We start from the raw sequence: 57,671 nt of genomic DNA on the forward strand, positions 1-57,671 counted from the left end.
TATCATTGGAAAGACAAGCTGCTCGGTAAGGAGAATAAAATAACGATGTCAAAGAAATCGGTAAACTCCAAGAGCAACAAAGTCGCAGATGTCAAAGTCTCAGCAAAAGACTTGTTACAGGATAAAGCTTCTTTGGAAAAGCAAGTAAAAGATCTTGAAAAAGACATACGCCGATTAAAACTTGAAAAAGATATTCTACAAGAAGCCGCAAAAGTAATAAAAAAAGATCAGGGCATTAATCTTTCATCGCTAACAAATCGCGAAAAGGCCATAATTATTAATGCCCTACGAGATAGATACATTCTAAAGTATCTTCTTGACATCTTGAACATGGCCAAAAGTAGTTATTGTTATCAGATTAATTCAATGAACCATGACAAATACGAGGGTTTACGTTCATATGTTAAAAATGTTTTTAATGAAGCAAAAGGTCGTTATGGTTATCGACGAATTCATTCGGTAATAAAAACATCGGGTATCATAGTTTCAGAAAAGGTTGTTCGTAAAATAATGAAAGAAGAACAACTTATAGCAAATCCTGTTCAAAACAAAAAATATAATTCGTATAGAGGTGAAATAAGCCCTGAAGTTGCTAACGTTATTGAAAGGAACTTCCATACAGATAAACCAAACACTAAATGGCTTACAGATATAACCGAGTTTCGTATCCCGGCTGGAAAGATATATCTGTCCCCAATAATAGATTGTTTTGATGGACTACCTGTAAGCTGGACAATTGGAACCACACCAGATGCAAACCTTGTAAATACCATGCTTGACGAAGCCATATCTATTCTTGAAACTAATGAAAAGCCAATAGTCCATTCTGATCGGGGTTGCCATTATCGATGGCCGGGATGGATAGAACGAATTGAAGGAAACGGACTAAAACGATCTATGTCGAGGAAAGGTTGTTCCCCAGATAACTCTGCTTGTGAAGGTTTCTTCGGTCGTTTGAAAAATGAGATGTTTTATGGCTATTCATGGTCAGATGTTTCAATCAATCAGTTCATTGAGGTGTTGGATAAATATATTATTTGGTATGCTGAAAAGCGGATAAAGATTTCGCTTGGTGGAATGAGTCCGTTAGATTATCGAAGGAGTCTGGGATTGATCGTTTAGGTCCAAAAAAACGTCCGCATCCCCTGTGGCTCTAAATCGTCGGAATACTCATGCTTCAATACGGTTGTTGTTATTACCTGCAATACCTGCTGTAGCAAGTGCTGCTTGGTTTGAATCAACAAAAACGATTGGTGAAGCTGTTGTGTTTGAACCTGTCAGTGTGAATGTTGCTTGACCGTTAGCATTTGTTGTAACAGTGAAAGCACGTTCATTTGTAGCTGACTGGAATGGTGTTACAGCTGCAAGACCTGTTGTAGGATCTGCGACAACTGCAGTAGTACCATTAGCTCCAATGTTTTCAAGAAGTGTCACATTAACAACTGCACCCTGAAGAGCTACGCTGTTTGCTGGGTTAACCAGTTTTACTGTGTAAGTACGGGTTGTACCATTAACGGCAGCACCGGTTGCACTTTCAGTTACTGTTAAGATGTCTGATACTCCCCAGAATACATTAGCAGTTGCACGAGTAGTAGGTGCGCCTGTTGGGTAAACTGCTACTGCATCAGTTCCTGCAGCATATTGAGTGTAAGAGTATGTTGCGATACCAGCTGCATCAGTGTATGCTTCTGCGATCACATCATTGTTTAAGCTACCAGCTGGAGCATCAACATTAAATGTTACTGCTACGCCTGCTGTTGCCTGGCCAATGTTTGCTTTTAATGTTACTTCAGAACCGACTTTAGATTGAATAGAGTTTGATTCTAAAGCGATGGTTGTTGGGATAACTGCTGAAATACCGGTGAAGGTTAAGCCAGTGTCTACTCCCTGATAAACAAGTTTGTATTCTGTTCCACCAACTTGTGCGCTGGTTGTCAGAACAACTACTTTTTTGTTTGTTTGTTTAACAGCTGCGTTTGCAACAGTTAAACCTTCAATAGCAAATTCGCTTTTATCAACGCTTGCTAATTCTTCTTCAAATGTTACTTCTACTGTTGTAGCGTTAATAGCAAAAAAAGGAGATGGTTCAGGCTCCATCTGACCGCTCTGAAACCCACTGAAATCAATACTTTCGGAGATTTAAAAAACGCACAATAGATGTTCTAAATATAATTAATATAGGTGCTTTCCTGTGAATATAAAAAAAATAGAAAAACAATTAATAGAATTTCAATAGGTACGAATTCCATTTGCTTTTCTAAAAACTGAGTGTTTCCAATGGTTTCATGATTTTGAGGTGATGTTGTTGACAATTCTGAGGATGTTGTCCAGATTTCCAACATCCCCAGCTTTTTTCTTCCAACAATCCCGACCGTCGTGTCTCTCCCGACAAATGGCTGTCGGCAGAGACGGGAGTGACGGCAATTAGAAAACATATTTCTTGGAGATACTGCATTTCTCAGCGATTGATGACACTCCGTCCGCATTTCCGATCACTCTAATTTAAATCCTGCAAGGATCAGAGGTCTAAAAACTTTTTGACATCTTCTAAATTTTCAAAGCCTTTAATTCCCTCAATTAACATCTCTAAATTCGTTGAATCCAATTTAGTGATCGCTTCAGAATAATCAGCAGGCATGACGCCGAATTTTTGAGTCAATAATTTGATTGCCATTTTGATTAATGTTTTGATTTCACCTTCTTCAATACCTTTTTCAATACCTTCTTCGATTAAAACTTCCGCTAATGTCATGGTTACTTCACTTCCTTCCTTGTAGGTTACTGCCAATTGATTAATAACAATAGTCAATTGCTCCTTTGTAAGCTTTGGACCAGATGTCAAAATATAGCGCATACAGGTTTCAAAATACTGAAGACCCGTTTTCTTTTCATCCAGCTCGGCTAAAGCACTAGCCGCTTTAAAAATCGTTTCCAGAAATTCCTCACCGCTTTTTTTGAAAATATCTCTGGCAACTGACAGTGCAATCATCAGTTCTGCCTTTCCCTTGATATCTTCATCCGAAAACTGGGATAAATCATAGAGCTGGTAGCGGTAGTTGGGGATCACTTGTTTGATTTCTTCTGGAAACGTATCAAAATCCAGAATCAGATCACTGAACATGGGGCTGATTTTCCATTTCGTTTCCCCATGGCAAACCACCATTGGGATAATCATCGGAATATGGGTATCAAGTTTCTTATTTACGTTCCGGTTCCAGATGCGAACCATATACGTCAGCAACTGCAATGCCACCATTCTGTCAGGGTAACTCTTGTGTTCAAACAGAAAATAAAGATATCCGTCCCGCTGATTAATTTTTGTCCTGAACAACATATCTGAGAATAACTCACTGAGTTCTGCATCAACGTGGCTACCATTCTGAATTTCCAGTTCACTCAGATCAACCATTTTTAAAATTGATTCTGGCAAGTAGTTCTCGATGAAATCTCTGGCCACTAACGGATTCGAGAACGTATCCTTGAAAAACTTGTCATGAGGATTCTGTGCTTTTTTCTTAGTCTCTTTCATTCGTTCACCTTCTTAGATATTGACATCATTATAACCGATTCCCCTTTAAAATGCTATTAAAATTGATCCCTTTGATAGGCATCACCCCCTTTCATTTCAAGTGATGGATAGGGCTTGGCTATGATAGTCATATTCATTTGGGTTTTGCTCGTTTTCAGCTATCCACCCATCTTTTTTCTTTTCTAATTGCCGTCACTCCCGTCATTGCTGACCATTTTTCTTGAGATTGTCAGGAGTGACACCATTGTCGACAAATAGGGAAGAAGTTTGGGGAATGACTTGAGATGATTTCCGGGAGCACTCCCCCATTGACTTCGTCCCATCCATTTCTTCTGATCCCTCTCCAGATTGATTCTTTAAGCTATTTCTTCTGCAGCAGCTTGTCCACCTCCCGCTGATAACCATAGCGTCTGAAGAATTCAATCAAAGCGACATCAACCACATCCCGTTGTTTGAGATTTTTGCTTTCGCAGTATTCCTTGAGCAGACGAATCAACATATCCGACATATAGATACTTTGCGTATTGAATTTTCCCGGAAGGGTATACCGTGGAATCATGCCATCAGATTGGGGCATCAGTAGGGTGATCAATCGGTCTTTGTTCTGAAGCAGTATGTCAAGTAGAGGCAGATAGGCTTCCAGTTCCATTAATGAATCGTCATTGAGTGTTCCTGTTTTTGATTGCTGTTTGACCATTGGCTGAAAAGTTTTGTTCTCCAAATCAACCGTTTCTGCTACTGAATCAACAGAGGCATCCCCAAACATCACACCATAATTATTCTTGTTAGAATCCCAGAAGAGTTGCTTACTTTCCATATACTCGGCCAACTCCCGGTGATCATTGAATCCGAATTCTCTGGCAATGGATCTTGGCTCACTATCCGTACCCATTTCCTCAAATCGCCGGATGATCATATCGGCTTTGACAGGGGTATTGCTGTTTAGTTCTTCCAGAATCGTGTCAGCTTTGTTAGTAGCTGGAATGTAGGTATTGTTTGATCCATCCCACACGAAGCCTTTTCTTCGCATATAAATGTCCAAAGACTTCCAGCCTCCCAGCCCAAAGCCTTCAGCTAATACTTCCCGTGTTTTTCCTTCCATCAGACCGGCCAATGTCGTATTGACTCGCTCATCATAGGTCACTGTTTGTGGTTCCTGATTTTTCATCTTTAATTCCTTTCCTTTTTAAGCTTAGATTAAATTGACGGCAGCCTGCAATTGTCCCAGATCCTGATGAATGTAACGACTGGTGACACGCAGATCACTGTGGCCAAGCAATGACTGAACCGCTGGCAATGAAGCATTGTTTCGCACCAGGGTAGAGGCAAAGCTGTGTCTTAAAATATGGGCAGTGACGTGTTTTGTCCAATTGAGTCGGGTGGTGGCTTCGTTTAGCTCATGATTGATGGTCTGCCTCGAGAGCTTCCCGGTTTTGGTCGTGGCAAAGAATTGATTGGATTTGACCAAAGAACGCTGCTCTTTCAGGTACTTTGTCAATACTGCCAGCAATTTAGAATTGATGGGAACGGTGCGATCTTTGTTGCCTTTGCCCTGATGGACTTTGATCATCTGGGTTTTAAGATCCACATCATCCAGGGTTAGATTGCACAGTTCACTGACTCGCAGTCCGGTATTGGCCATGGTGATGGCCGCCACTTTCACTAATGGATGATCGATGGCGTCAATGAGTATTTCCACTTCATCTGGCAGCAGATAGGTGCGTTCCTTTTTTTGTGTCTGAATGGGTTCCAGTTTCAAGCTAAGATTCTTTTCCACCAGATCCCGTTTGATCAGATAACTAAAGAATGACCGGAAGATGTAGAGGGCTCGGTTTCGACTCACCGGCTGATCACCCTGTTGTTTGCGGTAATCCAGATAGCCTTCCATATGATCCACGGTGATTTCATCGAGGTACACCTGACCATTTAATTCTTTTTCCAGGTAGCGTAAAAAATCGGTCAGCACAATGGAATAGCCTCGTGATGTTTCTTTTGATCGTTCTTTGGATTGCAGATAGTGATTAAATTCTTCGGTAGCTTTTTTAAGTAGCATCTAGTTTTCCTCCTAATTTTTGTTTGCTTGCTTTTCTATTACAATAATAATATATATCTGGAATGGGCATTCAGTTCGTCTGATTGTGATGATTATTTTCTGTATTTGGTCAATTATATTCCTATTAATATAGGGGGAATATTTTCCAGCGATTTTTGCTGCTATTTTTGGGTGAGATGATCACTTCTTTGTCTACATGTCCATTCCCATCTTTTTTTGCCCCGTATTTGCCGTCAGTGCTGTCCATCCCGACATTTTTCTGACAGGACTGACTCGACTGACGGCATTCTAGGGACAATTTTTTTGAGATTAGCCGATTTCGCCGAGGAGTTCATTGATATCTATTTCCTCTGTAGGCTTGTCGTATTCCAACAAAGCCCTTGAACCTAAACGCTTCGGATTGATTGCTGATGTTTTAGGACGGGTTTCGACGATCTCCATTGCCCGATTATTCTCAATGGTGATTTTTTTGTAGTCACCACCATGTCGAATATCATAATTGATCCCGACTTCTTCAAGGTTACTTTTCACTTCTTTCAGCCGTTTGCTGAGTGAGCTGGCATCAGCTGGCCAGATTTTCTGACGAATGTTAATGTGTTCGTCCGCTGCAACCTGCTCAAGCTCTTTAAGCAGGCCTGAAACACTGCTTGTCCAGCTTGTCTGGTAGCGCATCATCGCGATGATGGCTGAAGCAGTGGGATTGGAGGAAAGGGCTTCTTCGTTGGCTTTGCCCTGATTATCCAGATATGCCTTTAAAAAAACGTCTCCAGTGACACCCAAAACTTCGGCAATGGCATAGCCCCAGTAGGTGAAGTCTACCATTCGTCCCACTTCATCCAGTTTTTCAGTCCCATGAAGTGGAATTGCTGCAGCAAGAGCATTAAATATAGCACCCAGAATCCGGGGCAGATCTTCTTCAAACTTCTGCCAGATTTCTTCTTCTGTCAAACGATCTTTTTTCTTGATTCGCTCGAGTTCCAGGGTAATGGAACGATCCAGCAAATCTGACTTGGTAGCGACGATGTTGACACCATTTAGCTGTATGCATTTTTTAAATTCATGAATGGTTTCATCTGAATCGGTATAACGGGTACGCTTGGAAAAGGCACCACCGGTTGCAGCCATGCATAGCATGTTACTTTTCTCTGCTGACAAGGTTTCAAGATTGTCAAAGGATGGCATGTAGTGATTATTCAGCACAATCGCCAGATCTTCTTTGGAAGTCGGCATTGACAAAAGATCCATCATCGCTGGATCAACGATTCTTTTGACCATTTGCATCGTTGTTGACTTACTGGCTCCTTTTTCCCCGAAGAATACCAGAATCGTATGTGGAATGCTTTGAATAAAGCAGGTCACCAGATTGACAACAAAAAGAATCAAATCAGCTTCATCCTTAATGCGAATATGTTTCTTGATCAGGGGCAGTAATTCTTCAGGATTTGCATTAAAATCCGGCAGAACCTGTGCTTTCATGTTCTTGCTGCGGACAAAATACACGGGTGCTTCTTGAACTATGGCACAGCCAGCTGCTGAAATTTTAACCATACGATGCTCAGCATCAGCCAGATCGTAGTAGATTTCCTTGGCTGCTGTCATCGCAACCCGTTTGTCAATAGCCTGTTCAACCCCTTCAAACAGAGCCTTCATTTCTACAATATCAAGGGTTTCGTTCATTCCATCCTTACCCGGTGCCGAATGTTTCTTCAGATAGTAGCGTTTTAAGAGGAATTGTCTGAATTTCTTGCTTCGAACCATCATGATTTCGGAATGACCATCAACCGGAACCTTGGCATAGGCTATTTCATCTTTATCATGAAAAAACTGACAGTCCACAACCAATTCCAAGATCACACTGGACTGCTTTTCACGTTTTTCTTTTTCATTTTTAATACCCAATTTTTCTTTTAGCGTTGACCAGTCTTCATGAGAACAGCTATCATGATGGCACCCGGCAGCTACTGCACCATTGTCAAACTGAATGATATGGGCCGAATTGTTAGTATGCTCTGAGTTCCAGGGACAGGTACCTAGAACATAGATGGTATGCTTGCCACCTAGTTTTTTCTCAAAAGCCAGATTTAAATTGTGCTTTTCGATCAGTTCCGGAATATTCCATTTGCTACCATTTGCTTTTGGAATATTTTGACACACTTCGGGCAAAGTATCTGCCACTGCTTTGATCTGTTCGATTGTTGCTGGCTGAATCTGCTCTGGCACATGCAAAAGTTCCGAACGCCGATGCGGACGTTCTTCGGTATTTTCGCCCTTACAAGCCATGGTGCCATAGAGTTTGGTGATTCTGGCCGGATTGTAGGTGGTGCGATCGACTTCGGCAGTGTTAGTCGAAAATCTGAAGTGCAGAGCTTCCAGAAATTTCTTTATTATTGCTACATTTTCCGGAGTATTCTCAACATCCACCTTAAGAATCAGATGATAGCCATTACCCGAATCGGCAACAATTGCTTCTGGTATTCCGATTTTTTCCAGATATGCTTCAATCTCAGTCGCAAGTTTTAGCGCTTCTTCTTTTTCCTGGTTAGTAGCAGACACCCCCGTCGGACGGCTGGGATCCACATCGATAAGAATATATTGAATCTCTGCAATCTCGTTATCGGTAGTTGTCTGTTTGGCGTGAGCAGTCAACGTGTTTGGACTGCGATCGATCAATTCCGGCTTTACCGGATTCAACGTCATGAAAATATTGTGTTTACCATCGTAGAGGGTCGCTTTTGTGACCATCTGTTCCAGATCGTCGAAGTAGCCGGATACAACACCTTCTTTCGTATTCAGAATTCTGATCTCATTCAGATCTTCTTTTCGTTTGAATTTCTCCAGCGCACTGATAATCTTGGCCGAACTTAAACCTTCTAAGTTATTATTTATTGTTGGCATTTTAATTCTCCTTCTTATTCTAAAAATCTTTTAATATTCCCGATGGACTGTTTTTTAAACTGATCCATCGGGTGTGAGTACTAGTTGTTTCGGTTCGCTTAATTTATGTCCAAGTGCTCTTCAATGTCGAATTGTTGTTTTGACTGGAGCATATCTGGCAATGACCGCTCTGGTTGTTGAATCGACTGTTCAGAGTGCTGTTTTACGTCTCTTCGCTTCATGCTCACAATATTCGAATACGTCACATTTTCTTTTATCACATTTTCAATGATGACCTGGACTGACAAGCCTACCAGTGTGTCCAGTTCGAGGGTTTCACCTGGAGCGGGAAGTAGTTCTAGTTTTTCTAGAAACTTGACCATCCTACCCTTATTACTCCAGGTATAATTGACGGAATAATAAAGTTCAACGCAGTCTCCGTTGTTGTCAATTACTTCCGTTCGTACATTCAATACGATCTGTTTACCATCTTCAGAAAACGCTGACTCCCGTTCCAAAAGCTCTGCTTGCGTTATTTTGCCAAAATACGATCCGTCACTCACATTTTTTTGTCTCTCAATCGGCCGCACCAATGCCCGCTGGTTCAATATATCCTGTAATTTCATTACATACCTCCAAAAATAATATTTTGATTTCCTACTCAATTATTTATAACAAGTAATCTACGTAGGTCATCGACTTGTTAATTATAGCAACCAGAAAAAATTTATATCCACGCATTTAATTTCTTTCGTTTCAATTTTCGCTTGTGTGTTAATTTAAAAACTAGATATTAGAGGGGTTTCTTGATTTCTCTCAATCGAATATTGCTACTTTTAACGTCATTTCATCGACAAAAATTAAAAAAGAAATCTCAAAATTATTCTGAGATTTCTCTAAAAAATGGCATTTATTTAGGAATTATTATTTGCTTGATATTATCAAACTATCTATGATGCTAATTGATCATTGGGATTTTCATTACGAGGGATGATTATCATATTTCGACTTAAAACACCGTTAATCCGAGTCTCAAGCATCTCTTGACGCTTCTTTAGTATCTTCCCATACTGAGAGCAGATTTTATCATTAATTTCTTTGTATATTGCTATCTTGTCACTTTGTTCAATTGAATCTTCATTCTTATTCTTTTTTAAAAAGCTCAATTGTTCTATATTTCGTTTTAACATTCTGATTCTTTCCTTTTCATTCTTGTCTTGCTCATTTATTAAGTCCAAGATATTTGAGGGAACGTGTGACCCATTTAAAATAATAGCATAAGAAGACCTAAGTTCATCTAAGTCAGTGAATTGATTGTACTTACCTAGACTGCCTTCTATAAAATCAAGTGGAAATATATATTCCAGTTCATTTTCTCTATTTGAATTTAAACCATAGGCCTCAAAAATTAAACTCCTGATCTCTTTTAGAACACTAATTTTAGTAAAGTTACTGATTTTGGCCATTGCAAGTTTATTTTCTACTTCTAGCACCTTTTTCTTTGCTGCTCTTTTATTGTTGTACTGTTTGGTAATCCAACTATTATATAGTTTTTCAAAATTTCTGATAGTCTTTTTTATTTCTACAGTACTTAGTTCGACTAAACCTACATTTGAGTCATTTAAAATGCCGGGTATACTCCGACAGACTGTATATTTTTCCCTGGTCTTTTTTCTGGTACTTCCATTACCATTGCTGATTTTCATCAGGTGATCGTACCGGCTGAATTTCCCATTATATTCTGAACAACCAAACATTATTTCCAGGCTCTCTGTTATCCCTTGCAAAAATAAATTCTCGTTAAAATTGTAACTGCTTCTGTCATCGATTGGACAGGTCAGGATCTTTTCTAATTCTTTAGGTGTGACATTCTCATCCTTAACAAGCGTCATTATTGAAAAGAACATAGCTGAGATCAGAATTGGTATTTCTTTATGCATTCTTGTTTTAGTATATATTATCAGCGGCGATTTTATTATTTTTAAAACTTCGCCTAAGTTTTTATCACACAGCTTACAATAACGTTGATATTCTTCTTCAAGGTTATCATAATCATTTTGATTATCTACCGCTATTTCATCCTCATTTTCTGGATCAAGATAAGCTTCATGATTAAAAAGATAAAATGTTCGCTTGAAAATATCCTGCTTTGCTTGTCTACTGTTTCTAAATATATAATCCACATCATGTATCGCCATTTTAATACCTCCAAGTTTTTTTGAAATCTAACCTTTATTGGATTCATAGGATACCCCAAATAAACTTAATTATCAATCCCAATTTTTCATTCGATCAGTCACTTTTGGACATTTTTTTAGAAAAACTATTTTTAGGCAAACAGCTCCTTCCCAACAGCTTCTTCCGCTTTTCTTATTATTTTTTCTCAGTTTTCATTTCTTTGCTTGCTATTAAGCCATATTTAAGAAATATTCTTCCGTATTTGCCGACAGTCCCGTCCCTGCCGTCAGATTTTCTGTCGAGACTGCCACGACTGTCGGGAATTTAGGAACAAAAATATTGGGGAATCAACGAAAAAAAATACCCCAGCCATCCTCCTCAGAGTGGCCAGGGCAAAAATACTGTTTTGACAAAGTCTTACTTTCTTCCGTTTTTTAATCGATTATTCCTCCACTGATCCAGAAGTTTCTTGATCATCGCTGGGCTCTGCCATTGTTTCTTCGTTATTTTGGTCAGCATCTAAACGACTCTTTTTCTTACTGCGGACAAAATAGATCGCACAAAGAATCCCACCAATGATTAGAATCGGGATTCCCAGATACACAAAGATCGTAGCCCAGATGGTTACACAAATGAAGAAGATCAGGAACCAGGCACCAATGATTCCCAGTCCCAGATCAAGCATGTTTGATCCAAAAAAGAACAGCTTTAATTTCCCGAAAATAAAGAATGCTGAAACGATACTGAGAATAAGGATTGGAATATATAGAATAACTTGCATAATAAAACCTCCAATAGTTTTTAGAATTAATGATTTGACCAACAGCGATACGATACTACTTTAAATCACCCCGTTCCTTCATGCTGCAGAACCGGTCTTCGGAACCAATGATGAGATGATCCAATAGTTCAATTCCCAACAAGGTACCCGCTTCCTGAATTCGTTTGGTGATGGAAATATCCTCCTGAGATGGAGAGGGGTCTCCTGAGGGATGATTGTGAAAAAGAATAATATTGGCAGCATTGGAAAGAATTGCTGTTTTAAATACCTCTCTGGGGTGCACAAGGCTGCTGTTGATGGTACCAATACTGACAATGTTCATTGAGACGGGCTGATTCTTGGTATCCAGACAACAGACAATGACCTGCTCCCGGTCGGTTTCTTCCAGAAACTTTCGTCCCAGTCCGGCTGCTTCTGTGGGTGAGCTTATTCGTCTTACCTCGTAGAGAAAACTCCCTTCTTTGACCATTCTTAATGAAACAATATTCACACGCTTGGATGCTGTATCTTTTGACATCGTTATTTCCTTCCTGAAATCAGATTGAATTTTTGGCAAAATAATAGCCCTAATCCCTGGGAAGAGATTAGAGCTTTAATTGATTCTTTATTTCTTTTTCTGTGTTTCCTTGGTGGCTGCGTAGGCGGTTAGTCCCAGCATGAATCCACTGGTGAACATTTCAATGGCGGTAACGGTTCCGACGGTTCCTAATAATGCAAACATGATTAGCTCCTTTCCTGAATCAGTGACTGATCCATTCTTAATTTGGCTGCTTATACGGTTTTAGTATTCTTAACATAGACTTCAACAATGACACAGGCAACAATACTGGTGATGATTCCTCCCACAAAATATGGCATGATGGTTCCCTCCTTTCTGATGGGGACTATCCCATCTTTTTTCTTCTGTTTTTCCTGTCAGTGCCGTCAGTGCTGTCAACAAAATGTCGGGACTGTCTCGACTGACGGCTATCTGGGCACATATTTTTTGCATACGTTCGGATTGATCAGCAACGACAACAATGCCTACAACAATCCCACGGCTTCCTGTTTATCCTCACGACTGGTATTGATGTAGTAGCTGGCAGTGGTCTGAATATTGGCATGTCCCGCTAATTTCGCTACCGTCGTCAGATCAACACCTTTCTTTAACAGTCGTGTGCAAAAGGTATGCCTGAATTTATGGGGAAAAATCGTCATGTTTAAGCTCTTTCCCAATTTCTTCAATACCTTATTGACCGTATCGCTATCCATCTTGCCTGATCGCTGGGTGACAAACAGATACTCACTGGTGGCATAGGGACTGTCTCTTCGATCACTTTCCAGATAGGCTTTAATGGTTTCAGCAACTTCAGGTTTTAAAGGTACTTCCCGATATTTGCCACCCTTGCCAACGACTTTAAGACTCATGGTCAACAGATCCAAATCCTGAATTTTTAAATTGACCAATTCCCCAACTCTTAACCCCGCATACAGCAGAATATAGATCATGGTTTTATCTCTTAAGGCTACCTGTTCCTTATTCTCCAGATAGAACAGCAACCGTTCCACTTCATCTTCTGAAAAGACAACGACTTCAGCCTCACTACCCTGGGCAACTTTGATCTTATCCTTATTGGGATGAACGACTTTTTCATGGCAGAGTCCCTGACTCATCAGGAAATGGTTGAAGCTATGGAGACTGTTGATCTTCTTATTAATGGTATTAACGCTGTAGTTGTTATCCAACAGATAGTTCCGGTAGCTGGTGATGCTCAGTCGTGACAGTCGGCCATCAAAGGGAAGGTTCTTTTGAGCAAGCCATTCCAGAAACTTGCGAATATCACCCATGTAGCTTTCAATGGTTGCCCGGCTTTTTCCGTCTTCCAGCAAGTGTTTCCCAAAATCGCCCTGATAGGTATCATCACTCATGGTTCACACCTTCCTTTTCAAAGGGATTATCTAATTGCTCAAGGATCAGTTTGCCATGACTTTTCAGCCAGACCTGACTCGATGCGATCGATCCGCCCATGAAGTTGGGACTGTTCTCATAGTAATTGGAATCCATAAGCGGTTCCAGGGTGAAGTCAATATCCATCCCATCCACCAGATCAGAGGTACTGGTTTTGACCACGACTCTTGCTGTCAGTGACAAATGATTATTCTTGCGTTCAATGATGGTGGGCAGACTCACTCCCTGAAGCCATTGGGAATAGTCGCTGTTGATCTCTTTAAATTCCAGTGCCTGTTTTAATTCGCTGATGATTTTCTTTTCAAAATCGGTCATGCTGATTTCCTCCAAAAAAGTATTAAAGACCATTGACTTCTTAAGCCAATGATCTTCAAAATTATAATATGTATTTGAGTTTTGGGTTTGATTCAGCTGAACCGATGATTGTGGGGAAATCTGGAACGTTTCTCAGGGGAATCGGTGATTGCCATTTAATTTGATCCGTTTTTCCCGACAGTCTCAACAATGGTGACAACTATCATTTCAGATCTGGCACCGAAATCATTGGCACCAACGTCCGGATTGAGTGGCTCTGACATCAGATCGACTGGCACTTCCGTCCGGAATGCTCACAACTGAAAATGCACCTGACACGACTGTCGGCACTGACGGCATTTAAGGGAACAAAAAAGATGGACTGGCTGGAGAATTTAGATTCTTCAGTGAGTTTGGATGATGGGAAAGTCACGCAACTGATTGGAAACAGACAAAAGCAGACTGACAGCACTCACTCGGAAAACTTTTCCAGCCAGATTCCAACAGATTTTTCAGCCACTTCAAAAAAGAAAAGACGACCCGAGTCCCGAAGAACCCGAATCGTCTCTTTTCTCTGTTTCAAAACCATCCAGCTCAATAAGTTAAGTTGAATAAGTTAAGTGACAGGCTTCGTTAGTCTATTTAGTTGTTAGACTATTTTGTAGTTGGAGTTGTAGAAACTTCCAATGTTACTGGTTTTTCAGAACCAACTGCTTGTACTATTCTAACTGTTGGTGATGGTACACCTGGATTAGTTACAACTTGAGTTGCTCCAAGTTTTGCTTGCAATGCTGTTGCAATTGCAGCTGCTTGATCATTTACAGTACCTGCTGTTGCAAAATCAGTACCTGCTGTTACTGTTTGTGTCACAACTACTGGAACTGGTGTAGTAGTATCAGTGATTTTAACAGTAATGGTTTCTCCAGCTACCAATGTTTGTAACAGATTAAACTGGTTACTAGCTGCTACTGCAATTACTTGGTTTGCGCCACCTTCAAATGTATTGCTTGCTACTGGTATTGCAGCTGGTAAGAATCCAGCACCGAAACCAGTTACAGTTACATCAGAATATGCTCCACCTTTTGCTCTAACTGCTGCTTGAATTAAAGCATCAGTATTATTTCCAGGTGTAGTATTAGCTAAATCAATTTTAAGTACATCACCTACAAGATTAACAGCTAATACATCTCCTGCAGCTAATCTCAATTCAACGGTTTTACCGTTTAATGATGTTGAGTCACCTAAAGTAATTGCTTTTTCTAATTTTAATGTTGCTGCAACTGCTGCCGCATTAGTCACATTAAACTCGACTTTTGCTTTTGTTCCAGCAAAAACTGCTTTACCAGCTGTATTTACAGTAACTGGTGAAACCAAAGGTCCTGCTACTACTACTGGTGTTAAGTCATTACCAGAATTAATTGATTTAGAAACATTTTTAACATTTGCTAAGTAGATAAATGAACCAGGTCCTGCAGCGTTAGCAGCAGTATCGATAGTTGCATTTACTCTATTACCAACTTCAAAAGCATTTTCAAACTTATTGAAAGCATCTTTTTGATCTAATACTGTAGCTACAGTATTTAATTGATTGAAGTTAACTCCAACATTAGCGAATGTTCCATCAGTACCTAAGTATATTTTAGAATCTGATATATTCGCACCTGAACGATTAGTACCATAAACAAATGTTACTACATCGCCAGAACCATCTAGTTTGACAACTACACGTCCAAAGTCAGTTGCAGAATCCACTACACTATATCCGAGGACTTCACCTGTAAGAACTTGACCATTTGTAGCTGCTGTAGCTTTTTTGATTGTAGCAGTTTTAGCTGCCTGTGAAACGCTACCTGCATTACGTGAATCATCAGCTACTGTAGCTCGTACAGTTGTACCTGTTGCTGAAATTGATAATGTATTATCTTGACTTACTGGCACACCTGCTGTGAATCTTAATGTTGCAGCATTTGTTGCTGATGTATCAGTACCGACTACATAGCCAGCTGCTGTACCTGCAAGAGTTACGCTTGAACCTGCATTCAATGTAATGGTTGCAATACCATCATTAGCATAATCTTGTGTACCACCAACTGCGAAAGTTGTTGTTACAGCTGTAAATGGTGTACCTGTAGTTGCATCCAACATACGTGGTGCAAATGTTAAAGCTACACCTGATGTGTTTGTTACTGTGTAAGTTACTCGGTTAAATCCAGCTGTTGTAGAGAGTGTATTACTCTGGTTTCTGATTTCGAAACGTGAGTTAATAACATCATTTGTTACGAAAGGACCATCTTTAACTGCTGGGGTTGTGTTGATATCCAAGTTAGATAAGCCTTGTGCTAATTGTGCCTGGAATGTTGTTTTTGGTGCTAAAGCTTGTGGTTCGCCAGCTTCACGAACTTTGTTTGTATTTCCTGCTGCATCAAGGTCAATCCAGATTGCTGGAGTTGCTGATACATTACTTCTGTTTGCAACTGGTTCTGCAACATAGAATGTTACGATCCCGTTTGCATCAGCTGTTACAACTTGGCTTGCTTGACCTAGATCTGCGCCAGCTTTAGTTGTAAATACTGCTGTTGTTGTTGTTACCAGGTTATTGTCGATTAATTCGTCAAGACCTACAACAACGTTTCCGTTTGCGTATACTGTACCATCAGCTTTTTTAACAACTGCTTTGTATTCGCGAGTGTTAACTAAGCCTGAAGCGTATTCAGCTGCTACCATTGGTGCGAAGTCAAATGTGTAAGCTGCTTGAGCGCCAGTAAATGCTACTGCTGGCATTTTAACTTGCAGTTCAGCTGCTTCGATACGTTTATTGGCATTACCAGCGATACCTGCTGTAGCAAGTGCTGCTGCGTTAGAATCTACAAATACTACTGGTGTAGCAGTGGTATTGCTGCCGGTTAGGGTAAATGTTGCTTTACCGTTAGCGTCAGTTGTAATTTTGAATTCACGTTCGTTTGTTGCTGACTGGAATGGTGTTATTGTACCACCAGTACTTGGATCTGCAACAACTGCATTGGTGTCATTTGCTGTTGTGTTATCTACTGAGTTTACATTTTCCCAAAGAGTTACATTAACAGTTTGACCATTAAGTGCTACGCTGTTTGCTGGGTTAACCAGTGTTACAGTGTAAGTACGGGTTGTACCATTAACGGCACCGCCTGTTGCACTTTCAGTTACGGTTAAGATGTCAGATACTCCCCAGAATACTTTAGCAGTTGCACGAGTAGTAGGTGCGCCTGTTGGGTAAACTGCTACTGCATCAGTTCCTGCAGCATATTGTGTGTAAGAGTATGTTGCGATACCTTCGGCATTGGTGTATGCTTCTGCGATCACATCATTGTTTAAGCTACCAGCTGGAGCATCAACATTAAATGTTACTGCTACGCCTGCTGTTGCTTGGCCAATGTTTGCTTTTAATGTTACTTCAGAACCTACTTTAGATTGAATAGAGTTAGAATCTAAAGAGATAGTTGTTGGGATAACAGCTGAGATACCGGTGAAGGTTAAGCCAGTGTCAACACCTTGGTAAACAAGTTTGTATTCTGTTCCACCAACTTGTGCGCTGGTTGTCAGAACAACTACTTTTTTGTTTGTTTGTTTAACAGCTGCGTTTGCAACAGTTAAACCTTCAATAGCAAATTCGCTTTTATCAACGCTTGCTAATTCTTCTTCAAATGTTACTTCTACTGTTGTAGCGTTAATAGCAACTAAGCCAGTAACTTTACCCAGTTCAACTAAGTTTTCTTGAGCTGCTACGATTGCTGCTGTTGCGCTATCTACTTCAGACTGAAGGTCTGCTGTAGTCATTACATTAGCAAGAACAACTTCTTGGTAAGCTGCCCAAGATGCTGGTGTGTAGTCTTCTTCGTTAACAGCTTCTAAAGCTTCAGTGTAAGCTGTTAAATCAGCTTCAACTTGAACGATCTTAATTTCGATTGCTTCAAGTCTTAAACCTTTTCCTGAAGAACCTGACATTTCGCCATCTTTAACCCAGCCTTGTGCCCAACCTTCGTTTTCAATTTGGGTTTGGTATTCAACTGAGTAGTCAGCTGCATTATCACCAGTTAGTTTGATTTCGATTCCTTCAAGACGTAAGCCTTTTCCTTCGGAACCTGACATTTCGCCATCTTCAACCCAACCTTGTGCCCAACCTTCGTTTTGAATATGAGTACGGTAAGTGATTCCTAAACCATCAGGCAGTTGATCGCCTTCCAGTTTAATTTCGATGCCTTCTAATCACAGTCCTTTACCTACAGAACCTGACATTGCGCCATCTTCAACCCAACCTTGTGCCCAACCTTCATTTTGAATGTGAGTACGGTAAGTAACGCCACCAACTTGTGTATCTTCAGCTGTTTTTGCACTTCCAGTGATTAATCCTACAAATGAATCCCAAGCTGTTGTTTTTTCAGCTGCGAATACACTTGAAGAAAAGACCATGGAAAGCATCAACATAGCTGTGAGAATACGAACTACATTTTTCTTCATACTTTAAATCCTCCGTTGTAAAAATTTTGGTTTTTTATACCTGGAAAATTCAGCAATAATATTCAATTTTATTCGCCTAAAAATTCCAGACTTTAATCATGCTCTGTATTTGCTCTTCCAGCTTGCGCCCTCTTCCTCCTCTCTCCTAATCGTTTCGCAATGTCAGATCAATGTTCCTGTCAGTAGTTTCTACTGCTAGACTTCTGATCTGCCAAAATGTGGAATGGCAAAATGAGTAAGAGCGTTCTCATATGAATTCTACACCTTCTTATTAAGATTTGCAATAAGATATTGTTATTTTTTTAATAAAATATCAGAATTGTTCTGATTTTCATTCTACAATTCGCGCTTTTAAATCAAATCCTGGCAATAATAACGCATTTCATCTTGACAATAGTACAATCAGCTTCTTAAAAGTTTATTGAAAAGTTTTTTCTATTCTTTACAACCTTTCACTCTCAGATCCAATCTTTTATCCTGTAAAACCCGCTCTTCACATGTATAACGTAGTAGCTGCCAGATTTATTGCACGCTTTTTTGTTTTTTTTTATTTTTTATACATTTTTCTGTATTTTTAATTGATTTGCTCGTTTGCTTCTGGTGTATCCACTGAATTCAGATCTTTATCAACATTCAGTGGCGGTCGTATCTCCGTGTCACCCGGGTCGGTAACCGGTTGATCTCCTGTATTTGATTCGGGAACCTTATCGTCCATATTTTCGGTCGTTTCTGGTTCCGGTAAGGTACCATCATTAACGACCTTATCTTCGTTTTCCGGCAATGGGATTGTAACAGGTTCGGTCGTCATTGTTTCCGTCTGTTGGAGATCATCTTTTTTTGTGTTTTTAATTTCGGTACTATCAGTTGCTGTCTGGAGATCATCTTCAACTATTTCTTCAGCTACTTTTTCGGCTAAATAATCGTCATCTGACTGAATTATTTTGTTTAAATCGACGGCATTCTCTTTGGATACCTTGATCAGATCAGTGACCGACATCGGCGCTAGTTGTTCGATCGACAGGGCTTCCGATGAGGACGCTATTTCCTGAATCATTTTCAGTTTACCAGTCGATACACTATACTCTTCTGCCAGTGCTGTTGCTTCTTTGTCTTCTGTCAAGGTCTGTCTTAACACCGTTGTGGCGATATCCTGAGTCGATGCGGTATCTTTAACAACCTGATCCACACTGACCGCTAGATTATTCGCTTGTTCGGCACTCTTGTTTTCAACAGAAATCAGGATAACATTTTTATCCTCAGCGATATATCCCTGGCTGATCATGGATGTCACAATCAGATTGACTGATTCATCCAGATTAGCCTGTTCAAAATTCTGTCCTGCGATGATCATTTTGGCATCTTCGTTTAACGCTTTGACTGACAATACCTGATTATGCTTATTGGTTACGATTTGAATACTGGGATTTACATCTAGATCAATGATGCTGTCTGGTGTTTTGAATTCAACAAACCAGGCTGAAAAACAAACCAGAACAATCACACAACTTGCAAATGTAAGTGACAATTGCCTGATGTATCTGGGAGAATGCTTCTGTTTTGGGGAATTCTCACGTTGTTGTCTAGTTATGTAATCATGTTCGGTCATTTTTACAACCGGAATTTTCGCAAGTTCTTCAAAATCCAAACCGGGAGCGCAATTGATCGTTTTCCGCAGCGACTTTTCCAAGTCTATTTCCTTCATAATTTTATCACCTCCTGTTCTATAAGGTATTTTTTTAGTTTTTTTAAACCGCGATGGTATTTTGATAGTACGGTAGAAAGGTTCAGCTCTAAATTTTTGGCAATTTCCCGATGGGTAAATCCAGAAATTGCGTGTAGAAGGATAATTTCAATTTCTTGCCCATTTAGTACATTTAAAGCTGCCTGAAGCACCAGTCTGTCCTCGTTGTCATTAACATATGAAAAGTTCATGTCATTTTCAATATCTGCCATCTCAATGCTGTCATTCTTCTTTTTAAAGCGAAGCTTACTGATTGAGAGATTTCGGGCAATTGTAAAGACCCAAGCCATGGGTTTTCCCATTGGTTGATACAAATGAGCGGCGGCCCGAATCTTTAAATAAGTGTCCTGAACCACGTCTAAGGCATCGTCATGATTTTTCAGGGTAGACAAAACAAAAGCGTAGACTGTTCGCTCTGTTAGACGGTAAAACTCTTCAAAAGCTACCATGTCATTCTCAGCAATTCGTTGAAATATGGCTTCATCGATTATTAATTTCTGTTGTTGCTCGCAGTCTGTGTTTTCTGGTACCACCATACTTAAAAATAGTATCATTAGGTATCTCCCCCAACATTGTATTAACGTTTTTAGATCACGTTTTATTGCATTGTATTTCTTTTTTTTATATTTTATTTTTGCTTCTATATTTTTGCAGTCTTCAGACTGATCACCTGGCGCAATTTCACCAATCTGTTTAGTTCCAGGATTATACAACACTATGGTAATATCGCCAATACTTTCTATTATCGTTTATAACGTCACTATTGGCAATATGTGGCATTCTGTGTGCCACTTTTTTTTTGATTTTTTACTTTTTTTCAACCCCAGACGTGATAATGGGACGTTTTATCTGTCTTTTTATATGGAATCATATTGAAAAAAGACTGACGAAAACGCCCCGTTATTTTACTTATCGCTTGTCTATAAAATTTGATTACTGCAATGGCTTTTGGTTATGATATTATAGCATAAATCATTATGATTTAAACAATTTATTTTTTATGACACGTTTTTTTTATTTTACTTAAGATTCATACCATTCTTAATTTCCTTCCTTATATAAGAGTCCGCATATAAGAGCCCGCGGAGTCAACTGCTACAACTCATCCATTATGAAAGAAAGTGGTGGGTGAATTTTTATCCCAGGGCCGCCAAGGTTTATAGGTGACTTTTTTCATTTGACGTGATAGAATGTATCTATTATGGGAATATAAAGAGTATCGCATTTTCTTATGTACACGATATCAATCATCATGATGTCTTAGGGATAATTTTTTTTATGGAGGAGTATTATAATGGAGAAGAAATTAAGCTACACCGTCGATGAGCTCATTGATCTACATGTCTTGCAACAGTTTCAGGATAGTTTTGCTAAAGCTTTGGGGATGGCCAGTGTTTCGGTTGACAATGTCAAAGGAACCATCACGGAGCCCAGTAATTTCACCGATTTTTGTATGAAATACACCCGCGGTTCCACCGAGGGTAACAAACGCTGTATCGCCTGTGATATCGACGGCGGCAAGAAATCCGGAAATACCGGTAAGCCGGCGGTTTATTCCTGTCATGCCGGGCTGGTCGACTTTGCCGCACCGATCGTCGTGGATGGGGTCCAAATCGGCGCGATCCTTGGTGGCCAGGTTCTTGATGCTCCGCCTGATGAGGATAAGTTCCGCCGCATTGCCCGGGAAATCGGCGTTGATGAAGATGAATATATTGCGGCGCTGCGTAAAATAACCGTTGTGCCCCGGGAAAAGATTAATGCCGCGGCCGATATGCTCTATGTTTTCGCCAACTCGATTTCTAAGATGGGACATCACAACCGCTTACTGGTTCATGAAACGGAAAACTTCCAGGTCATTTCTGAAAATATGTTTGACAATATCCGTTCCGTTACCGATGTGGTCAATAATTTCTCAGTCCAGATTGAAGCGTTGATTAAAGCATCGGATGAATTGTTGGAGTCTTCAACGATTTCCAAGAACAAGGTTAAAGAAACCGATTCGATTCTTAAATTTATCCGCGACGTCGCCACCCAGACCAATCTGCTGGGGCTGAATGCCGCAATCGAAGCCACCCGGGCCGGCGAATTTGGCCGCGGCTTTAACGTCGTTGCCGACGAGGTCCGCAAGCTGGCGGTCATGAGTGTTGATTCGGCCAAAAAGATTGAAAGCATTCTGGACAGCATTGTCGTCAGCATGAACTCAGTCGAATCTCAGGCGGCCAAATCTTACAAGATCATCGGCGAGCATCAGGCCGCGATGGGTGAGATTAATGAAAAACTGAGCTTACTCAACGACATATCGGATAAACTAAAAGTCGAGATTAATAATCTTAAGGCTAATCTTTACTAGGATTTGTAAGGCGGGGAAACCCGCCTTTTTTTTATGCCCGAAATTCAGGAGTTTTTTGCGGCATCTTTTTGGGTTTCTTTCTATTTAAATGGTGTGACACCATTTTGAGAAAGGAGGTTGAGCGATGAAATGAAGATGATTTTGGAAGTACTGCCCGGGGTTTTTGCAGTGCTGGGGTCGGTGCTGGGTTTTCTGTTAGGTGGTTTTGACGGGTATTTGGTTACCCTGATTGGCTTTGTCCTGATTGATTATCTCACCGGTCTGGCCCTGGCGGTGACCCGACGGCAGCTGTCCAGTGAAATTGGCTTTGTGGGGATTCTCAAGAAAATGCTGATTCTGGTGATGGTGGCCATGGGTCACCTGCTGGATGTTAACCTGCTGGGGGGTGGTGCCACCATGCGCACCGCCGTAATTTTCTTTTATGCGGCCAATGAAGGGATCAGCATTACGGAAAATTTAGCTAAACTTAATTTTCCCATTCCAACAAAACTGAAGCAGGTGTTGGCACAGTTAAGAGAAGAAGAATAATGAGGAGGAAATTAGATGAGTAGAAATGATGAACAGATTACGGCGCATTTTAACCGGCAGGAGTTTATCTGCTGTTGTGAGGGGCGTTACTGCGATGGCTTTCCAGCTGAGATGAGCCGGGAACTGGTGGGTCGAATGGAAGCGGTCCGGATGGTGCTGGGAACAGCGATTATTGTGACTTCCGGGGTCCGCTGTCCGACCCGGAATGAGGAGGTCGGCGGTATCCCCTACTCCCGGCACCTGGTTGGCGCAGCCGCCGATTGTTATGCCCCGGGGATCTCGGTTTATGACCTGGCCGATGCCGCCATCGCGGCGGGGTTAGGCGTGATTGTTTATGCGGATGAGGGGTTTTGTCATGTGGAGATTTAAGATGTGGTGAGATGGCCGGGCGCGACATGGGGACATTTCGCCTTTCATCCCGTTTCATGTTTTACTGATCGGCTCGGCCATGACACGGGGACGCGACGTCAAAAGATAACGTAGTACCGACAATTGTTACATCATGTTGTACGCATCGGGGCGAACAGGTTGATAAACCTGTCCGATCCCGCGGCGAACAACAGATTAGCAATTGGTCGGTACGGCAGTATATTGCTAACCTTGATAAATTATTTAAATTTATGTGGCACCTTTTTCCTGATTGTTCCATTTATTAGTATAACCGATGAAAGGAGGTACACACAATGCCAGTAACAACAGATTTTATCAGCAATAAGCTGCAGGTTCGTTCGAACTATGGGATGGTTGAAGGTAAAGAAGTGATTAAGTCTAAGACTTATTCAAATCTCAAAGAAACCGCCGTTGATGATGATATTTACGCTGTGGCTGAGGCGCTTGCCGGTTTGCAGGCACCCACCATGGAAGAAGTATTCAAAATTGAAACCACCCTATTGATTCCCGGTGTCTAACGCACCGCTAAACGACTACGAAAGGAGGTAAAAAAATATGGCAGAAATTAAAGCAGCCATGGTCTTTCAACGGACCGATGGTAAAAACGCAACGATTTCCGTGTCGGATGCTGATCCGGCCGTGACCGCGGCTGAACTGAATACGGCGATGGATACGATCCTGGCCCGGAATGTGTTTGCTCCGGACAATATGGGACTGGTGAAAAAGGTCAGCGGAAAGCTGATCAGCACCACAACTCAGGATTTTGAAATGACGGTGTAAATGGTCAAGCGGGGGGTGACCCCCGCTTTTTTAATGACTGAGGTACCCGGGCATCTCTTTTTTCCAACCATTTTGAACGTTTGTTCGCAAAATGGTTGAAAATTGAGTGGGATTGGTATATAATAGTTCAAAAGAACTTATGTTCTAAATGATTGAAAGAGGTGACAATATGGAAAATAATGAAATGATTCTTTTGGTTCGGGGTGCCCGGCAACGGGATACCCGGTGTCAATTGGCTTTGATTGAGGGCTTCAAGCCGTTGATGCTTTCGATGATTCGTCGTTATATTTATGAAATGGATGCCGTCGATGACTACCTGAGTGAGGCGGCCATTGTTCTGCTTAACGCTGTGGAAACCTTTAATGAAGACCTCGGGGTGCCCTTTTCCGGCTATTTGAAAAAAGAACTATTTTATTATTTTGTCAATGTGGCCAAGGTTCACCAGAATTTCTACTCACTGGATTCATCCGCCAGAGATGAGGATTCTTTTTCGTTGCTGAACAGCCTGGCGGATGCTACTGATATTGAGGGGGATTATCTCCGGGCCGCCGATTTATCGGCCTTACAGCAGTATCTGCCACGGCTCCGGGAACGACAGCGCTGGATTATTGAGGAACATTACGGCAAGAATCGCAGTTTCCGGGAGATTGCCGGCAGTATTGGGGTCAGTGCCAACAGCCTGGTCAAATTGCACCGCCGGGCGATTGCCGATTTACGCACGTATTTTGGATTGGAACTGGTGAATTAAAAAAAAGGCCAGACAGACGAATTGACATTCGGCTGTCTGGCCCTTTTTATTTTCGTTTGAGATCGGCGGCGATCTGGTTGAGTTTCTTCAGGCGGTGATAGACGCCGGACTTTCCGACCGGGGGGTCCAGGCGTTCGCCCAGCTCTTTGATACTGGCATCGGGGTAGTTCAGTCGCAGTTCGGCAATCTCATAAAGATTCCGGGGCAGATTCTTTAAGCCAAACTGTTCTTTAATCAGCATGATATCCGCCACCTGATCGTAGGAGGCCGCAATGGTCTTATTGAGGTTGGCGGTTTCGCAGTTCACCTGGCGGTTGACGTCATTACGCACTTCTTTGACAATCCGGATGTTTTCCATTTCCAGCAGTCCCCGATGCGCGCCGATGACACTGAGAAAATCTACCACACTGGCCCCTTCTTTGAGGTAAAGGACCCAATGGGCTTTTCGGTGGATCAGGTTTGACTTGATCTCATAACTGTCAAGAATCGTTTTGATGCTTTGCAGATAGGCGCATTGTTCCGTACCTGTTGCCGAGCTGCGCTCGATTTTCTTTTCGATCTTTTTATTTGCTAAGGGTGTCTTCTTGCCGACCAGTTCTAAATGATAGGTTTTTTCAGGATTAGATACCGAGCCGCTGCCTAAAAAGGCACCACGGATATAAGCTTTTGTCTGATTTTGCTGCTTTTTGAATTTTTCCGGTACCTGATTGGCAAAAAACGCCTGGCCATTGGCATTGTAACTTAAAATCTGACAGTCTTCCAGGATTATCTTGGCCGTCCACGGTTCTTCAACCACCACCCGGTAGGCCCGGTGTTCTTTAAATTTCCGGGTTTTTTCTATTTTTATTTTTGGTTTAATCTGATACAGCGTTTTCATGAGCTGATAGCATCGGGCCGCCACCGCGGGGTTTTCGGTTTTGATACTAATCGCCATGGCTCCGTTTTCACTGACCGAGATGGTCGCCACGGATCCGATCATCCCGGACAGTTCGGCCCGCTGACAGGCTTTGGAGCCAAAGGGAAGCTTGGAAAGATCTTTTTTTAGAATGGCTGAAAATGTCATGGCGGCTCCTTTCTTTCGGTGCGAGTTGCGAACGCACAGGGGGACGGTTCTTTTGTGTCCTTCGGCTGTGGTGTTTTCATTATATACCACGATGCCCGGGCATGACATAGGGACGCGACATCTTTCATCCCGATGGGATGACATTCGTAACGTCCCCAAGTCATGCCCTATCATCGCCTTTTTCTACTTGACATAGGTTTCGAAGATGCGGCGGGCCAGGAGGTCGGCGTCGTGGCGAACAAAACCGTTTTCCATGACAACATAGTCATCGAGAATATATTCGTATTGTTCGATTGGATTCTTAATCCCTACTACGGTCGCAGCGCATTTTTTATATTTTTCTTCAATACTTCGGGGCAGATTGCCGGTGTTGGCCACCACATAATCGAAAATTCGGCCTTCAGCCTGATCCAGGTGATCTTCAATCGCCCGGATATGGTCTTCCTGGGTATAGCCATCGGTTTCTCCCGGTTGGGTCATGATGTTGCAGATGTAAAAACGGCGGGCCCGACTGTCAAAAATAGCTCTGGCCACATCCTTCACCAGCAGATTGGGGATCACACTGGTGTAGAGGCTGCCGGGACCAAGCACAATCATATCGGCATTTTTGATCGCTTCGATGGTTTCGGGCAGCGGTTTGGTATCATCCTGTTTTAAAAATATCTGGGTGATCGGACTCTGCTGTTCCAGAGCCGCCAGTGGAATGGCTGTTTCACCCTCAATAATTTCGCCGTTTTTCAGGGTTGCCATCAGTACCATCGGAGACAGGGTCACGGGCAGCACTTCCCCTTTGATCTGCAACACGTCCGAAGTGCGCCGGACGGCATCGTAAAAATCATGGCTGATGCCATTCATAGCGGCCAGAAACAAATTGCCGAAGCTCTGCCCGGCCATCGGGCCACCAGGAAAACGATAGTTAAAGAGCTCCTGCATGACGTTTTCGTCGTCAGCCAGGGCCAGTATGCAGCTTCTGATATCGCCGGGGGGAAGAATACCCAGTTCTTCTCGCAGTTTTCCCGAGCCGCCACCGTCATCTCCGACGGTAACGACGGCGGTGAGATTATCGGTGTATTTTTTTAAGCCCCGGAGGATCACCGATAAACCGGTGCCGCCGCCGATGGCAACGACTTTGGGGTTTCTCACTTTTACGATATCTTTCAAGGTAAACTCCCTTATATATTCTTTCATATCCATGGAATCACATCCTTTATTATTGTTCTCGCGCACAGGGGGACGGTTCTTTTGTGCACTTTCTAGTGAAATTTTAAGGAAAGCACAAGAAAAACCGTCCCCCGGTGCGCCACGTTATCCTTGTGCTATGTCTTAGTGGTCAAGCCGGTTTCTTTTGATGTCCCGGTGTTTGAGGGTGGTTTCGTAGCCTTTTTCTTTGAGGGCTTTGTTTAACAGCCAGGCAAAGGTGACCGAGCGATGCTGGCCGCCGGTGCAGCCGATGGCAATTTCGACGGTATTTTTGGAAACCTTGGCAAATTGGGGAATGACAAATTCCATCAGATCCAGCAGTTTGTCATAGAAGACCGCCGCTTCCTGAAAGGACATCACGTAGTCTCTTACTGGCTGATCTTCGCCGGTTAAACTTCGCAGTTCCTGTTTATAGAAGGGATTAGGGAGAAAGCGGACATCAAAGACAAAATCGGCGCCCATCGGGCTGGCATATTTAAAACCGAAGGAATAAATTTTTACTTTTGGCCGGGAATGATCCCGGTCGACTGATAGTATTTTTTCCAGTTGTTCTTTGAGTTCTCTGACCTTAATGTCTGAAGTATCGATCACTTCATCGGCTATTTCTCTAAAATGCTCCAGGCATTTTCGTTCCTGGTGGATGGCTTCAATCAAATTACTGGCCGTAGCAGTCAACGGATGATTGCGCCGGGTTTCCTGATAGCGGGATACCAGGACCTCGTCTCTGGCATCTAAAAAAATGAGTTTGATATCATCTTTGGCGGACTTGTATTCAGCCAGGGGTGTATCTTTGCCATCCAGAAATACATCGCCCCGGACATCGGTTACGAGGGCTATTTTTTCGATTTCGGTGGCGGATTGCTGACAGAGATTGATGAAAGTCACAATCAGTTGCGGGGGAATGTTATCGACGCAGAAATAACCCAGATCTTCGAGGATTTGAATGGCCTGGGATTTTCCGGCTCCGGACATGCCGGTGATGATAATGATTTTCATGGGGTCTCCTTTGCTTCTATGTTATATGGCCCGGGTGTGATATGGGGACGCGACGGGATGTCATCTCTCATAATACACTGCGATACCCGGGTATGACAGGGGGACATTTCGCCTTTCATCGCGATTATGCCCTACTGCTCGGCTCGGGCATGACATGGGGACGCGACGTCTTTCATCCCTATCGGGCTGACAGCCGTATCGTCCCCAAGTCATACCCTACCTATTCTGCGATGTTGATGATGCGGGTGATGGGGATGCCGGCAGCTTTGATGGTTTCCAGGGCATTGCCCATATGGCCGAGGGCGGCAATGCTATGGGCGTCGCTATTGATGGCGAAGCTGACCGGGTATTTCATGGCGATTTTTATTTCTTCAGCGTTCAAATGATTATGTCTGGGGTTGATTTCCAGAATCACGCCGTGTTCAGCAGCGGCTTTGGCCACCGCTTCGATATTGATGGGCATTTTATCGTTGGGATGAGTAATCAGCTTGATGGTATTGCGTTCCATCATTTTGATATAGGTCCGGGTGTTCATCGCGACTACTGCTTTTCTTAAAAAAGGCAGTACCCGGGCGGCATAATTGGGGATCGCAAAAACAAAGATATCTTTGAAACTGGCGGGGATATAACCGTAGTGGTATCCGGCTGAAATCCAGTCACAATATTTTTTTTCTTCGTCACCGATATCGATGTTTCCCTCAGCTCCGGTGATGTTGGATTCGACTGAGAGATAGATCTCGATATCGTCGTATTTTTGATTAAGGGCATCAATTTCAGCCCGCATTTTGGCAAAATTCTTTTTTCGTACCCCAAACATCGGATGGCTGCGGCCGTGATCAGAAATGGTGATCGCTGTCAGGCCAATTTCACGGGCCTGGGCCACCATTTCGGCAATGGTATTTTTGCCGTGGCTATAGGTTGTATGGGTGTGCATATCATGTGTTATTTTCATGCTGTTCCTTATATCGTCTTGAGACATGGGATATTTCTTTAATTATACAACGGTACCCGGGCATGACATGGGGACATTTCGCCTTTCATCCCGACGGGCTGACAGGCGTAACGTCCCCAAGTCACACTCGACTTAGTCGTTTCCGATGACGATGACTTCGGTTTTCAGGTCGACGTCAAATTTTTCTTTAACCGCTGCCTGGATCGCACCGATGAGGTTTAAGATATCGGCAGCGGTGGCACCGCCTTTATTGATAACAAAGCCGCTGTGTTTTTCGGACACCTGGGCTCCGCCGATGGCATAACCTTGAAAACCGGCATCCTGAACCAGTTTGCCGGCATAGTAACCGACTGGTCGGCGGAAGGTGCTGCCGGCACTGGGGTATTCCAGCGGTTGCTTGCTTTGTCGTTGGTTATTTAAATCGAGCATTTTTGCTTCGATTTGTTGGTAGTCGCCACTTTTCAAACCCAGTTCGACACTGACCAGAACCCAATGGTGCTGTTGCAGGATGCTGGACCGGTAGCCAAAATGGCACTGATCGGCAGGAATTGTTTTCAGGCTGCCATCTTCTAAGATCACGGTGATGCTCGTGATGACCCCCTTCATTTCACCGTCGTAGGCACCGGCATTCATGGTAACGGCACCACCCAGACTACCGGGAATGCCCGAGGCAAATTCCAGACCGGTGAGTTTTTCTTTCAGGGCCACGTTGGCCAGATCTTTCAGACTGATTCCCGGCTCGGCAATCAGGGTTTCCCCCACTGTTTCAACCTGATTAAGGGCTTTGGTATTGATGATGATGCCACTGTAACCTTTATCCCGGACGATCAGGTTGCTGCCGTTACCCATAATATAGAGGGGTTTTTGGGATTCTTTGCAGATTTCCAGTACAGCTTGCAATTCTGCCCGGGACTGGGGCATTAAAAAAAGGTCTGCCGGCCCCCCAACCTTAAAGGATGTATGGTTTTTCATGGGTTCATTTTCTTTTATATTTTCGACCGCCATAATGGCCTGCAGTTTTTTAATGAGATTATTCATATGATTACTTCCTAACTTTTTACAACGATGCTCGGGTATGACATGGGGACATTTCGTCTTTCAGAACGACGGCGCTGCTCGGATGAGACAATGGGACATTTCGCCTGTCATCCCGATGGGCTGACAGGTGTAACGTCCCCTTTTCTCATCCTTCCGGTCCCCATGTCATACCCTACTGCCAGTGCTTTTTTGTAATAAATTCATCATACCATTATTTTTTGAGATTCGCCACAAAAAAAGGCCCGGGGCGGGTCTTTTTAAGAATCTTTAATGCTATTCGGTGACGGCGCAGAGGGTAGCGATACAGACCTGGGCGGCGCCGGCTTCCAGTAGGGTGGCGCTGGTTTCTGCCAGAGTGGCGCCGGTGGTGAGGACATCATCGACCAGCAGGATGGTTTTATTTTGAATGGCTGCGGCGGTTTCTACATTAAAAGCACCGGTGAGGTTGCGAAGTCGTTCTTCCCGGCCCTGGCCGATCTGATGGGGTGTATCCCGGCTGCGAAGAAGGATTTTGGTGGTCAATTCCGGGGCTGGGGAAATTTTCTGAGCTAAACCTTCATGAATACCCTGAGCGATCTTTTCACTCTGGTTGTAGCCCCGTTCTGATTGGCGGTTGGGGTGTAGCGGAACCGGAATGATCAGATCCACTTCATCGATCCACTGACATTGGGCGATGGCCGCTCCCATTTGGGTACCAACCCAGATCCCCAGGTAGGGACGGTCTTTGAATTTGATGGCATGGACGATTTTTTTACCGGCGTCTTCATAGTTCAGATGGGCATAACCAGCGGCAAAGGGCAGGTTGAGTTTAGCACAGGGGTTACACACATCACGATGATCACGAAAAATCGGTCGTCCACACCGGACACAGGTGGGGTTGTTGATGATCGGCAGATCATCTTCGCATTGATGGCATAAAAACCGGTCGGTCACAAAAAGCACCTTGCCACAGATGGGGCAGGTGCCGTTTTTGAGAAAAAGGTTGTTTTCGAGGAAGGTCAGGAGGGTTTGTCTCAGGTTCATGGTTACCTCTTTTCGGGCGAAGACGGTTCGCCGCTGGGAAATAATACAAAGTTGTCCGGATGTGACAAGGGGACATTTCGCCTTTCATCCCTTACTGTTCGGCCCGGGCATGACATGGGGACGCGACGTCTTTCATCCCGATCGGGCTGACATCCGTAACGTCCCCAAGTCATGCCCTATCTGCCCCTAAGTCACGTCCTCTTACACCATCGGGTTTTTGATGTAGGCGATAATACGGTCGCGGAGAGCGGTCTGGCGGTTTTGGGATTCGCTGGATTTGATCATTTGCCGAAAGACGTACTGATTGCCCATCAGGATCAGCAATTTCTTGGCCCGGGTGACGGCGGTGTAGAGGAGCTTCCGATTGAGAAAGAGGGGTGGTCCGCCAACGATGGGCATGACGACCACCGGGAACTCGCTGCCCTGGCTTTTGTGCACGGTCATGGCGTAGGCGTGAGTGATTTCATCCATCTGGTCAAAGTCATAGGTCACCCGCTTGCCGTCGTTGAAAAGAATGGCAAAGGATTTTTCGCGGCTGCTGATATTTTCCAGAATACCGATATCACCGTTGTAGATTCCTTCGCCTTGTTCCAGCGATAAGGTGTCTTCCCACTTGATCCGGTAATTGTTTTTAATCTGCATGACCTTATCGCCCTCCCTGTAAATAACCATTCCAAATTCCCGTTGGGCCCGATTATCCCGGGGCGGATTGAGGACCGCTTGGAGTTCCCGGTTCAGGTTGATGACCCCGACCTTGCCATTTTTCATCGGGGAGATCACCTGGATGTCACTGATACTGTCAAACCCTTTGGCGATGGGCAGCCGGTTGGTAACCAGCTCCAGGATATCCCGCAGCAGTTTATCACCGTCGTTTTTATTGAGAAATAAAAAATCCGAATCGTTGTTGATGTCCGGGATCTGGCCGTGGTTGATTTCATAGGCGTTAACGGAAATCATACTTTCATCCGACTGGCGATAGATCCGGTCAAGACTGAGTACCTTGATGGCACCACTTTCGATGATGTCTTTTAAAACATTGCCCGGTCCCACCGATGGCAGTTGGTCGGCATCGCCCACCATAATCAATCGGGTGCCGGGCTGGACGGCCATCAACAGACTGTCCATCAACAGAATATCAATCATCGAGGATTCATCGACGATGATGGCATCGACATCGAGGGGATTGGTTTCATCCTTGCTGAAGCTGGGAAAGTCATCGTCCTGGCTGTATTCATATTCCAACAGGCGATGGATGGTTTTGGCCTCGTTGCCGGTGGTTTCGGCGATCCGCTTGGCGGCCCGACCAGTGGGTGCCGCCAGCACGGTTTTCAGACCCAGATCTTTAAAAATCCGGACGATCCCGTTGATGATGGTGGTTTTACCAGTGCCTGGACCGCCGGTGATGATAATCACGCCGTTGTCCATCGCCGCGGCAATGGCTTCCCGCTGTTTATTATCCAGGGTAATTGACATATCGCGTTCATAGTCTTTTATCTTGGCATCGATGTTAACATTAGCGATTTTATAGGTCATCTGACTGATTCTGGCCATCGAAAGGGCGGCGTTGTCCTCGGCTTCGTAAAGATTACGGGGATAATAAACGCGCTGGTCGGCCACTTCCTCCTGGATGATCCGTCCCATTAACACCAGTTCCCCCAATTGGGCGTTAATCTCGTCTTCATCCACCCCCAGGATCCGGGAGCTGGTCTGAATCAGCTCGGTTTCGGTCATATAGGTATTGCCACGATTATAACATTCGCCCAGTGAATAGTTAATCCCGGCCAGGATCCGGCCGGGGCTATTCTCTTCAAAGCCCAGATGGTTGGCAATCTGATCAGCGATTTTAAAGCCGATACCGCGGATATCGTCGATCATCTGATAAGGGTTATTCAGCAGCACCGAAATGGTATCAAATTTGTAGGTCTTGTAGAGCTTCATGGCCCAGTTGGCAGAAATGCCATAGTCCTGGATCTGGATCATGATCTGTCTTACTTCCCGCTGTTCATGATAGACTTCTTTGATGGCCGCCAGGGTTTTCTTGCCGATGCCTTTAATTTCCGACAACCGCTCGGGATTATTATCCAGGATATTCAGGGTTTCTTCACCAAACCGGGCGACGATTGCTTTCGCAGTTTTTTCGCCGATACCGGGCAGGATACCAGACGACAGATAGCGGGTGATACCTTCGGTGGAAGTGGGGATTTCCATCGCATATGTTTCCATGGTGAACTGATCGCCGTAGTTTTTATGCTCGGTCCAGTAACCGGTGAGTTTGAGGTATTCCCCATGATTCAGTTCGTCGAAATTACCGACCACGGTGACCAGATCGCCGTCGATATCAAAATGAGCGACGGTGTAGCCGTTGCTTGTGTTTCTAAAGACGATGTGCTCCACCGTTCCCTTAATGGTTTCCATGATTTGCTCCTGTAAGTGTAGATTATTGCCTTAATTATAACACAAAAAAAGACCCATTATTGGGCCTTTTTTTTGTTTATCTGTTTCTATTTAAAGCTTAATCGCTTATTTAATCTTTCTGATTAAACCAATTTTGGTTTTACTGAGTAAGATGTGTGTAATAAGTGATGGGCTTTGTGACCGTTTGGTTCTTCCAGGTATTCTTCGTAAAGACGGATTACGGAAGGATTCTGGTGAGATTTACGGTAGGTTAAAACATTGGCATCTTCATCATAAAGGGCTTTGGCTCTTTCAACGCGGATATCCACATCCATTTTATCTTTAGCCGATACGATTGGTTGTCCACCACCGTTGACACAGCCGCCTGGGCAAGCCATCAGTTCGATGAAGTGGGTATCAGCCAGTTCGCCAGCTTTTAATTGTTCCATGACTTCGCGGATATTAGCTCCACCATGAGCAACCATCAGATTTACTTTTAAATCTGGCGTTACATCAACGCTGGCTTTTTTGATGCCGTCAACGCCACGAACAACTTGATATTCAATTTCTTGAATGTCTTTTTTGTTTAATACGTCAGCAACGGTTCTAACGGCTGCTTCCATAACACCACCGGTAGCTCCGAAGATAACGGCGGCACCTGTAGATTCACCATAGTAATCGTCAAAGTCTTCGTCTGGCAATTTATTAAACAGGATCCGGGCTTCTTTGATCATTCGCGCTAATTCACGGGTAGTGATGGAAATATCAACATCGGCGTTGCCGTCGGTACATAATTCTTCTCGTTGTACTTCGTATTTTTTAGCGGTACAAGGCATGATTGAAACAACAACCATATCTTTAGGATCGATGCCATTAGCTTGAGCATAGTGGCTCTTTAATAAAGCACCAGTAATGTTTTGTGGTGATTTACAGCTGGACAGATGAGGAATTGCTTCTGGATAGTAGGTTTCGATAAATTTAATCCAACCTGGTGAACAGGAAGTAATCATTGGCAGAACGCCACCATTGGTCACACGGCCAATCAGTTCGGTTCCTTCTTCCATGATACAGACATCAGCACCGAAATCGGTATCGAATACTTTATCAAATCCCAGTCTGCGCAATGCAGCAGCCATTTTTCCGGTTACTGATGTTCCCATTGGGTAACCGAATTCTTCACCTAAACCGGCACGAACAGCGGGAGCTGTTTGCACGATAACGGTTTTTGAAGGATCCGCGATGGCATCCCAGACCCGTTGAATGTCTGATTTTTCTTTTAAAGCGCCAACTGGACAGTTGATGATACATTGACCACAGTTAATACAGCCAACTTCTGCCAGTGATTTGTTAAATACTGGTTGAACCTGTGAGGTAAAGCCACGGCCAACGCTGCCAAGTACGGCAACGCTTTGAACGTTGGTACAAACGGATACACAACGCTTGCAAAGGATACATTTCGTTTCGTCTCTTACTACTGATGTAGATAAATCATCAACTAATGTTCCTGATTTATCGCCTTCGAAGGGAATTTCAGAAACGCCCAGGTCAGTTGCCAGCGATTGTAATTCGCAGTTTTCGCTACGAACACAGGTAGTACATTCGCGATTATGGTTAGAAAGGATTAATTCAAGATTTACACGTCTTGCTTTTCTGACTGCTGGAGAGTTTGTCAGTACTTCGATGCCATTGGCAACTGGGTAAACACAAGCTGCTTGTAAAGCTCTTGCTCCAGCGATTTCAACTAAACACATCCGACAAGCACCAATCTCGTTAACATCTTTCAGGTAACAGAGAGTGGGGATATCGATATTGCTTTGGCGAGCCGCTTCTAAAATGGTTGTTCCTTCGGGAACAGTCATTTCCTGACCGTTTATTTTAAATGTTACTTCTTTCATTGTTTTAATGACCTCCTAATCAACCCTTGGAAATGGAGCCAAATGGACAGGCTTCAATACAGGCACCACATTTAATACATTTTGCTGTATCAATGGTGTATGGTTTCTTCTTTTCACCGGTGATTGCATCGGCTGGACATTTTTTAGCACAGATTCCGCAACCCTTACAGGTATCTGGATCGATTGTGAAGTCTAACAGATGTTTACATACGCCAGCGGGACATTTTTTATCATTGATATGTGCTTCATATTCATCACGGAAGTAGCGAATAGTTGACAGAACAGGGTTAGGAGCAGTTTGTCCCAAGCCGCAAAGTGCTGAAGCTTTGATCCCTACAGCCAGTTCTTCTAAGCGTTCGATATCGCCTTCGATCCCTTTACCGTCGCAGATCCGTTCCAGAATTTCTAACATTCTCTTGGTACCGATACGGCAAGGAGGACACTTACCACAGGATTCGTCCTGAGTAAAGTCAAGGAAGAAACGGGCAACGTCAACCATACAGTTGTCTTCGTCCATTACGATCAGTCCACCAGAACCCATCATGGAGCCGATGGCAATCAGGTTATCATAATCAATTTTTGTATCTAATAAAGAAGCAGGGATACATCCGCCTGATGGTCCACCGGTTTGAGCCGCTTTGAAGGCTTTACCGTTAGGAATACCACCACCGATTTCAAATACGATTTCTCTCAGGGTTGTGCCCATTGGGATTTCTAATAGACCGGTGTTGTTGATTTTTCCACCAAGTGCGAATACTTTTGTTCCTTTAGATTTTTCGGTTCCTACTGATGCAAACCATTCTGCGCCTTTTAAGATAATAGCAGGAATATTTGCATAGGTTTCAACGTTATTTAAGACGGTTGGTTTTCCAAACAAACCTTTGTTAGCTGGGAATGGTGGACGTGGACGCGGTTCACCACGTTTACCTTCGATCGAGTTCATCAGTGCGGTTTCTTCACCACATACGAAAGCGCCGGCGCCTAAGCGAATTTCAAGGTCAAAAGCGAAATCGGTATCAAAGATGTTTTCGCCTAATAAACCATATTCTTTGGCCTGGTCAATCGCAATTTGGAGACGATTAACAGCGATTGGGTACTCAGCTCGGACATATACATAACCTTTAGCTGCGCCAACTGCAAAGCCTGCAATTGCCATCGCTTCGATTAATGCATGGGGATCTCCTTCTAATACAGATCGATCCATGAATGCACCGGGGTCACCCTCATCGGCGTTACATGCGACGTATTTTACGCCATCTTCTGATACAGCGTCATGGGCAAACTGCCATTTAAGACCGGTTGGGAATCCTCCGCCCCCACGACCACGAAGACCGGAAGCTTTAACTTCATTAATAACGTCAACTGGTGTCATGGTTAACAGTACTTTTTCAAGTGCCATGTAACCGTCAAAGCCAATGTATTCATCAATGTTTTCTGGGTCAATAACGCCACAATTTGCTAAAGCAATACGTTTTTGTTTCTTAAAGAATCCTAATTCGTTGATTGACAGTGGATGATGACCATCACCTTTTTCGGTGTAGATCAGGCGATCCAAGGGACGACCTTTGACAAGGTGTTCTTCAACCATTTCTGGGATATCTGCTGCTTCAACACGGCTGTAGAAGGTACCTTCTGGGTAAACAATTACAACGGGTCCCAGTTCACACAAACCAAAACAACCAGTTGCAACAACTTCAACTTCATCAAGGATATCGTGTTTTACTAATTCTTTTTTTAATTCTTTTACCAATATCATGGATCCTGAGGACGTACATCCTGTACCACCACAAATCAGTATCTGCGAACGTTTATATGCCATCTGCTCTTCTCCTCCTCAATTAACCCTTAACCGTTGGATCAATGACTTTACCATCAACCACAGTCATGGTATATTCATCGACCACTTTGCCTTGAGCCAAGTGTTCATCTACAACTCGTGCAACCTTTTCAGCGTTCATGTGCACATAGGTTACTTTTTCATTGTTGGCATCGTAAACTTCTACAATTGGTTCCAATCGACATGATCCGATACATCCGGTTTGCGCAACAGTAACGTCGACTAAACCTTTGGCATCCACTTCTTCCATCAATTTAACCATTACTGGTCGGGCGCCGGCAGCGATGCCACAGGTTGCCATTCCAACTACAACGCGGTAACCGTTTTTGCCGTGTCGTAAATTGATTTCGTTTAATTTTTTATCACGAATCGCTTTTAGTTCTGCTAAGGACTTTGCCATTATTTTTCCTCCATAATTTCTTGAATTTCTTTTAGACCCTCTGAAACAAACTCTCGAATCCAATTAAGAATTTCCGGTTCGTTTAAAGATTCAACTTCCAGGGTCTCTTTAATTTCTCGTGTATTAAAAACAAATAATTGGTTATTGCAGTTGTGTTCATAGCTAAGATCTGCCGCTCCAAAAGACATTACCATGGTGAGAATCGTATCTGCCATATTCCCCAGGGGAGCACGGTCGATATGATCTCGCATGAAGGTTCCAACCACCTTTGTGCCAACACCTGGAGTTGAGCTTATCTCGAAATATCCGCCGCATGCTTCCGCTGCTGCTTTGAATAGGGATAAACCCAGACCAACCCTACGGGTTGTTCGGGTCGTCACAAATGGATCGGTGATATTTTGAAGCCGGTCGGCCGGTATTCCGCACCCGTCATCTTCGATGATAATGGTGAGTTCATTGTTTGCCACGGATTCAATAATCACTAATTTAACAAGCTTTGCCTGTGCTCTGATGGAATTCTGGGTAATATCCAATATATGAAGGGACAATTCTTTCATAACTGATAACTAGAATTTTTCTAGGATTCCTGGAATTTCATCTACGGTCAAACGTCCAAATACTTCTTCGTTAATCATCATTACTGGAGCTAAACCACATGCGCCAACACATCGTGTTGCATCAACTGACCATTTTCCATCTTCAGTTGTATCGCCAACAGCTGTTCCCAGAATGCCATTAACCTTGTCAATAATTGGTTGGGCGCCTCTAACATAACAAGCAGTTCCCAAACAGATTCCAATTTTGTATTTACCTTTTGGTGTAAGAGTAAATTGTGAATAAAATGTTGCCACACCGTAGACTTCAGTTAAGGGAATTCCTAACTCATCTGCGATGGTTCCTTGTAGTTCAAGGGGTAAATAGCCGTACTTTTCTTGTGTTTCCTGCAGAATCTGCATTAAACAACCTGGTACTTCTCTGTGCTCAGCGACTATTGCCTTTACTACGTCCAAATTTTCAACTGGTATTAATTCAGCCAATTTTCAAACCTCCTAATTAAATCGTGCAAACCTTTACGCTTGTGATTGCATATTTTCTAACGAAGTCATTATAACACATAACGAAATATTTCGTTATATTTATAACAGATAAATTTTTTACCCTTTTCGCCCCAATTTTTAATGAAAACCTTTAACTTTATCGATTTTTGAAGCAAAAATTCTACTCATTTGTTTTTTTAGTAAAAAAAGTGTAATAATTTTGCACAAAAAAACAGGTACTTCGAAAAATACCTGTAAAGTTCACGGCCAGCTACCGTACCGACCAATTGTTAATCTGTTGTTCGCTGCGGAATCGGACAGGTTTATCAACCTGTCCGCTCCGATGCGTACAACATGATGTAACAATTGTCGGTACTACTTATTGAATTTAACCCAAATAACCGATCAGCGTTTGTCGTTGCATATCCGGGAGTTCCAGAAAGTATTCCCGTTCAGCCATATCTTCTAATTGATGCGCGTCAGAGCCATGGATAAACTGATAGTCTTTGAAGAAGCGGAAGTTCTTCAGAACATTGTCGAATGTTTCTTTTTTTGAAACTTCACAGGTTTTTATATCCAAATCCAGGGGAATAAAACCCAGCGACGCCAGGATGCTGTAGGACTTTCGGTCGATATGAGCCGGCACCAGAATCCCGCCGAGATCGGTGACAATTTCCCAGAGTTTTTCGACACTGATATCCGTGGCCGAAATCAGAAGCTTGTCGACTTCGCCGATGATCTGATCGTTTTCGTCCATGATATACTGCGGTCCAAATAATGCTTTTTCATTCATCACATCGGGCAAATGCTGATAAATGATCGCGTCCAATTTCAGGGCGGCTTCCAGGGTTGGCAAATAGGCTAGAATGTGGGCTTCTTCCCTGGTCGTGACTTCGATTCCGGGCAGAATGCAAATCCCTTTTTCCGTTTCTTTGGCCAGTTCTTTGGCCACCGCCATAACGGCAGGTAAATTCCTGGCGCTGTTATGATCGGTTACCGCAATAAAATCCAGTTCTTTAATGAGGGCCATATTCACAATGTTATTGGGGGTCATCTCTTCTTCTCCGCAGGGGGATAAGACCGAGTGGATGTGTAAATCTATGGCTACCTTATCCATTTTAGATGCCGGCATTTCCTAAAATTTTACAGACTTCGTAGGCGTTAAGACCGGTGGTAAGAATTGGGATATCCTCAATGATGGCGCGCTCCAGGGTACTTTCTTCCACTTCAGCACCTTCAGGAATAATAACGCAGGTCATTTCCAGCAAGGTGGCCACGGCAATGATATTGACATGGGTCTGGATCGTCACCCAGGCGCAGCCATTGCCGGCATTGGCCATAACCCAGCTCAACAAGTCACCGACATAGCCACTTTTAATGACCCCTTCAATTCCTACCTGAGGATTGAGACACTTGAATTCTTTGTTTTCTAATAATCCACTAACCTTCATTCATATTCTCCTTTATGATTTTTTTCATAAACTAATCTTTTTTAATCAGGGGCTTTTCGGTGGGGTGTTCCACTTGTAAGAGTTCATTGGTTAAGACTGAGAGATCTCTGACCCGGTCTTTTAAGACGAAAACGCAATCGATTTCTTTGGCTTTTCCGGCGACAATGTCTTCGGCCAGGGCCCGGCAGCCGGGGGCTCCGCAGGAACCACAGTCCAAACCAGGCAGTTTGCTTTCCAGCACTTCGATTTGTTTCATTTTTTCAATCGCCCGGTTGATGTCCTGATCCAGCGGTTCGGGACTTCTGGGCAGAATCCGTTCTTTGATATGCATCATCCCGGAATTATATATATTTTTGACGTACTCGTCTGACATATGCACAATCGATGTCTGTTTCATTTTTTTGGCCCGATCCTGGATATACATTTTAGCCACATAATTATTTTCCACGGTCAGACAGCCGCCAACGCAACCGCCAATACAGGCCAGACCTTCAAAAAATTCGATGGTATCCAGTTTACCGCATTCAATTTCTTCGAGGACATTGATGACGTTTTGGATGCCATCCACATGAAGGACATTTTTATTTTTAAGATAATCACTTTCACCACCGGACAAGGCCCAGGTGCAGGATTCGGGGGTGGTATTATGAATCCCTTCCTGGATCGGACAACTGCCGATCAGACTGGCGAGATCGCTGTAAATATCTTTAATGGCAATGGCGCCATCGATCTGATCGTATTTATCGTATTCGCTGGCGGCCGGATTATTAACCATGGTGGCCTTTGCCGCGCAGGGAGTGATGAAAAAAACACCGACATCACTGTTTTTATAGTTCCCCTCTTCTCTGATCCGTTTTCTGATCAGTCTGGCCGTCATCGCCATCGGTGATTTTAAGCGACAGACATTGCCGGTCAGCTCGGGAAAGCGTACCTGAATCAGCTTGACCACGGCCGGACAGGCTGATGAAATCAGCGGCCGTGGATAGCGTTTGGCATGGTATTCATACTTCAGCGCCTGACCAACGATTTCAGCTCCATAGGCCACTTCCACCACCTCATCAAAGCCCAGAGCCTTAACTGCCGAAAGAATCTGATCGATGGAATACTTGGGCTTAAACTGACCGATGATCGCCGGTGCTACCATGGCCACGGTGTATTCATAGTCGTCTTTCTTTGACAGCGGATCTGTTTTTGCCAGCTTGGCGTGATGGGGACAGATCCGAATACACTCGCCGCAGTCAATGCATTTGGACTCGTTGATAATCGCTTTGCCGCCCCGTACCCGGATGGCTCCGGTGGGACAGCTTCTGAGACAGGTGGTACAGCCCAGACATTTTTCCTCATCAAGGTATACAGAATGAAGTAATTTTTCCATATGTCACCTTCTTCCTGTTTATACTAAAAATTTCATGACAATTTTTGTACCTTCTCCAATTTTTGAAGAAATCTGAAAATTGTCAGCATTGTTTTTCATATTCGGCAGGCCCATTCCCGCCCCGAAACCCATTTGCCGGACTTCATCCCCGGCCGTTGACCAACCGGCCGTCATCGCCAGATCGATATTCGCGATCCCCGGACCGGTATCTTCAATGGTCAGAACCAATTCTTCTTCGCCCACTTCCAGAATGATTTTTCCGCCCGCTGAATGGATTGCCAAATTCATTTCACCTTCGTAACCGGCAATCGACACCTTCCTTATCACCTTATTGGAAATCCCCAACTGCTGGAGGGTCCGTTTGATTTTTCGTGAGGCTTCGCCGGCGGTATCAAAGTCTCCCCGTTCCACATCAAAGACGAGTTCGTAACTCATCTAAGGTGGGCTCCTTTAAGACCATTTTTATAGAGAATGCCACAGCATTCAAAAAGAATATATTTGGTGGACATAACCAGAAGATTGCGTTCTTTGGCCATCTCGATCATTTCCTGACTGGGCATTTTATCTCTGACAAAGATGATACTGTTCATATTTGCCATATCGGCGGTATTCAGCACCTGCTTGTTGACCAGACCGGTGAGAAGAATGGCATCTTCCCGGGCAAAGCACAGAACATCACTCATCAGATCACAGCCAAACCCGGACTGAACTTCTTCATCCAGGTGGCTCTCTCCGGATAATACAACAGCATCGAGAAGGTCTCTTACCAGACTTAATTTCATCGAAGGTTCTCCTTTTTTAGTTATTGCTATTATTGTAAAGGATTTCTGCCAACTAAAGCAAGGTGTTTAGGCGAAATTTTATATTTCTTTGGATAATTCTTACAGAATTATTTTATGATAGGGGGCACCCAATGATTTTAACAGCTTTTCTTCATCATCGTCACAGGTAAAAAGGATCACCTGACGTTTGCTGCTGAGTTCTGAAAGCAGTTTAAGAGCCTGGGTTTTTCGCTGTTTATCGTACCTCACAAAGGGTTCGTCCAGAATAAAGGGCATCTCATGACTGATCAGTTCGCCGATTCCATAGCGGAAGGCAAAATGAACCTGATCCATGGTGCCGGCACTTAATTGTTCGGCCTCCTTAAAATCTCCGCCGTTCGGATCGACCACCTTAAGTTTCATGGTTTCATCAATTTTCACCCCTTTATAATGCTGGGTGATGGTTTCCAGGATGTCACCGATATTTTTGTTCAGCTCTGGTGCCGACTCCAGATGACTGTCTTTCTGAATCGTCTCCAAGGCTTCCAGGGCGGCGTTACAGGCTTTGATTTCGGTATCAAAGGCCTGGATTTGGGCATCCAGCGATTTAATGGTCTCCTGGATTTCCACCGGCAGGCCAATGCCATCGGTCAGGGCACTGTTTTCCCCTTCCAGCCGGGCTATTTCTTTGCCCAGACTTAACAACTCTTCCGATTTTGGTGAGGCTTTCTGCCAAACCGACTGTCCGTCATCGGTTTTACCGCCGTTGACGGTTTCCAGCAGATTCTCCAGCAGTTGCAGATTTCCGTTAAACCGGATTTTCAGTTCTTCCAGCTGCTGCGCTTTTTCGCAGCGTTCAGCATATTCGGCAATGTTCTTAACCTCGTATTGGGCCAGTTTTCGCTCAAGATCGCGCATGATTCCCCGACGCTGTTCAAAGAGCACCTCATAACCGGCCTGATGACGGGAATGCTGAATAATCAGCAATTCACCTTCATTTTGCATCTGTTCCAGTTCTTTCTGGTTTCGGACTACTTTTTTATAGTAACTGTCAAAACCGGGTCCATCTTTTAACTGGTATTTAGCCAGTATTTCTTCCTGGATCGGGATTAATTGTTTTTCCTTCAAGATTCTCCGTTTTTTAAGCGTTTCCGAGATGCCAAAGCTTAACCCGACGACCCCAACAATTGCCAGGGTCACGCCAACGGTTAATGACAGGTTTTCAATCCCCTGACTGGTACCCAGCAAGCCCATATTGGCTAATCCCACCAGCCCCATTCCCAGTAGCGCGACCAGCGCCGAAATGATGTTGATGATAACATTTGTTTTTTTATCGACTGCGGCGACTTCATCTTGTTCTTTTTTGAAAAGCTCGTAGTCTTCAGTAATCGCTTCGAGGGTGTGCCCTGCCAGGGAACTGCGTTTGGCTGCTTCTTTCTGGCGGATGGTTTTTAAATGATCCGAGGCATCAGCCATTTCCTTCTCAATATAGTCCATCTGATCGCTGAGCCGGTCGGCTTGATTTGAGATTGCCTTTAAACCCTCCAGATTCTTGTAGTTGTAGTCTTCATAGATCTGGTCTTCTCTGATTATTTTTGACAAGCGATTGTTTTCTTTTTCCAGTTTGTTGATTTTTTCATAGGACTGCAGCAGTTCTTTTTTTCGTTTGACCACTGATTCCTGGCTCAAATAATCATTTTCGGTTTCGATGCGTTTCATCATCTTCTGATTGTGGGTAATCTTTTCCTGATTTTCAGCCACCTTAGCATAGGCTGCCTCGGCTTCTTTTAATAATTGCTGAAGTTCGTCCCGTTCTCTGATAGCCGCACCGATTCTTGACTTACTTTGCCCGGACCGGCCGATGTTGCTCTTTTTTTCTTCCAGCCGTCTGGCAATTCCTTTAAAATTAATCTCAATGCCGCTGGAATTCTGCATCTCGATATAAGAATCCCGGATTTCGTCCTGACTGCCAGACTCATTATCATGGACCATCTGGCGCATATTAACGGTGTTATTATAAATGACTGAGGTCATTCCCAGATTTCCCAATGGTAAATGCTGACGGATCACCCCGTCGTATTTAAATTGGTCGTTGATTATTTTTCCGGTGGTATTATCGTAAATAAACAACGAGTCTTTGGCTCTTAAAAAATTACGTTCCAGTCGGATTTCCCGGCCATCCACCTCATAAACCAGGGAACCGCTATAGTCAAATTGACCCCAGGGCATATATTTTTCGTATTCTTCGCTGTAGGTTTTCTTTTTTCGGTAGGGCTTGTAAAAACCGAAAAACATCCCCTGGATAAAGGTTTGAACGGTTGTTTTCCCGGCTTCGTTTGTTCCATAAACCAGATTGAGTCCGGGTTTCAACTCAAGCGTCTGATCTTTGAATTTTCCAAAGGCTTTGATTGTCAGAGTTTTAATTCTCATTTTAAAACCCCCTCGCTGATCATCGCTTCGATGCTGTAGATGATCGCTTTTTTCCGGACTTCGGGTTCTGCTATTTTCCCCAGTTCGCTGAGAATCTGACCGATGGGGTTATTTTTATTTTCTCTGATCAGTAATTCCAGATCGATATCCGGTTCCAGTTTGGAGGTATCTGTTTCAATATAATAAAAGGATTCCTCCAGATCGTCGTTGATCCAATCCATTTGAATTTCCGGATTGATATAGCCGGTAAAACGGATGCGATAGTAATTCTGCTGACGGTTGGCTTCGGTGTCGCAGCTGATTGCTTTCTTGATGATTTCCTGATAGGAATCTTCCGGAGCAATCTGAATTTCGATGGTCTCATATTTTCTTGATTCAATGGGATTAAAACCACTGCTGGTGATATAGGTCTGGTTTTCATAATCGGTTTCGACCTGTGAAATTAAAAAACCCCGTTCGCCGGTTTCGCCAAAATTAAGGGGCACTGGCGATCCGCAATAAGCGACCCCCCCGGGGGTCAGACCCGGTTTATGAATGTGTCCCAGGGCAATAAAATCGAACCCCTTCTTTTCGATCAATCTTAAATCAATGGGGAGATAAAGGCTTTGATTGGTTACTTCACCATGCACCATTAAGATGTTATAGCGGGTGTCATTGAGTTTGATGCTATTAAATGAGCGTTCGGGAAAAGCCCGATACTCGTTTTTCACCCAGGACATGCCATAGATTTCGGTGTTGAGTTCTTTTATATAAACGGATCGGAATACATCTTCTTTAAAGATGTAGACATTACTGGACCACTCAACTTTTTTATAGGGTGAGCTGTCGCCATGATAATCGTGGTTTCCGGTGATAATAACCACCCAGGTTTTATCCAGGCTGGCCAATCCTTCGGCGGCTCTTTTTATATCCATGGTCAATACATTGACACTATCAAATAAATCTCCGGCAATGAGCAAAAGTGGAACCGCTTCTTCCTTGACGTATGCAATCATCTCGTCAAAGGCTTTCCATAGTTCTTTTCTTTTATTCTTACCGTAGTAGTTTCCTTGCTGTTGAAAGGTAAAGGGGCGACCTAAATGAAAATCACCTGTATGAACAAAGGTTGTCAGCATCCTCTTTGCCTCCTGATCTATAAATTTTACTTATTTGTCTTCTAACTGATTTTTCATTATAACATCTTTTGGCAAATGTTACATTTAAATTTTATTAGAATTGATGAGTTTATCTGTTTCAAGAAGCTGAAAGAGGGTAGGCTTTAAGGAAAATGCCTGGATGGCGTTTTCTACTTCGGCGTGCGCCTGGGCCTTTCTTTTTTCTGTTAATTGGGTCTTTTTGGCCCGGATCAGGATGTTTTTGGGGGTGTGGGCCAGATCGACGAATTCCAGCAGTTGGACCTTGTAACCGCAGGCTTCGAGGAGACTGCCGCGGATGGCGTCGGTGATCAGAGCGGCGGTTCGTTCTTTGATGATGCCGTATTTTGTCAACAGGCTCAGTTCTGCTGTTTCCAGCTGGGCGTTTAGCTCATGCTGACAGCAGGGCACTGAAAAAATTAACCTGGCATCCCATTTGATGGCATTGTAGAGGGCATAATCGGTGGCGGTATCGCAGGCGTGAAGGGTGATGATCATATCCACCGGAAAACTGCTTTCATAGGCATCGATATTTCCCAATTTGAAGGACAGATTATCATAGCCGTATTTTTCGGCACTGGCATTACAGCGGTCGATGACATCGCTTTTTAAATCCAGGCCCACCATGTTCACCCTGATGTTTTTTATTTCGGTGAGGTAGTAATACAAGATGAAGGTCAGATAAGATTTGCCGCAGCCAAAGTCAATCACATTGAGCTCGGTGCCGGGGGCAAGACTTTTTATTTCGTCGTCGATGATTTCGACAAAGCGGTTGATCTGGCGGAATTTATCGGTCATCGTCTTCACGACCTTACCTTCTTTAGTAAAGATCCCCATATCCACCAACGGTGCGATGACGACGCCTTCCTTAAGGATATAGTTTTTTTGGCGGTTGTGGGTATTGGCTTTGGCGGGGGCTTCTTTGACGGCTTTTCTGGTCATCGATGGCTTCCCTTTTTTACTGATCTGTATGATATATTCAAACTGGTCGTCCCAGGCATTGTATTGCTGAAAATCATATTCCAGGGCTTGGTTCAGAAATTCGATTAGCTGCCCGGTTACCAGGTTTTCATTAAATACCTGGGTGGCGGTAAATTTTTCCAGATGATAGGTTTCATTAATTTGACTGATGACTATCTTGTGATAGTCCTTTGTTTTTGTTCTTGGTTTGCTAAGGATGATTTTGTATACTTTTTGATTAAAACAGGCTTCAACGGTTGTTATTAAATCGTTCATTTAGTCACCTCGTGGTTTTTTATATGAATATGGTAACATTCATTGGGATAAAATAAAAGGATTAGGTTTTTTGATCGGATATCCGTTTATTTTGTTTGTTTCTGGAACCTTTCTATTCTTCATTGACAACTCTGATTGATCGATGTTAAACTCAATTAAACTACAACTGGTTACTGCACTTTTTCCGCTTCTTTTCCCGACTCACAAATAACCGACAATAAGGAGGTTCGACCCTATGGCTACGGCAGCATTATATGGCTTGGTAAGCGGCTCCACCCTGTTCATTGGAGCGCTTATTGGTATCTATCTCAACATCCCTACCCGTTTGCTTGGTGCAATTTTAGCCTTCAGCTCCGGGGTCATGATTTCTTCTTTAACCTTCGATCTGATGGAGAATGCTTTTTTATCCGGGGGCTTTACCTCGGTTTCAATTGGCTTCCTGATTGGAACCCTGCTTTTTGTACTGGGTGACTATTTAATTGATCGTGCTGATGCTTATTTTCACCGTGACTCCGAACCAGCGCCTGGCTCGCTCCGTCAAACCGGAACCCTCCGTCGCGACTCTGGTTCCACCGTCCTGCTTGGTTTTGTTTTAGACGGGATTCCGGAATCGCTGGCGATCGGGATTGGTCTGGCGGCTGAGGAAAGTATTGGTCTTTCGATGATGATTGCAGTTTTACTGAGCAATCTGCCGGAAGGCATATCTGGCGCGATTGATATGAAAAACTCTGGTCGCTCTAATTTCTATATCTTATCAATCTGGGGCGTCACTATTTTCGCCGCGATCCTTGCGGCGGCAGTCGGCTATGGGCTTTTAGGCGGGGCCTCCCCCCATGTCATCGCCATTAATCTTTCCATCGCGGCCGGGGCCATTTTAGCGATGCTCTCAAATAAAGAGCTGCCGGAAGCCTTTGCAATAAGCGGCCGTTTCACCGCGATTGTGACGGCACTGGGCTTCTTTATCACTTTTTATATTATCCATTTAGCTGATTGATGATCGTTACAACTAAAAAACGAGTTGCCTGATAACAAGGCAACTCGTTTGAGGTTGTCGATAAACTATCGTACCGACCAATTGTTAATCTGTTGTTCGCCGCGCCATGCGAAATCCGCTACACTCCTTTCGCATTGGTCGTGGGCAGTCGCCAACTACAAGCAAGCTTGTGATTGGCTCGTTGCCTTCGCGCAGAATCGGACAGGCTTTGCCGTATCCGCTCCGATGCGTACAACATGATGCAACAATTGTCGGTACTGGGTTTTATTTTTTGACAGTCTGAATACTATTGTTGAAAACCGCGACGGTAAATCGATTCGGTTATTTTTTATACTGTTCCCATAAACATGGCCATGTCAGCATCAACTGAGTCGATACCGCCGATACCAAAGGTATCGACCAGAACATTGGCGACATTCGCAGATAAGAAGGCCGGTAAGGTTGGCCCCAGATGGATATTTTTGACCCCCAGGTGCAGCAGCGCCAGTAGCACGATAACAGCTTTTTGTTCATACCAGGCAATATTATAGGCGATCGGCAGTTCGTTGATATCGTTAAGCTCAAAGACCTCTTTCAATTTCAGGGCGATCAGTGCCAATGAGTATGAATCGTTGCACTGTCCGGCATCCAGCAGTCGGGGAATGCCGCCGATGTCGCCCAGATCGAGTTTATTGTAACGGTATTTTGCACAGCCAGCCGTTAAAATCACCGTATCTTTTGGCAGTTTTTCAGCAAATTCGGTATAGTAATCCCGGGATTTCATGCGACCATCGCAGCCGGCCATGACAAAGAATTTTTTAATGGCGCCGGATTTAACCGCATCGACGACCTTATCGGCCAGGGCAAAAACCTGTTCGTGGGCAAAACCGCCGACAATTTTGCCAGTTTCGATTTCGGTGGGTGCTTTTAAGCGTTTAGCCATTTCGATAATTTTCGAAAAGTCCTTTTTGCCGTTAGCATCCGCTTCAATATGGGTACAGCCGGGATGACCGGAGGCCCCGGTGGTGAAGATTCGACCCCGGACTTCGTCACTCTTGGGCGGGACAATACAATTGGTGGTGAACAGAATCGGACCATTGAAGGATTCAAACTCTTCCAGTTGTTTCCACCAGGCATTCCCGTAGTTCCCGACGAAGTTGTCATATTTCTTGAAGGCCGGGTAGTAATGGGCCGGTAGCATTTCACTGTGGGTATAGACATCAACGCCGGACCCTTTGGTCTGTTCCAATAACTGCTCCAGATCGGTCAAGTCATGACCGGAAATTAGAATAGCGGGATTCTTTTTAACCCCAATATTAACTTCGGTGATTTCGGGGTTACCGTATTTCCCGGTGTTGGCACCATCAAGCAGGGCCATGGCGGTAACACCAAACTGACCGGTTTTTAAGGTCAGGGCGACCAGATCGTCGGCGGATAGTTTGTCATTCAGGGTCGCGGCCATAGCCTCATAGATAAAACCATATAAGCTCAGGTCTTCTTTACCCAGATTGAGAGCATGCTCGGCATAGGCGGCCAGGCCCTTGACGCCATAGGTAATCAATTCTCTGAGTGAACGGACATCTTCATTGGTGGTGGCCAGAACGCCAACGTTCGCAGCTTTTTTAATCATCTCTGCTTTTGTGGCAGTTTCAAAGCGGGCGGCGTCATGGAGGGTCGAAATATTTATTTTCTTGCCGTTCTGTTCTTTCTTTAAGCCCAACAGTTTCTGGAAAAAGCCGGGTGCGTTCTTTTTATTGGCAGCATCTATCATATCTCGCAACTGATTTCTCAGGGTAGTCATCTTCTTTATTTCTTTGACGAAGGCATCGGCATCAAAGTTGGCATTGGTAATGGTCATAAATAGGCTTTTTAACACCTCATGATTGACTTCACCCAATTCTTTGGCTTCCAGTTCGCCTTTTACCACGATTTCGGAAATCCCTTTGACGGTGTAGATCAACAGATCCTGAAGTTTGGCAACCTCTTCACTTTTTCCACAAACCCCTTTAACACTACAGCCTTTTCCTTTGGCCGCTTCCTGACACTGATAACAAAACATACTCATCGTATTGTCCTCCTGAAATTTTATTTAGTCTTAACGATTCTTCTAAGATCAACTGGTATCGCTACCTCGTTTGTATGTTGCTATTATATCTGGGGTTCCAGGTTAATTCCGTTGCAAATGCAACGGTGCTGTTCTTTTTTTGAAAAAGCGCTGAAATGCGAAAAAAAACACCTTTCGGTGTTTTCGTTTTACTCGCTTTTTTTATCGTCTGTCTGGATATTCTTATTTTTGTAGAAAATACAGCCGGTTTCCTTGTATGGATTCTTTAACACATCCATGTCCGGACAACGTCCATTGACATTAAAACCGCAGTTTAAATAAGAACATGCATTTTTTTCTGCTGATTCCATTTGGCTCTCCTCTTAAGTTTAAACACGCAAAGTGCTTTTTAATTTTAATTGCGTGTAATTATATCAGTTGGATCACCAATACTCAAGCGCTCATTGCGCTTTAATTATTGCCGTGGGTTAAAAAAAACACCGGTTAAGTAAACCACTCATTCTGGCAATAAATGGAATCTGTTCAATTCGTGTCAGTCCAGGTGGTTTCTATATCTATGCGATCTATGCGATTTTTTCATACTCCATTATTGTCAATTCGCTTGCCAGAGTCTCAGCCTTATCCATCAGAACGTCGAGCTTTTCAGCGACAGAAGCAGAAAACAAAATTTCTCCACACTGTTCGCATTTGTGACAAGGGACGTTTTTAATGATGATGATGCAGTTCTTCAGATCAGCAAAGTAGGTCGTGGTAGAAGCTTCCATATTTCCGTTTTTACAGCTTAAACATTTCATTTCAAGCACTCCTTTCTGGTTTTCATATCCGACTCCCATTTATCTTTGTCTGGATAATAAGCGGTTACAATTTTTGCAGATTCTCCGTTACTAGCAATTACGACATGGAGTGATGTGTCAGGCGTGATATAACCCAATATCAAACAACTCGGTGTCGGAAAATCATCCGGATAGTCTTCGATTATTTCGCCAGTCATTACCGCAATGCGTATGTGCTTTGGGCGAATATCACGCTGCTTGCACCGCTCAATCACGTGTTGGGTTAAGAACACAAAATCTTTTTCATAGAGCTCTTTTAATTCCTCTATTTTCATTAATACCCCTACCTTACATCGCTTAAGAAGAAAATTACTTTACCGAAGATAAGCCTTTAATTTTATTATACGCCAATTTGGAATAATGTAAATCGCTAAATCCTATTCCTTTGAAATATGACAACACTTTCGCCCGATATCAGCCCAAAAATCACTTTAAGATGGTTTGCGTTGCTCTTGTTTTGTATCATTTAATTCAATAATCCCATTGAAAAGAATATCATTTTCATGTCGTTCTATGTACCAATTTTTCATCAATAATTCAATCAGTTAAATTAATTGTCTAGCCTCATTTGGATCAATGTCTACAATCAAGTTTACATCTTGTTCCATGTGTGCGCCAATATTCCCTAATTCACGCAAACTGTGTAGTACTTTTTTTATCTGAGGAGTGACTCTATCATCAATAGCTTTGATTTCCTTAGCTAAGCTATCTTTATTGGTAATGGTCCAAAAATCTCTTATCATACCTTGAAGACACCTTCTTGAAAGTGTAGCTGAAGCCCTAGGGCTAAGATCAACGATCTTACAAGCCTTTTCATACGTTTTGACTCAATAGTACCATAAGAAAGAAGGTGATACCACTGGAAAACAAATTAAATTTAATAGAACTGCTCGGCCATATCGACCCGTCATCCTTGGATTACCAGAATTGGATCAATGTCAGTATTGCACTAAAAGAAGATGGTTATGCTACCTCTGATTGGGATGAATGGAGCTGTCAGGATTCGAGGCGCTACCACGCAAATGAATGCTTCAAGAAGTGGGACACTTTCCGGGTCACATCCCAGCCAGTCACCGCCGGAACGATTGTTCAATTGTTCAAAATGGCAAAGGATCAAGGCTGGTCCCCGGATCGTGGCGGTCACAAACTGGAATGGGACGATATAATCGGAGCCAGAGACGAGCTTGTGGTAATTGACAAAAACTGGGTAGAGGGCAAGGAAGTTGCTGCTCCAGATGATTGGAATCCAGTTGATCAGCTGGTTAAGTACTTGGAAATCTTATTTGAATCATCTGAAAATGCTGGTTATGTCACTAACACCTTGGAAGCGTTTGGAATCTTTGATGGAATACTTGCTTATTTTGGATAGAGCTGAGCGATTAGTGGTCACTTCTTGCGGATCATCCCCTTTGATGATGATTTTTGTGAATACTTAAAGGATAATCCCCGGATAAAAAGGGATAATCATCTGTTTAAAACGAAATATAAAAAGCTCATGGGGCTTCGTTCATGGGCCCGGCATCATTACAGCATATTCTTGTCTGACTTGAAAGCTAAACACCCAGAGATCCCTCAGCTGGCACCGCACGAGCTCCGGCATACCTATGGCACGTTACTCTACAAAGCCGGCACTGATGTTTTTACACTCCAAAAATTATTGGGTCACGCTTCCATCGAAACGACGACAAAAATTTACGTTCACGACGACATTAGTGATGTCGAAAAGAACATAAAACGGCCGGAATAAATCGCCACTTTGATCGCCACTTAATGTCCATAACGCACCGTAAATGGCCTGTATTCTAAATTAGGCATAAAAAAAACAGAGTCGCTAAACGGCTCTGTTATGCGCTATTATTGGTGCTCCCTCAGAGACTCGAACTCTGGACACCCTGATTAAGAGTCAGGTGCTCTAGCCAACTGAGCTAAGGGAGCAATAGTGGTGCCGAAGGCGGGACTCGAACCCGCACGTGATCACTCACAACGGATTTTGAGTCCGTCACGTCTGCCAATTCCATCACTTCGGCGTAAAAAATAGTTATTAAATTGTGGAAATTGTACCCCTAATAGGATAGAGATAACTAAGCGATTCACACCAAATCAAAGATTTGGGTTCTCTGCTTATGCCAATTCCATCACTTCGGCATAATAAATAGTTTATTTACTTCATGTCCATAGGACACTGTCATAAATAATAACACAGCTTAAAAAGAATTTCAATCATTTTTTTTAATTTTGAATTATTTTTTAAAAATGAAAACACGACAAAATATTATCTTGTTTTTTTAAATTTATGGGGTACTATAAGTTAATAGTGGATTGGTTATCAACAACGAATCGAATAGCCCTTCCGATAATTTTATTTCCAGAAAGCCAGGTGAAGTGATGAGCATGTTTGAAAACCATAAAACAATCGCTTATAAGGAATTCAGAGAATTTGTAAACGAGTCTGTTCTTGAGTTGATTAAGAAAACAAAAGATAAAAAATGCAACGGCTGTATTGATTTTATATTTGACGAAGAAACCTGCACGGGGCATTGCGAGGCACTGGAAACTACCTGGCCGGTTAAAAACCCCGATGCGGTCCAACGACTGACTGATTGCTATATTTGCGATCTCAAAGCCATGAAATAATAAAGTGTAACACCGATCAATCCGGTCGGTGTATTATTTTGTTCAGATTTCCCCATATCGTTCACTATTTTTTCTTTTTTTACTCTATATCTTCAGCTTTGACATTATTTCAAATAGAAAGCTTCTTTTATTTTCTGACAACAGGCTTCGGCAGTCCAGGTTTCGGTTGAAATCTGAAAATCACAGACATCGTAGTACTTCTGCCGTTCAGCCAGCATTTGTCTGATTCGCAACAGCGGATCTTCACACTTAAGCAAAGGTCTGGTCGTATCATCTTTGACACGTCCATAGATGGTTTCCGGCTGAGCTGACAGACTGACCACAAAGGCCTTCTCTGCCAATAATTTTCGATTTCTTTTAAATAGAATAATCCCGCCACCGGTGGAAAGGACGCAGTTTTCCATGGTCAATGCTTTTTTTAAGGCCTCATGTTCGGCGTCACGAAAGGCGTCTTCGCCAAGCTGGGCAAAAATGTCAGTGATGCTCATGCCCATCTCCGCTTCGATTATCGCATCGGTATCAAAATAATCATATTCCAGTTCCCGAGCCAGCAGCGGACCGATAGTCGATTTTCCGGTTGCCATAAAACCAATCAGAGCAATGCATTTTTTTTCATTCTTCATTTTGCTTTATCCCTTCCTCCAGTAAATTTTTCCCCAGGACCGGATCCGGAAAAATCCCCGTCCATAATTCAAAGGCCAAAAGTCCCTGGTACAAGAGCATGTCCAAACCATTTTGAGTTTGAGCGCCAATGTCATTGGCATCTTTCAATAATTGCGTCACCGCGGGACTGTAGATCATATCATAAACCAGCAATTCTTTTTTAATCAGCTCTTTGGGCAGTGGTGATCCAGGGGTATCAGCCATCCCCAGATTGGTTCCGTTGACCACGACCATTGCCTCATCAATGGCTCTTTTTAGGACTTCGGGTGCCATACTGATGGCTTGCGCTTGCCCCGGCCAGTTTTCATTAATCTGGTTTGCCAACTCTTCAGCTTTTGCTGTTGTGCGATTGGCAATGATCACTTTTTTAATGCCCCAATCAGCCAAAGCCATGGCTACCGATTTAACAGCCCCCCCGCACCCTAAAATCAGAATGGTTAGTTCATCCTTGGGGATCTCAGCATTTTTTGTTTCAAGCGATTTAATAAAGCCAAATCCGTCGGTATTGTAACCCACCATTTCACCGTCACGGTAAACCACCGTATTCACCGCCCCAATTTTTTCAGCTAAGGGATCCAATCGATCCAGGTATTCCATGATCGCCATTTTATGGGGTTTAGTGATGTTGAACCCGCCAAAATTCATCACTCTGAAGCCATCGATCAGCTTTTTCAACTCCTCAGACTTGACCGCAATCGGCAGGTAAAGAGCATCCACCCCAGTTTCTTTGAATAATCCGTTATGTAATTGGGGCGATAAGCTTTGGGCAATCGGCTCGCCGATAACGGCATATATTTTCGTATCAACTGAAATTTTCATTCGCGCACTCCTTAAATTTATGGCTTTATCTGCATTGTAACACAGGTTGGAGGGCTGGTAAATAATCGCAAACAGCCTTCTTGATATTTTTTTATTATTATGCATTTAATTGTATAAAGTCTTTGCGCCTCACCATTCCTGTGTTATAATTTCAAAGGAAAATGAAAAGAACGGAGGAAATGTTTTGGACGATCGAAGAATTATACAAGTGGAGGAAAAGGTGCCCTTGAAGATGCTGGTGCCGTTAAGCTTGCAGCATATGTTTGCGATGTTTGGCGCATCGGTTCTGGTGCCCTTCCTCTTTGGAATCAACCCAGCCATTGTGCTCTTTATGAATGGTGTGGGGACGTTATTATTTATGGTCATCACCAAGGGTAAGGCCCCAGCTTATCTGGGTTCGAGTTTTGCATTTTTGGCTCCGGCCGGCATTGTTATCGCCACCTGGGGCTATTCTTATGCACTCGGCGGTTTTGTCGTCGTTGGTTTATGCGGTTGTATTCTGGCTGGGATTATTTATAAGTTCGGGATTGAGTGGATTAACGTGGTGCTCCCTCCTGCGGCGATGGGCCCGGTCGTCGCACTGATTGGTCTGGAGTTAGCCGGTACAGCTGCCAGCACCGCTGGTATTATCAGCAGCACCAGTTATGTCCTCGACGAAGCTTCCGGCCTTTATGAACAGGTGGTCACTGCCATCGTTCCTGAAAATGTCATCGTTTTTCTGGTTACTCTGGCCTTTGCAGTTTTTGGATCGGTTATGTTCCGGAAATTTCTGGCCGTTATTCCGATCCTGATCGCCATTGTAGCCGGTTACATCACCGCCCTGATTACCGGTGTGGTTGGTCCGGCTACCTACGAGGCAGTGGCTGCGGCGCCCTGGTTTTCGTTGCCGAACTTCCAGTTTCCGCAATTTAATTTAGAAGCAATTATTATCATCTTACCCGTGCTGCTGGTTATTGCTTCTGAACACATCGGTCACCAGATTGTCACCAGCAAGGTCGTCGGACGGGATCTCTTAAAAGATCCGGGCTTGCATCGCTCTTTGTTTGCCGATAATTTTTCCACCATGTTATCGGGTTTAATTGGTTCCGTACCAACGACCACCTATGGTGAAAATATTGGCGTAATGGCCGTAACCAAGGTCTACTCGGTTCAGGTTATTGCCGGAGCAGCAATTATTTCAATTGTTTGTTCGTTTGTGGGTAAATTGTCGATGCTGATCTCCACCATTCCCGGCCCAGTCATCGGCGGAATTTCCTTCCTTTTATATGGGATGATCGGTGCTGCCGGTATCCGTATTCTGGTTGATGCCCAGGTCGATTATGGCAAATCCCGTAATCTGGCTCTGACCTCTGTGGTCTTTGTGGTCGGCTTGTCCGGCATTGCCGTGACCTTTGGCAGTATTCAACTCAAAGGCATGGTTCTGGCTGCCGTTGTCGGAATGATCTTAAGCCTGATCTTCTTTGTCCTGGACAAACTGAATCTGACCAATGACCGGGAAGAAGAACACCTTTACGACCAACCTTAAGTTAGTTGCTAATTGACCGTACCGACCAATTGTTAATCTGTTGTTCGCCGCGCCATGCGAAATCCGCTTTGCTCCTTTCGCATTGGTCGCGGGCAGTCGCCAACTACAAGCAAGCTTGTGATTGGCTCGTTGCCTGCGCGCAGAATCGGACAGGCTCTGCCGTGTCCGCTCCGATGCGTACAACATGATGTAACAATTGTCGGTACTACGTTAGTGCTTTATCTTCAACATCTAGACTGATCATTATGATCAGTTTTTTTTATGGCGACTGTCGGTTGTAAAATAGGGTGATTTCCATTATACTGGTAGTAATAATAAGAACGAAAATAACTAATCGCTATAGAAATAGAAGGATGACCGATGAAAAATGATATGAAAATTGCCGTCTTAATTGATGCCGATAATGTGTCGGACAAATATGTTAAGTATATTTTTGATGAAATCTCCAACCTTGGCATGCCGACGTTCAAGCGCATCTACGGTGACTGGACCAAACCTCAGCTGGGGTCCTGGAAAACGGTATTACTGAACTATTCCATTACCCCAATTCAGCAATACAGTTACACCACCGGAAAAAACGCCACCGATGCCGCGCTGATTATCGATGCCATGGATATTCTTTATTCCAATAACGTGGACGGATTCTGTATTGTTTCCAGTGACAGCGACTTCACCCGTCTGGCTACCCGACTCCGGGAAGCCGGGATGTATGTAGTAGGCATGGGCGAAAAGAAAACCCCCACGCCCTTTATCTCGGCCTGTGAAAAGTTTAAATATCTGGAAGTTCTGGCCAGTGATCCGGAAGCTGCGGCGGAACAATCTGAAAACGTCCAAAACGGCAAACAAGGTGCCCAAAAAGAAGGCATGGCCAGCAAGAAAGAATTGATTCAATCACTGAAAACCATTATTACTGAAAGTTCTGATGAAGATGGATGGGCGAACTTGGGCGAGGTCGGCTCCCGGCTCAACAACCGCTATCCAGATTTTGATACCCGGAACTACGGTCACTCTAAACTGCGTCCACTGATTTTATCCTTGAACCAATTTGAAATTGAAGCGCGCCGAACCAGCAAAAATCAGAATTCGCACTATGTTGTCCGCAACAAAGCCAAGCAAAGATAATGATATCCAGCTATCGTCTTGAAAATCAGGCCTTCACAACGGATTTTTTTGAACATATTGATCCTAACAACGATCAAATCCATCTCTGCATCCTTGACTTCCCGGAGCTGGCGGCAGTCAGCGGCAAG

The 57,671-nt window shown here is 43.5% G+C and carries 56 protein-coding genes and 2 tRNA genes (1 of these 58 running past the window's edge); 14 read left to right on the top strand and 44 right to left on the bottom strand.

Going from position 1 to position 57,671, the window contains the following annotated elements; genetic code table 11:
• The coding region (locus A3KS_RS0102010; RefSeq protein WP_026393475.1) for an IS3 family transposase at positions 1-1,122 on the top strand (1,122 nt) is incomplete at its 5' end.
• Between the two features lie 48 nt (positions 1,123-1,170).
• Here the strand turns inward: A3KS_RS0102010 and A3KS_RS0102015 are convergent.
• The 15 genes from A3KS_RS0102015 to A3KS_RS0102105 form a co-directional block, all read right to left on the bottom strand.
• Positions 1,171-2,097, bottom strand: a complete 927-nt coding sequence (locus A3KS_RS0102015) for a hypothetical protein (protein WP_026393476.1) — start codon at positions 2,095-2,097, stop codon at positions 1,171-1,173.
• A gap of 421 nt (positions 2,098-2,518) precedes the next feature.
• Positions 2,519-3,529 (bottom strand): Rpn family recombination-promoting nuclease/putative transposase, encoded by a 1,011-nt coding sequence (locus tag A3KS_RS0102025; RefSeq protein WP_026393478.1) that lies wholly within the window; start codon positions 3,527-3,529, stop codon positions 2,519-2,521.
• Positions 3,530-3,890: 361 nt separating this feature from the next.
• The gene (locus tag A3KS_RS0102030; protein ID WP_026393479.1) at positions 3,891-4,697 is read right to left on the bottom strand and encodes a hypothetical protein; all 807 of its coding nucleotides are present in this window, start codon (positions 4,695-4,697) and stop codon (positions 3,891-3,893) included.
• A gap of 24 nt (positions 4,698-4,721) precedes the next feature.
• Positions 4,722-5,582, bottom strand: coding sequence for a tyrosine-type recombinase/integrase (locus A3KS_RS0102035; RefSeq protein WP_026393480.1), 861 nt, complete (start codon positions 5,580-5,582; stop codon positions 4,722-4,724).
• A 309-nt stretch (positions 5,583-5,891) separates the two neighbouring features.
• On the bottom strand, positions 5,892-8,477 hold the full coding sequence (locus tag A3KS_RS0102040) for a hypothetical protein (protein ID WP_051355598.1): 2,586 nt from the start codon (positions 8,475-8,477) through the stop codon (positions 5,892-5,894).
• A 98-nt stretch (positions 8,478-8,575) separates the two neighbouring features.
• Positions 8,576-9,082: a hypothetical protein gene (locus tag A3KS_RS0102045; protein ID WP_026393482.1), complete on the bottom strand. Its 507-nt coding sequence runs from the start codon at positions 9,080-9,082 to the stop codon at positions 8,576-8,578.
• A 324-nt stretch (positions 9,083-9,406) separates the two neighbouring features.
• On the bottom strand, positions 9,407-10,654 hold the full coding sequence (locus A3KS_RS0102050) for a hypothetical protein (protein ID WP_026393483.1): 1,248 nt from the start codon (positions 10,652-10,654) through the stop codon (positions 9,407-9,409).
• 422 nt (positions 10,655-11,076) lie between these two features.
• The gene (locus A3KS_RS0102055; RefSeq protein WP_026393484.1) at positions 11,077-11,415 is read right to left on the bottom strand and encodes a hypothetical protein; all 339 of its coding nucleotides are present in this window, start codon (positions 11,413-11,415) and stop codon (positions 11,077-11,079) included.
• Positions 11,416-11,470: 55 nt separating this feature from the next.
• Positions 11,471-11,932 carry a JAB domain-containing protein gene (locus tag A3KS_RS0102060; RefSeq protein ID WP_026393485.1) on the bottom strand — a complete coding sequence of 154 codons (462 nt, stop codon included), beginning with the start codon at positions 11,930-11,932 and terminating at the stop codon, positions 11,471-11,473.
• Positions 11,933-12,438: 506 nt separating this feature from the next.
• Positions 12,439-13,323: a tyrosine-type recombinase/integrase gene (locus A3KS_RS0102075; RefSeq protein WP_026393486.1), complete on the bottom strand. Its 885-nt coding sequence runs from the start codon at positions 13,321-13,323 to the stop codon at positions 12,439-12,441.
• Positions 13,316-13,678, bottom strand: a complete 363-nt coding sequence (locus tag A3KS_RS0102080) for a hypothetical protein (RefSeq protein ID WP_026393487.1) — start codon at positions 13,676-13,678, stop codon at positions 13,316-13,318. Before A3KS_RS0102080 ends, A3KS_RS0102075 begins: the two co-directional genes overlap by 8 nt.
• Positions 13,679-14,311: 633 nt before the next feature.
• Positions 14,312-17,782 carry a hypothetical protein gene (locus tag A3KS_RS22245; RefSeq protein WP_026393489.1) on the bottom strand — a complete coding sequence of 1,157 codons (3,471 nt, stop codon included), beginning with the start codon at positions 17,780-17,782 and terminating at the stop codon, positions 14,312-14,314.
• 117 nt (positions 17,783-17,899) lie between these two features.
• On the bottom strand, positions 17,900-18,151 hold the full coding sequence (locus tag A3KS_RS22250) for a hypothetical protein (protein WP_026393490.1): 252 nt from the start codon (positions 18,149-18,151) through the stop codon (positions 17,900-17,902).
• 574 nt (positions 18,152-18,725) lie between these two features.
• Entirely contained in the window at positions 18,726-19,853 is a 1,128-nt protein-coding gene (locus tag A3KS_RS0102100) for an anti-sigma-I factor RsgI family protein (RefSeq protein WP_026393491.1), read from the bottom strand.
• Positions 19,850-20,446, bottom strand: coding sequence for an RNA polymerase sigma factor (locus tag A3KS_RS0102105; RefSeq protein ID WP_026393492.1), 597 nt, complete (start codon positions 20,444-20,446; stop codon positions 19,850-19,852). Before A3KS_RS0102105 ends, A3KS_RS0102100 begins: the two co-directional genes overlap by 4 nt.
• Before the next feature lie 740 nt (positions 20,447-21,186).
• On the opposite strand from A3KS_RS0102105, the gene A3KS_RS0102110 reads away from it, so the two are divergent.
• The 6 genes from A3KS_RS0102110 (at position 21,187) to A3KS_RS0102135 (ending at position 24,688) form a co-directional block, all read left to right on the top strand.
• Positions 21,187-22,242 carry a PocR ligand-binding domain-containing protein gene (locus tag A3KS_RS0102110; protein WP_035354985.1) on the top strand — a complete coding sequence of 352 codons (1,056 nt, stop codon included), beginning with the start codon at positions 21,187-21,189 and terminating at the stop codon, positions 22,240-22,242.
• A 129-nt stretch (positions 22,243-22,371) separates the two neighbouring features.
• Positions 22,372-22,770, top strand: a complete 399-nt coding sequence (locus tag A3KS_RS0102115) for a phage holin family protein (RefSeq protein WP_026393494.1) — start codon at positions 22,372-22,374, stop codon at positions 22,768-22,770.
• Positions 22,771-22,785: 15 nt separating this feature from the next.
• Complete coding sequence (locus tag A3KS_RS19765; RefSeq protein WP_051355599.1) at positions 22,786-23,139, top strand: YcbK family protein; 354 nt, start codon at positions 22,786-22,788, stop codon at positions 23,137-23,139.
• Between the two features lie 314 nt (positions 23,140-23,453).
• Positions 23,454-23,678 carry a DUF1659 domain-containing protein gene (locus A3KS_RS0102125; RefSeq protein ID WP_026393495.1) on the top strand — a complete coding sequence of 75 codons (225 nt, stop codon included), beginning with the start codon at positions 23,454-23,456 and terminating at the stop codon, positions 23,676-23,678.
• 37 nt (positions 23,679-23,715) lie between these two features.
• Complete coding sequence (locus A3KS_RS0102130; protein ID WP_026393496.1) at positions 23,716-23,940, top strand: DUF2922 domain-containing protein; 225 nt, start codon at positions 23,716-23,718, stop codon at positions 23,938-23,940.
• A gap of 169 nt (positions 23,941-24,109) precedes the next feature.
• Complete coding sequence (locus A3KS_RS0102135) at positions 24,110-24,688, top strand: sigma-70 family RNA polymerase sigma factor (RefSeq protein WP_026393497.1); 579 nt, start codon at positions 24,110-24,112, stop codon at positions 24,686-24,688.
• A 46-nt stretch (positions 24,689-24,734) separates the two neighbouring features.
• On the opposite strand, the gene whiA is transcribed toward A3KS_RS0102135, so the two are convergent.
• The 20 genes from whiA to A3KS_RS0102235 all read right to left on the bottom strand — a co-directional run bounded on the left by whiA (position 24,735) and on the right by A3KS_RS0102235 (position 46,909).
• Positions 24,735-25,751 (bottom strand): DNA-binding protein WhiA, encoded by a 1,017-nt coding sequence (gene whiA / locus A3KS_RS0102140; protein WP_026393498.1) that lies wholly within the window; start codon positions 25,749-25,751, stop codon positions 24,735-24,737.
• Positions 25,752-25,934: 183 nt separating this feature from the next.
• Complete coding sequence (locus A3KS_RS19770) at positions 25,935-26,945, bottom strand: gluconeogenesis factor YvcK family protein (protein ID WP_035354987.1); 1,011 nt, start codon at positions 26,943-26,945, stop codon at positions 25,935-25,937.
• A 129-nt stretch (positions 26,946-27,074) separates the two neighbouring features.
• On the bottom strand, positions 27,075-27,947 hold the full coding sequence (gene rapZ, locus A3KS_RS0102150; RefSeq protein ID WP_026393499.1) for an RNase adapter RapZ: 873 nt from the start codon (positions 27,945-27,947) through the stop codon (positions 27,075-27,077).
• A 220-nt stretch (positions 27,948-28,167) separates the two neighbouring features.
• Positions 28,168-28,899: a PHP domain-containing protein gene (locus A3KS_RS0102155; RefSeq protein WP_026393500.1), complete on the bottom strand. Its 732-nt coding sequence runs from the start codon at positions 28,897-28,899 to the stop codon at positions 28,168-28,170.
• Positions 28,900-29,031: 132 nt separating this feature from the next.
• Positions 29,032-29,937 carry a UDP-N-acetylmuramate dehydrogenase gene (murB, locus tag A3KS_RS0102160; protein ID WP_026393501.1) on the bottom strand — a complete coding sequence of 302 codons (906 nt, stop codon included), beginning with the start codon at positions 29,935-29,937 and terminating at the stop codon, positions 29,032-29,034.
• Positions 29,938-30,210: 273 nt separating this feature from the next.
• A complete protein-coding gene (locus A3KS_RS0102165; protein ID WP_026393502.1) occupies positions 30,211-30,960 on the bottom strand; it encodes a ComFC family protein in 750 nt (249 codons plus the stop codon).
• A gap of 201 nt (positions 30,961-31,161) precedes the next feature.
• A complete protein-coding gene (recD2, locus tag A3KS_RS0102170) occupies positions 31,162-33,375 on the bottom strand; it encodes an SF1B family DNA helicase RecD2 (protein ID WP_026393503.1) in 2,214 nt (737 codons plus the stop codon).
• A 122-nt stretch (positions 33,376-33,497) separates the two neighbouring features.
• Entirely contained in the window at positions 33,498-35,249 is a 1,752-nt protein-coding gene (locus A3KS_RS0102175) for an NADH-dependent [FeFe] hydrogenase, group A6 (protein WP_026393504.1), read from the bottom strand.
• Positions 35,250-35,268: 19 nt separating this feature from the next.
• Entirely contained in the window at positions 35,269-37,068 is a 1,800-nt protein-coding gene (gene nuoF, locus A3KS_RS0102180; protein WP_026393505.1) for an NADH-quinone oxidoreductase subunit NuoF, read from the bottom strand.
• A gap of 19 nt (positions 37,069-37,087) precedes the next feature.
• Positions 37,088-37,486, bottom strand: coding sequence for a (2Fe-2S) ferredoxin domain-containing protein (locus A3KS_RS0102185; protein ID WP_026393506.1), 399 nt, complete (start codon positions 37,484-37,486; stop codon positions 37,088-37,090).
• On the bottom strand, positions 37,486-38,043 hold the full coding sequence (locus A3KS_RS0102190) for an ATP-binding protein (RefSeq protein WP_026393507.1): 558 nt from the start codon (positions 38,041-38,043) through the stop codon (positions 37,486-37,488). The genes A3KS_RS0102185 and A3KS_RS0102190 overlap by 1 nt, the downstream gene beginning before the upstream one ends.
• 9 nt (positions 38,044-38,052) lie before the next feature.
• Positions 38,053-38,523, bottom strand: a complete 471-nt coding sequence (locus tag A3KS_RS0102195; RefSeq protein WP_051355600.1) for an NADH-quinone oxidoreductase subunit NuoE family protein — start codon at positions 38,521-38,523, stop codon at positions 38,053-38,055.
• A 388-nt stretch (positions 38,524-38,911) separates the two neighbouring features.
• Complete coding sequence (locus A3KS_RS0102200; protein WP_242834720.1) at positions 38,912-39,577, bottom strand: histidinol-phosphatase; 666 nt, start codon at positions 39,575-39,577, stop codon at positions 38,912-38,914.
• Positions 39,578-39,641: 64 nt separating this feature from the next.
• A complete protein-coding gene (locus A3KS_RS0102205) occupies positions 39,642-39,974 on the bottom strand; it encodes an AraC family transcriptional regulator (protein WP_026393510.1) in 333 nt (110 codons plus the stop codon).
• A 31-nt stretch (positions 39,975-40,005) separates the two neighbouring features.
• Positions 40,006-41,349: a [Fe-Fe] hydrogenase large subunit C-terminal domain-containing protein gene (locus A3KS_RS0102210; protein ID WP_026393511.1), complete on the bottom strand. Its 1,344-nt coding sequence runs from the start codon at positions 41,347-41,349 to the stop codon at positions 40,006-40,008.
• Positions 41,350-41,367: 18 nt separating this feature from the next.
• A complete protein-coding gene (locus tag A3KS_RS0102215; protein ID WP_026393512.1) occupies positions 41,368-41,784 on the bottom strand; it encodes an ATP-binding protein in 417 nt (138 codons plus the stop codon).
• Positions 41,781-42,131 carry a hypothetical protein gene (locus tag A3KS_RS0102220; RefSeq protein WP_026393513.1) on the bottom strand — a complete coding sequence of 117 codons (351 nt, stop codon included), beginning with the start codon at positions 42,129-42,131 and terminating at the stop codon, positions 41,781-41,783. Before A3KS_RS0102220 ends, A3KS_RS0102215 begins: the two co-directional genes overlap by 4 nt.
• Positions 42,132-42,230: 99 nt before the next feature.
• Positions 42,231-44,540 (bottom strand): ATP-binding protein, encoded by a 2,310-nt coding sequence (locus A3KS_RS0102225; RefSeq protein WP_026393514.1) that lies wholly within the window; start codon positions 44,538-44,540, stop codon positions 42,231-42,233.
• On the bottom strand, positions 44,537-45,655 hold the full coding sequence (locus tag A3KS_RS0102230) for a metallophosphoesterase family protein (protein ID WP_026393515.1): 1,119 nt from the start codon (positions 45,653-45,655) through the stop codon (positions 44,537-44,539). Before A3KS_RS0102230 ends, A3KS_RS0102225 begins: the two co-directional genes overlap by 4 nt.
• An 84-nt stretch (positions 45,656-45,739) precedes the next feature.
• A complete protein-coding gene (locus A3KS_RS0102235; protein ID WP_026393516.1) occupies positions 45,740-46,909 on the bottom strand; it encodes a class I SAM-dependent methyltransferase in 1,170 nt (389 codons plus the stop codon).
• 235 nt (positions 46,910-47,144) lie between these two features.
• Between A3KS_RS0102235 and A3KS_RS0102240 the strand changes: the two genes are divergently transcribed.
• Positions 47,145-47,903, top strand: a complete 759-nt coding sequence (locus A3KS_RS0102240) for a ZIP family metal transporter (RefSeq protein ID WP_026393517.1) — start codon at positions 47,145-47,147, stop codon at positions 47,901-47,903.
• A 328-nt stretch (positions 47,904-48,231) separates the two neighbouring features.
• On the opposite strand, the gene hcp is transcribed toward A3KS_RS0102240, so the two are convergent.
• From hcp to A3KS_RS19775, 5 genes are all read right to left on the bottom strand, one after another.
• Positions 48,232-49,947 (bottom strand): hydroxylamine reductase, encoded by a 1,716-nt coding sequence (hcp, locus tag A3KS_RS0102245; protein ID WP_026393518.1) that lies wholly within the window; start codon positions 49,945-49,947, stop codon positions 48,232-48,234.
• Positions 49,948-50,135: 188 nt separating this feature from the next.
• Positions 50,136-50,297, bottom strand: coding sequence for a hypothetical protein (locus A3KS_RS23410; protein ID WP_156913188.1), 162 nt, complete (start codon positions 50,295-50,297; stop codon positions 50,136-50,138).
• Between the two features lie 213 nt (positions 50,298-50,510).
• Positions 50,511-50,741, bottom strand: a complete 231-nt coding sequence (locus tag A3KS_RS0102255) for a type II toxin-antitoxin system MqsA family antitoxin (protein WP_026393519.1) — start codon at positions 50,739-50,741, stop codon at positions 50,511-50,513.
• Positions 50,738-51,055: a DUF4258 domain-containing protein gene (locus A3KS_RS0102260; RefSeq protein WP_026393520.1), complete on the bottom strand. Its 318-nt coding sequence runs from the start codon at positions 51,053-51,055 to the stop codon at positions 50,738-50,740. The genes A3KS_RS0102255 and A3KS_RS0102260 overlap by 4 nt, the downstream gene beginning before the upstream one ends.
• A gap of 270 nt (positions 51,056-51,325) precedes the next feature.
• Positions 51,326-51,580, bottom strand: a complete 255-nt coding sequence (locus tag A3KS_RS19775; RefSeq protein ID WP_156913189.1) for a DUF4145 domain-containing protein — start codon at positions 51,578-51,580, stop codon at positions 51,326-51,328.
• A 50-nt stretch (positions 51,581-51,630) separates the two neighbouring features.
• On the opposite strand from A3KS_RS19775, the gene A3KS_RS0102270 reads away from it, so the two are divergent.
• Both A3KS_RS0102270 and A3KS_RS0102275 read left to right on the top strand, forming a co-directional pair.
• A complete protein-coding gene (locus tag A3KS_RS0102270; protein WP_026393521.1) occupies positions 51,631-52,149 on the top strand; it encodes a PriCT-2 domain-containing protein in 519 nt (172 codons plus the stop codon).
• A gap of 24 nt (positions 52,150-52,173) precedes the next feature.
• The gene (locus A3KS_RS0102275) at positions 52,174-52,527 is read left to right on the top strand and encodes a tyrosine-type recombinase/integrase (protein WP_026393522.1); all 354 of its coding nucleotides are present in this window, start codon (positions 52,174-52,176) and stop codon (positions 52,525-52,527) included.
• A 111-nt stretch (positions 52,528-52,638) separates the two neighbouring features.
• Here the strand turns inward: A3KS_RS0102275 and A3KS_RS0102280 are convergent.
• Both A3KS_RS0102280 and A3KS_RS0102285 read right to left on the bottom strand, forming a co-directional pair.
• Positions 52,639-52,715, bottom strand: a tRNA-Lys gene (locus A3KS_RS0102280).
• Positions 52,716-52,720: 5 nt separating this feature from the next.
• Positions 52,721-52,807: transfer RNA gene (locus A3KS_RS0102285), tRNA-Leu, on the bottom strand.
• A gap of 358 nt (positions 52,808-53,165) precedes the next feature.
• Between A3KS_RS0102285 and A3KS_RS0102290 the strand changes: the two genes are divergently transcribed.
• On the top strand, positions 53,166-53,414 hold the full coding sequence (locus tag A3KS_RS0102290) for a hypothetical protein (RefSeq protein ID WP_026393523.1): 249 nt from the start codon (positions 53,166-53,168) through the stop codon (positions 53,412-53,414).
• 104 nt (positions 53,415-53,518) lie between these two features.
• Here the strand turns inward: A3KS_RS0102290 and A3KS_RS0102295 are convergent, their stop codons facing one another.
• Complete coding sequence (locus A3KS_RS0102295; protein ID WP_026393524.1) at positions 53,519-54,037, bottom strand: shikimate kinase; 519 nt, start codon at positions 54,035-54,037, stop codon at positions 53,519-53,521.
• Positions 54,027-54,896: a shikimate dehydrogenase gene (locus tag A3KS_RS19780; RefSeq protein ID WP_035354992.1), complete on the bottom strand. Its 870-nt coding sequence runs from the start codon at positions 54,894-54,896 to the stop codon at positions 54,027-54,029. The genes A3KS_RS0102295 and A3KS_RS19780 overlap by 11 nt, the downstream gene beginning before the upstream one ends.
• Before the next feature lie 184 nt (positions 54,897-55,080).
• Here A3KS_RS19780 and uraA point away from each other — a divergent pair, with 184 nt between their 5' ends.
• The 3 genes from uraA to A3KS_RS0102315 all read left to right on the top strand — a co-directional run.
• Positions 55,081-56,421, top strand: a complete 1,341-nt coding sequence (uraA, locus tag A3KS_RS0102305) for a uracil permease (RefSeq protein WP_026393525.1) — start codon at positions 55,081-55,083, stop codon at positions 56,419-56,421.
• A 360-nt stretch (positions 56,422-56,781) separates the two neighbouring features.
• Positions 56,782-57,543, top strand: a complete 762-nt coding sequence (locus tag A3KS_RS0102310; RefSeq protein ID WP_026393526.1) for an NYN domain-containing protein — start codon at positions 56,782-56,784, stop codon at positions 57,541-57,543.
• A protein-coding gene (locus A3KS_RS0102315; RefSeq protein ID WP_035354995.1) for a magnesium transporter CorA family protein crosses the window boundary here: on the top strand, positions 57,543-57,671 show its start. The gene runs 798 nt beyond the window's last position; 129 of the gene's 927 nt are visible here — the first part of the coding sequence; its start codon is at positions 57,543-57,545; its stop codon lies off the right edge, out of view. The genes A3KS_RS0102310 and A3KS_RS0102315 overlap by 1 nt, the downstream gene beginning before the upstream one ends.

It is taken from the genome of Acetobacterium malicum subsp. dehalogenans DSM 11527, assembly GCF_000472665.1.
Taxonomy (GTDB): domain Bacteria; phylum Bacillota; class Clostridia; order Eubacteriales; family Eubacteriaceae; genus Acetobacterium; species Acetobacterium malicum.

Coding starts and splice junctions, on each gene's coding strand:
- A3KS_RS0102015 (WP_026393476.1), bottom strand. CDS start 2,097: ATGGAGCCTGAACCATCTCCTTTTTTTGCTATTAACGCTACAACAGTA.
- A3KS_RS0102025 (WP_026393478.1), bottom strand. CDS start 3,529: ATGAAAGAGACTAAGAAAAAAGCACAGAATCCTCATGACAAGTTTTTC.
- A3KS_RS0102030 (WP_026393479.1), bottom strand. CDS start 4,697: ATGAAAAATCAGGAACCACAAACAGTGACCTATGATGAGCGAGTCAAT.
- A3KS_RS0102035 (WP_026393480.1), bottom strand. CDS start 5,582: ATGCTACTTAAAAAAGCTACCGAAGAATTTAATCACTATCTGCAATCC.
- A3KS_RS0102040 (WP_051355598.1), bottom strand. CDS start 8,477: ATGCCAACAATAAATAATAACTTAGAAGGTTTAAGTTCGGCCAAGATT.
- A3KS_RS0102045 (WP_026393482.1), bottom strand. CDS start 9,082: ATGAAATTACAGGATATATTGAACCAGCGGGCATTGGTGCGGCCGATT.
- A3KS_RS0102050 (WP_026393483.1), bottom strand. CDS start 10,654: ATGGCGATACATGATGTGGATTATATATTTAGAAACAGTAGACAAGCA.
- A3KS_RS0102055 (WP_026393484.1), bottom strand. CDS start 11,415: ATGCAAGTTATTCTATATATTCCAATCCTTATTCTCAGTATCGTTTCA.
- A3KS_RS0102060 (WP_026393485.1), bottom strand. CDS start 11,932: ATGTCAAAAGATACAGCATCCAAGCGTGTGAATATTGTTTCATTAAGA.
- A3KS_RS0102075 (WP_026393486.1), bottom strand. CDS start 13,323: ATGAGTGATGATACCTATCAGGGCGATTTTGGGAAACACTTGCTGGAA.
- A3KS_RS0102080 (WP_026393487.1), bottom strand. CDS start 13,678: ATGACCGATTTTGAAAAGAAAATCATCAGCGAATTAAAACAGGCACTG.
- A3KS_RS22245 (WP_026393489.1), bottom strand. CDS start 17,782: ATGTCAGGTTCCGAAGGAAAAGGCTTACGTCTTGAAGGAATCGAAATC.
- A3KS_RS22250 (WP_026393490.1), bottom strand. CDS start 18,151: ATGAAGAAAAATGTAGTTCGTATTCTCACAGCTATGTTGATGCTTTCC.
- A3KS_RS0102100 (WP_026393491.1), bottom strand. CDS start 19,853: ATGAAGGAAATAGACTTGGAAAAGTCGCTGCGGAAAACGATCAATTGC.
- A3KS_RS0102105 (WP_026393492.1), bottom strand. CDS start 20,446: ATGATACTATTTTTAAGTATGGTGGTACCAGAAAACACAGACTGCGAG.
- A3KS_RS0102110 (WP_035354985.1), top strand. CDS start 21,187: ATGGAGAAGAAATTAAGCTACACCGTCGATGAGCTCATTGATCTACAT.
- A3KS_RS0102115 (WP_026393494.1), top strand. CDS start 22,372: ATGAAGATGATTTTGGAAGTACTGCCCGGGGTTTTTGCAGTGCTGGGG.
- A3KS_RS19765 (WP_051355599.1), top strand. CDS start 22,786: ATGAGTAGAAATGATGAACAGATTACGGCGCATTTTAACCGGCAGGAG.
- A3KS_RS0102125 (WP_026393495.1), top strand. CDS start 23,454: ATGCCAGTAACAACAGATTTTATCAGCAATAAGCTGCAGGTTCGTTCG.
- A3KS_RS0102130 (WP_026393496.1), top strand. CDS start 23,716: ATGGCAGAAATTAAAGCAGCCATGGTCTTTCAACGGACCGATGGTAAA.
- A3KS_RS0102135 (WP_026393497.1), top strand. CDS start 24,110: ATGGAAAATAATGAAATGATTCTTTTGGTTCGGGGTGCCCGGCAACGG.
- whiA (WP_026393498.1), bottom strand. CDS start 25,751: ATGACATTTTCAGCCATTCTAAAAAAAGATCTTTCCAAGCTTCCCTTT.
- A3KS_RS19770 (WP_035354987.1), bottom strand. CDS start 26,945: ATGGATATGAAAGAATATATAAGGGAGTTTACCTTGAAAGATATCGTA.
- rapZ (WP_026393499.1), bottom strand. CDS start 27,947: ATGAAAATCATTATCATCACCGGCATGTCCGGAGCCGGAAAATCCCAG.
- A3KS_RS0102155 (WP_026393500.1), bottom strand. CDS start 28,899: ATGAAAATAACACATGATATGCACACCCATACAACCTATAGCCACGGC.
- murB (WP_026393501.1), bottom strand. CDS start 29,937: ATGAATAATCTCATTAAAAAACTGCAGGCCATTATGGCGGTCGAAAAT.
- A3KS_RS0102165 (WP_026393502.1), bottom strand. CDS start 30,960: ATGAACCTGAGACAAACCCTCCTGACCTTCCTCGAAAACAACCTTTTT.
- recD2 (WP_026393503.1), bottom strand. CDS start 33,375: ATGGAAACCATTAAGGGAACGGTGGAGCACATCGTCTTTAGAAACACA.
- A3KS_RS0102175 (WP_026393504.1), bottom strand. CDS start 35,249: ATGAAAGAAGTAACATTTAAAATAAACGGTCAGGAAATGACTGTTCCC.
- nuoF (WP_026393505.1), bottom strand. CDS start 37,068: ATGGCATATAAACGTTCGCAGATACTGATTTGTGGTGGTACAGGATGT.
- A3KS_RS0102185 (WP_026393506.1), bottom strand. CDS start 37,486: ATGGCAAAGTCCTTAGCAGAACTAAAAGCGATTCGTGATAAAAAATTA.
- A3KS_RS0102190 (WP_026393507.1), bottom strand. CDS start 38,043: ATGAAAGAATTGTCCCTTCATATATTGGATATTACCCAGAATTCCATC.
- A3KS_RS0102200 (WP_242834720.1), bottom strand. CDS start 39,577: ATGACCCCCAATAACATTGTGAATATGGCCCTCATTAAAGAACTGGAT.
- A3KS_RS0102205 (WP_026393510.1), bottom strand. CDS start 39,974: ATGAAGGTTAGTGGATTATTAGAAAACAAAGAATTCAAGTGTCTCAAT.
- A3KS_RS0102210 (WP_026393511.1), bottom strand. CDS start 41,349: ATGGAAAAATTACTTCATTCTGTATACCTTGATGAGGAAAAATGTCTG.
- A3KS_RS0102215 (WP_026393512.1), bottom strand. CDS start 41,784: ATGAGTTACGAACTCGTCTTTGATGTGGAACGGGGAGACTTTGATACC.
- A3KS_RS0102220 (WP_026393513.1), bottom strand. CDS start 42,131: ATGAAATTAAGTCTGGTAAGAGACCTTCTCGATGCTGTTGTATTATCC.
- A3KS_RS0102225 (WP_026393514.1), bottom strand. CDS start 44,540: ATGAGAATTAAAACTCTGACAATCAAAGCCTTTGGAAAATTCAAAGAT.
- A3KS_RS0102230 (WP_026393515.1), bottom strand. CDS start 45,655: ATGCTGACAACCTTTGTTCATACAGGTGATTTTCATTTAGGTCGCCCC.
- A3KS_RS0102235 (WP_026393516.1), bottom strand. CDS start 46,909: ATGAACGATTTAATAACAACCGTTGAAGCCTGTTTTAATCAAAAAGTA.
- A3KS_RS0102240 (WP_026393517.1), top strand. CDS start 47,145: ATGGCTACGGCAGCATTATATGGCTTGGTAAGCGGCTCCACCCTGTTC.
- hcp (WP_026393518.1), bottom strand. CDS start 49,947: ATGAGTATGTTTTGTTATCAGTGTCAGGAAGCGGCCAAAGGAAAAGGC.
- A3KS_RS23410 (WP_156913188.1), bottom strand. CDS start 50,297: ATGGAATCAGCAGAAAAAAATGCATGTTCTTATTTAAACTGCGGTTTT.
- A3KS_RS0102255 (WP_026393519.1), bottom strand. CDS start 50,741: ATGAAATGTTTAAGCTGTAAAAACGGAAATATGGAAGCTTCTACCACG.
- A3KS_RS0102260 (WP_026393520.1), bottom strand. CDS start 51,055: ATGAAAATAGAGGAATTAAAAGAGCTCTATGAAAAAGATTTTGTGTTC.
- A3KS_RS0102290 (WP_026393523.1), top strand. CDS start 53,166: ATGAGCATGTTTGAAAACCATAAAACAATCGCTTATAAGGAATTCAGA.
- A3KS_RS0102295 (WP_026393524.1), bottom strand. CDS start 54,037: ATGAAGAATGAAAAAAAATGCATTGCTCTGATTGGTTTTATGGCAACC.
- A3KS_RS19780 (WP_035354992.1), bottom strand. CDS start 54,896: ATGAAAATTTCAGTTGATACGAAAATATATGCCGTTATCGGCGAGCCG.
- A3KS_RS0102310 (WP_026393526.1), top strand. CDS start 56,782: ATGAAAAATGATATGAAAATTGCCGTCTTAATTGATGCCGATAATGTG.